Genomic DNA, 55,565 nt, shown 5'->3' with positions numbered 1-55,565 from the left:
GCGCCGCCAATCAGCGCAGCATCGCGCACCGGCCCCTTGTCGATGGCATCGATCACTTCCTTGCCTTCTTCCACCAGACCCTCCATGGCAGCGCACTTGATGCGCTTCAGGCGGATGCCCAGCACGTCCACCACCTGATCGATGCGCTCGATCTGGCCCTGGGTTTCCTCCAGATGCGTTTCGAAAGCCGCGGCCAGGTCGGGGTTGTCGGCCGCGCGGGCCAAGCGGGGCAGTGCCTTGGTCAGCTGCTTCTCGGCGCTGTAGATATCAGAGAGTTCGTGGATGAACAGGTCTTCTGCGGTCTTGATCGCCATCGTTGCGCTCCAGCGTTGAAGGAGTGGCCAGCCTAGAAGGGCGGCAGACAAACCAGTTCAAAGACAGGGTGAAGGTCCCATTCCGGCCACGCCGCTTCGTCATCGCATGGCGTTAGCAAATGCAGCGGATCGTCTCACGCCGACTCCCCGTGCGTGCGCGCCTGAACGTCTGTACTGCGTCTACTGATCCTGCCTCAGCCACGCCACCAGCGCTGCAAATGCAGGCGAGGGCTGCCGACGGTTGGGGTAGTAGAGGTGGTAACCGGGGAAAGGCACGCACCACTTGTCCAGCACCGCCACCAGCCTTCCCTGCGCGATGTGCTCGGCCACCATCGGCTCTGGTGCGTACGCCAGGCCCAGCCCGTCCAGTGCGGCATTGATGACGTGGATCATGCTATTGAAGACCAAGGGTCCGTCGCCGCGCACGGTGAACTCTTTGCCCTTTTCCTCGAACTCCCACGCATAGATGGCACCGTTGGGCCGATGCCGGATGTGCACACAGCGGTGCCGGGTGATGTCGGCAGGTTTGCGGGGCTTGGGGTGTTTGCTGAAGTAGTCGGGCGAGCCGACCACCACCAGGCGCCAGTCCGGCCCAACCCTGACCGCGATCATGTCCTTGCTCAGCGCCTCACCCAGCCGGATGCCGGCATCGAAGCGCTGCTCCACCACATTGGTGAAGCCGTAATCGACGTAGAACTCAAGCGTGATGTCCGGGTACTCGCCGAGGAACCCGGCAAGCCGCGGGCGGATGACGGTCTCCATGGAATCATCCGTACAGGAGATCCGCAGCGTTCCGGCCGGGCGGTCGCGCAGATCGCCCAGGGCTTCCACGCTTGCACCGATGGCCTCGAAGTGCGGCGCAATGGAGCGCATCAGGCGCTCGCCGGCTTCGGTGGGGGACACGTTGCGCGTAGTCCGGGCCAGCAGGCGGATGCCCAGGCGCTCTTCCAGCAGCCGCATGGAATGGCTCAGCGCCGAGGGCGTGACTCCAAGGCGAACAGCCGCCTTGGTGAAACTCTGCTCCTGCGCCACGACCAGGAACGCCTGCAGATCGTTGGTCTTCACGGTGCTCATGGCCCAATTGTGAGCTCAACTCAGCAATGCATCAACTTTCAGCCGGCTTATCGGCGTACCGGGCGCGGCCTATCGTGGCGACCTGAGATTCCGACCGAGGCCATACGCCCATGAAACGCACGACGCTGCTGCTGGCGCTGCTCGCCAGCCTCTCCCTTCCGGCTTCGACCATGGCCGCTGATGCACCCACGGCATCCCGTCCGCAAGGGGCCAATAACTTCTACCGCAGCCCCACGGTCAAGGGGGAGCGGGTCACCTTCCAGAACCAATACCAGATGGAAGTGGTTGGAACGCTGTACCGGCCGCAGGGCCTGCCGGAAGGCAGCCGCGCCCCCGCCGTGGTGGTGGGCCACCCGATGGGCGCGGTGAAAGAACAGAGCTCGCAGCTCTACGCGCAGAAGCTGGCCGAGCAGGGCTTCGTGACGCTGGCGATCGATCTTTCCTTCTGGGGTGAAAGTGCCGGCACGCCGCGGCACTTGGTGGCGCCGGAAATCTACTCGGACGACATCAGCGCGGCCGTGGATTTCCTGAGCACACAGACCTTCGTCGACCCGGATCGGATCGGCGGGCTGGGCATCTGCGGAAGCGGCAGTTTCGTGATCAGTGCCGCCAAGATCGACCCTCGCATCAAGGCCATTGCCACGGTCAGCATGTACGACATGGGGGCCGCCGCGCGGCAGGGGCTGAACAACGGGCACTCGCTGGAACAGCGCAAGGCAGTCATCCAGTCCGCAACCGACCAGCGCTTGGTTGAATTCAAGGGCGGGGCCGCAGTGTACGTGCCGGGCACGGTGAACAAACTCGATGCTGACACGCCTGCCATCCAGCGCGAGTTCTTCGACTTCTACCGCACCCCGCGCGGCGCCTACACACCGAAGGGCGACACGGCGGAGCTGACCACCCAGCCGCTTTTCAGCAGTCTGGTCAAATTCATGAACTTCTATCCGTTCAACGACATCGAGACCATCTCGCCCCGGCCGATGCTGTTCATCTCGGGCGACACCGCGCATTCCCGTGAATTCAGCGAGGATGCGTACCGCAAGGCCGGTCAGCCGAAGGAGCTGTACTGGGTGAAGGGGGGCGGTCACGTGGACCTATACGACCGGACGAACCTGATTCCCTTCGAGAAACTGACGACGTTCTTCCAGCGCGGTCTTGCCACGCAATGAGCCACGCCGACACCACGGCAGCTGGCGCCCACTGGGGCGGGGTGTTCGCGATGACGCTGTGCGTCTTCGCGTTGATCGCCTCTGAATTCATGCCGGTGAGCCTGCTTACCCCGTTGGCGGCAGACCTGGGTGTGAGCGAGGGCCTTGCCGGCTACGGGATTGCCATCTCGGGCGCATTTGCAGTGCTCACCAGCCTGTCGATTTCCCGATTGGCGGGCACCATCAACCGGCGAACGCTGCTGCTGTTCCTCACCGCATTGATGGCGGTGTCGGGTGTGGTGGTAGCGTTGGCCCCGAACTACCCGGTCTACATGATCGGCCGTGCGCTGATTGGCGTGGTGATCGGCGGTTTCTGGTCCTTGTCTGCCGCAACGGCCATGCGCTTGGTGCCCGCGGCAAAGGTTCCGCGCGCTCTGGCGATATTCAACAGCGGAAATGCGCTTGCAACCGTGGTTGCAGCGCCACTGGGCAGTTATCTGGGTGGTGTGATCGGGTGGCGCGGTGCATTCCTGTGCCTGGTGCCGGTCGCTGCCGTGGCCTTTGCGTGGCAGTGGGCAGGCTTGCCGTCCATGGCCGCAGAACGGCGGCATGCACAGGGCGGGGTATTTGCACTGCTGCGCAGGCGCGTGGTGGCCCTTGGCATGATGGCCTGCGGTGCCTTCTTCATGGGGCAGTTTGCCTTGTTTACCTACGTGCGGCCGTTCCTGGAACGCGTAACACATGCAGCAGGCAGCGCTGTTCCGCTGGTGCTGCTGGCCATCGGTGTAAGTGGCTTGCTGGGCACGTTTGCCATCGGGGCATTCCTCAAGCGCGGCCTGTACCGCACGCTGGTGAGCATTCCGGCCGTGATGGCGCTGATTGCGTTGGCGTTGGTCCTGCTGGGGCCGCGGCTTTGGCCGACGGCTGCGCTGCTCTCGGCATGGGGGCTGCTGGCCACGGCCGCGCCGGTGGGCTGGTGGAGCTGGCTGGCCCGCACCTTCACCGACAACGCGGAGGCCGGCGGCGGCCTGATGGTCGCGGTCGTGCAGTGTTCCATCGCGCTGGGTGCCACCCTGGGTGGATTGCTGTTCGATGGCTTCGGCTTTGCCAGCACGTTCGCGGCCAGTGCAGGCCTGTTGTTGTTCGCCGCGCTGTTGGCCTATGTCACCGCCTGCAGTGCCACATCCATGGCCGAACCGGCTGTCGCCATGGAGGCGCAGGGGTCATGAGGCGATCTACAACGACTACTTCGGAGCTTCGTCCCATGAAGGTCAAAGTAATCATCAACGACCAGGTGCTGGCGGCAACCCTGGAAGACAGCATCCCCGCACGCGAGTTCATCGCCCAGCTTCCGCTGACGCTGCAGCTTGAGGACTACGCGGCGATCGAAAAGATTGCACAGCTTCCGCGCCGTCTCAGCGTGAGCGGCGAGCCGGAGGGCATCACGCCAGTGGCAGGCGATATCGCCTTCTATGCGCCATGGGGAAACCTGGCGATCTTTCACAAGCCCTTCGGCTATTCAAAGGGCCTTATACGGCTGGGCCACATCGAAGGCGGGTTGCAGATCCTTCGTGCTGCGGGGCCGGTGAAAGCCCTCATTGAGGCTTGCTAGCAGTTGGCTGCACTCCTATCCACCGCAGCGAGGTGAGTCTCATGGATATCAAACACGCGGGCACCCACGCATCCGTCAAAGGGCTGGAACCGGCTCACACCGTAGGAGGGAGCTGAGATGCTGTTGCAGACATCAGTGCGAGGCATCCTGGTCCTCTCAATGTGGGCCTTGCTCGGCCTTCCATACGCGGCCGGAGCCGCAGCGCCCGCACAGCAGATCACGGCGGCCGGGGATCAGCCATCTGCGCAGGGCCCGTCGGAATACTTCACCGGCAACGTTCGCATCGACCCGGTCTGGCCTGCCGACGCCGGCATCACCGCCTCCGGCGGACTGGTTACGTTCGAGCCGGGTGCTCGCTCGGCGTGGCACATCCATCCCGCCGGCCAGCGCCTGCTGATCACCTCGGGCGTTGGGCGCGTGCAGGAGTGGGGCAAGCCCGTCCAGATCGTTCGTCCCGGCGATGTGGTGTGGTGCCCGCCGGGAGTGAAGCACTGGCATGGCGCCGCCCCCGGTAACGCCATGACCCACCTTGCCGTGACCGGCGTGCGCGATGGCCAGAACGTAACCTGGATGGAGAAGGTGACCGATGCCCAGTAGGAAGCCAAGTGACCGCACATCGCGGGTCCGCCATCTCGCCACTCTGCTGGGGGCGGCGATGCTTGCTGCCGCCCCCGGCCAGATGGCGTTCGCACACGAAGGAGCAGCCATGAACAGCAACGCAAACCACGCTTCCACCACTGAACTGGACGCGCGCCAGCAAGCCATCATCCCAATCAGCGCCTTTGCGGCGGCGGGCAACATGGACGGCCTTCGGCAGGCGTTGAACCAAGGCTTGGATGCGGGCCTCAGCGTGGCTGAAACGCGCGAGATCCTGCTGCAGGTCTACGCGTATGCCGGGTTTCCGCGCAGCTTGAACGCGCTGGGCGAACTGATGAAGGTGGCCGATGCCCGTAAGCAGCAGGGCATCCAGGATGACCCCGGCCGCGAGCCGCGCAAGCCCATTCCCACGGGCGACGCCTTGCTCGCTGCAGGCACGGCAAACCAGACCACGCTGGCCGGTGGACCGGTCTCGGGGCCGCTGTTCGACTTTGCGCCCCAGGCAAATGAGTACCTGCGTACCCACCTGTTCGGCGACATCTTCGAGCGCGACAGTCTGGACTGGCAGAGCCGCGAGCTGGCTACCGTCAGCATGCTGGCCGCCATGTCCGGGGTCGAGCCCCAATTGAAGTCCCACATCGGCATCAGCATGAACATTGGCCTGCGGCGTGAGCAGCTGTCCAAGCTGGCCGACGTCCTTGAAGGCCGCGTCAGCCGGGAGGCGGCCGAACGCGTTCGCGCCGCCGCCAATCCGTAGAGTCGAGCTTGCTCGACTGCACGACCTACCGAAGCGCACCCTCAAACAGCCCCCGAGCCTGCCGAATCGCCGTCTGATGCGTTTCCGCCTTATCGGCCTCCACTTCACACAGCGCCCCTACCAACTTACGCCCCAGCTCCGTGCACTCCGCCAGGAAGTCGTAGTGCCCCACCAAGGGCAGTACCTGTACTCGCGCGTTGCCGTTCGCCTCGGCAATCATCGTGCTGTTGGTAGCCGCCGAGGCAATCGCATCAGTCTCACCCACCACCACCGATATCGGCGCCTGCAGCCTCCCAAGCTCCCCCGGCTCGAACGCCTGCACGATCGCCGGCGCCATCAGGAACACCGCGCGAACGTTGGGAATGCGGCGGTCCTCTGCCGACTTGCCCACCCAAGGCGCCAACTCCGGCGTAGCGGCCGCCGCCATCCGCCGCTCAAAGGTCAACCCAGGGTTCTCCGCCTGTGGCAGGCAGACCCCATCCTTCGGCGATGCCTTGCAGAACGCGGCCAGCTTGGACATGTCTGGCCGTGCGCCGGCCGCCACCAGCGCGGTGAACCCGCCGGCCGAATAGCCCACCAGACCCAGCCGCCCGGCATCCAGATGCGGCGCAAGCGCGGGGTCGGCCTGCACCGCCGCCCACGCCGCGGCAAGGTCATCGGCCCGGTTCCACATCAGGATGCTGCCGGCCTCGGTCATCGCGTCCACGCCGTTGTTACCGGGGTGGTCAACCGCAACCACCACGTACCCCGAGCGCGCCAAGGCCGTGCCGAACCAGCCCATCATGCGGGCGCTGCCGCCGTTGCCGTGCGACAGCAGCAGCACCGGCCAGCGGCCCGGCGCAGCGGGGGCATCGACCGCAGAAGCGCCTGCCACGAACAGAGGCTCGCCCGGCGGCCCGATCGCCAGCGGCTGCTCTTCCACACCGGGCTGCGCCGGATACCACACCGTATACCGCACGGCGTCGCTGTGCCTGGCATCGCGCACCGCGGCGCTGGGGGTGTGCGCCACGCCATGGGTTTCGCCCACCGCGGGTGAGGGCGTCGCCGCCCAGGCCAGCGGGGCAAACAGGCAGGACAGCAGAATGCAGGCGTAGGGCAGGGCGCGCACGGAAAAAGCTCCTTGGTTCATGTCGGGTCGGACAGCGGCAGCCAGATTTCCACGCCGCCGTTGCCGGTGCGGTCGTCGAAGCGGGCGTCGTAGCGTTCGAAGTCGGGGGCGTCGGCCAGGTTCAGGCCGGATCGGGGCAGGTAGTCGTTCAACAGCCAGTACCAGGTAGAGCGGATGGTCGAGATGTGGCCCGCATGCCACGCCACCAGGTAGTCCCGGGCCGGAATGGAAACGGCCTGCCACGCCGCAGGCACGGCGGCGGTCGCGCCGATCTCCATGCCGGCGATGTAATCGAAGGCACCCTCGCCATCACGATTGCAGCAGACCCCGAAGGCGATGTCCTTGCCCAGTTCGCGGGTGAGCGCCAACTGCTGCCATTGCGAGGGAATGGACGCCACGGTCGCGGCGGTATGGCGGGCACAGATGCCAGCCACCCGCAACGGGCCCTGCCGGCGGCGTACCGGCTCCACCGCGCAGGGCAGGGGTGGGGCGTCGAGCTTGAGCGCATCCACCAGCGCCAGACCGTTCAGGCCCTTGCGGCGCACCTGTTCCGGCGGCAGCTTGAACTGCTCGGTGAAGGCGTTGGTAAAGGCGGCATGCGAGGCATAGCCAGCGGCCAGGGCGACATCAAGGATAGGCTCACTTCCTGCAGCCAGTGTACGTGCCGCTTCGGTCAGCCGGCGCGCGCGCAGATAGCGCGCCATCGAGGTGCCGGTGCTGACCTGGAACAGTCGGGACAGGTGGAACGGCGAAAGCTCGACCGCTTCGGCAATCTGAGCCAGCGAGGGGTTCTCGGCGAAGTGGCTTTCGATGTACCACAAGGCCTTGCGTGCCGCTCCCATGGCGCCTGTTCCGTGTCGGTGACTGGGTGGAAGCCTAGCGCAGGGCGGGGCAGGGCGTTTGCGGAATCTTGCTATGGGTGCGGATGCTCACGCCAACCGCTTGCTCATGAATACGCGCTCGTGCCCCAAATGCCGCTTTCGCGCAACAGTAGAGTCGAGCTTGCTCGACTGGGCCCCCGACACCCCATCCGACGCACCCAGATAGTTTGCTTTGGTCAAGGTGCATCCGCGTAGCCGTCCAAAGAAGCGCGCGAAGGCGCGGCAGGAGGCTGTCCCGCCGCGCCGCGCCGCGCAAACGGTTTACTTCGGCATCAGCACGGTATCCACCACGTGCACTACGCCGTTGGACTGCTTTACGTCTGCCGTAGTTACCGATGCCTTGCCGCCCTTGGCATCGATAACCCACACCTTGCCGTCCTGCAGCTTCACGGTCAGCGGCTCACCCTGTACTGTCTTCAGCGTGCTGCTGCCACCGTTACCGCGCGCGGCTGCGGTCAGCTGCGCGGCCGTATAGGTGCCCGACACCACGTGGTAGGTCAGCAGCTTGGTCAGCTTGGCCTTGTTTTCAGGCTTCAGCAGCGTATCGACCGTGCCGGCAGGAAGCTTTTCAAACGCTTGGTTGGTGGGCGCAAATACGGTGAACGGCCCCTTGCCGCTGAGGGTTTCCACCAGGCCGGCGGCCTTCACCGCAGCTACCAGCGTGCTGAGGTCTTTGGCGGTGGACGCATTTTCCACGATCGTCTTGTTCGCATACATCGGCACGCCTCCCACCATCGGGTTATCGGCGGCAAACGCAGTGGGTACCGCACAGGCAACTGCAATGCCGGCGGCAATGGCAAGACGCTGAATCTGGGTACGCATGTGTGTGTCCTCACTTGCAGAGGCCATCAGGCCCCTGGGATGGGTGCAGGCAATCCTGCGGATCACGCGCCCGTGCAAGCAGCTCTGGCGCGCTGTCCACATACCTACGTGCCAGCAGCCGAGGTTGGATGCGCCCAATCACAGCGATCTTCTGAATGGTTCAACCACATTGGGATGGTGTGACGAATGAGCGCCAGCCACTCCACGTAGAGTCGAGCTTGCTCGACTGTCGTACGCAGCACCGCTATCGAATCCCGGTCTGCTCTGCATACTCTCGGGAGATCACGTCCAGTCCCCCAATAGCAAACTGGTAGAGATGCTCTGCCGTCGCGTCAGGCGACATCTTGAAGACCTCCTGCAGCGGCCCCGGGAAACTGCGCCCGCCCACCACAAGCATCAGGCAGGGCGCGATCACGCTCAGCAGGCATCGGGTCAGCGCGGGGTCGCGCCTGAGCCTGGCCAGCGACCTGGTACGCAATTACATCGAATTACGCACCACGTAACGCCAGGTCCGCCTGATGCGCGAGGATATCGCCGCACTGCAGGACCACGCCGCCCTGCTGCAGGCGCGCGTTGAAGGCGGGGTACTGGACTATACCGACCTGCAGCGGCAACGCGCCGAGTTGGCTGCGTTGCGCGCGCAGTTGCCACCGCTGCTGGCGCAGGAAACGGCCAGCGCCAAACAGATTGCCCTGCTGACGGGTGAGCGTCCCGGCGCGCTGCAGGCCGAACTTGCGCCGCGCGATACCGATGCCGCCGTGGCGCTGCCTGATCTTGCGTTGGGGCTTCCCTCGGAGGTTGCCCAGCGCCGGCCCGACATCCGCGCCGCCGAAGCCCGACTGCGCAGCGCCAGCGCCAGCATCGGCATCGCCAAGGCCGACCTTTACCCCAGCATCCGGCTGGGCGCGAAGTTTGGCTACGAGTCCTACCTGAGCGGTGAATTCTCCGATTGGGGTAGCCGTGCCTGGTCCATCGGCCCCAGCCTGAACCTGCCGATCTTCGACCACGGCCGGCGCAAGGCCACCGTGCAGCTGCGCGAACTGCAGCAGCAGGAGGCAGCCATCAACTACCAGCAGGCCGTGCTGAGGGCCTGGCAGGAAATCGACGATGCGCTGTCCAGCTACGGCGCCGAGCAGCGGCAGGCAAACGAGCTGCAGACCCGCAGCGATGCCGCGGCCGATGCCTACCAGCTCGCAAAGGCACGCTATGACGGCGGCATCACCGATTTCACCTTGGTCCTGGATGCGCAGCGCAGCTACCTGCAGGCGCGCCGCGATCTGACCGCCAGCCAAGGCCGCTTGGGCACCCGGTACGTCGCCATAAACAAAGCGATCGGCAACGCCCCCGTAGAGTCGAGCTTGCTCGACTGAATCCGTCAGCCCCCCCATCACCAGAACCGATCCTGCTCTCCGCCTTATCTCACCTGACAACGCTGCTTGCGAACCCGCTCACGGAACGCTTATACGGCATACTTTCATTGGCAGCTACTGGTAGTGGGGGAAAGTTCCTTGAGCAACCGAAGCACTGCAATCGTTGGATTTGTTGGCAACCTGGCGCCCCTTTTTTGGGGCGAACGCCATGGTGAGTTCTGGTGCGCACGCAGCCTGCACGATGGCACGCTCATCTTGCCATTCAGTGCGGATGAGGATGCGGAAGACGAGGGTTGGGTTCGTGTCTTGTGGCAGGGTGATCCAAGTCGACAGACAGAGATTCTGGGGGCAAGCATCGCTACGCTTGCATTGGAACGCTACGTGCGACTGCATGGCGTGGGTGCTGACGAGGAGAGCATTGCGGCTGAACTGTACTTCATGGCCGAGCACTTCACTTACAAGACCGGCTGCCATGCCTATCTCCCGCAGCTGCGGATGCCTGCTCACCCTGCGATTCGTGCGGCCAAGCGCATGGGCGAGGGCGTGCTGGTCAGCCTCTTGAGCAAGGTGGCGGGTGTTTGATCCGATGGCACCACGCTTCTTTCCAGGCGCGCTCCAAACGAGCGCAGAGGGCGCGAAATGTCCAGTCAAGTGAGGGATAGAGTTGTTTCGTCATTGATTTGCTTCGCGCTATCTGCACTCGTGAATTTTGCGGGGTGGATATGGATATCCGCTTTCATGAAGATAGCGGCGATGCGAATTCCATACGTGTTACTTCTTTCCGTGCTTCTTTCGGTCGCATTCCATGCACTCTCTCGACGCGAAAGTATGCGTGGCATGTTGCGCAGCATGGTGGCGGGTGTGATTGCTGGGCTCGCATTCGGCACTGTGGCGGTCACGCTTTCCAATCTGGCAGTTGCTGGCGGGCACCGCTTGCTTCTGCAGAGCTTCCAGAGGTTCGGAGCAACTGCATTGGTTGCGGACCTTTGGCCTTCGGTAATACTTGGAAGTTGGGTTGTGGGAGCAATCGCATTCTGCGGTGCATCAGGCTACTTGAGGCGAACACCTCCTGAGCGAGTGGTGTCGCGCGGAGACTGATCGTCAAACCGTAGAGTCGAGCTTGCTCGACTGCCCCCCCCCCCTGCCTATTCATCAGCCAAAACAACGATCCAGTCCCTGCATTGAGGTCACGCCTGAAACATGAAGACGATGATGTCCATTTCGGTCTATGGTGATCCGGGAAACAATGCGACCGTGCGTTTTCCTGGGCGCAGGAATCCAGCAGTTGCGGTGCAGTCAGACACCTTGCAGATCCTGCTAACCGATCTCACGCGTGCAAGGCAGTCGTTGGCCAGCGGCGATACTGCCGAGGCCATGGATGAGTTGGATGGTGTACTCGAACGATTGAGTGCGATACACACAGGCATGATCAATGACGTGCGCCGGGAAGGTGACCCTGACGGAACCGATTGGCCTGCAGCGCAGGGGTAACACGCAACTGCCAGGGCCGCCCGGCATGGAATGATCCAACATGCAAAAGAAGACATCTAGTTTCCGGGTAGAGATATTTGTCAGCGTCAGCCGTGCACTGATCGGTGAAGTTTTTCCTTCACTGGTAGCGGTCTGTGCCCTCGTGACGGGGCCGGACAATTTCACTCTGCACTTTTTCCTGGATCGGGACGTTGACGATCATCTTGAAGATGCTATCTCCTGCATTGAAACGGAGGTGATTGCAGCCTTCGCTCGGCAAGTCAACATAGAGGTCGAGATCCGAACCGCACAGCGTCCGCAGCTGCCTGAGAAAGACGCATTCTGGATCTTCCACAGAAAGCTGGAATGATTCGTCGCGCCATGAGTAGAGTCGAGCTTGCTCGACTAATCCCCTCAGCGCCCCATCACCAGAACCGATTCCGCTCCACCAACGCTCACAACACCGAGCGCACGGCCCGATACCAACCAATCAGCCGGCCTCCAGATGGCGCCGAACACCGCTCATCCTTCGGAACCGCAGGCCCAGCCCTCCACCACGGCCGGGCCCGCCCATCGGGAATGCTGACACCCTCAATCTGGTTGAACGCCAGCAACTGCTGCAGATCCAGATACAGCGCCTCAGATTCCGGCGCACGCTGTAGAGCGTCTGCCGGCAGACGCAGCGCGACCGTCGGCTTTGTGCGCTCCACCCTCAGCACGGGAAAGCCTTTGCAGCGCACCTGGAAAGAGGGCGCAACGGCATCCGCCGGGTAGATCGTGAAGCCCGTTGCTCGGCGCGTGGAAACAAATTCGTGCGCACTGCCATAGAGCTTCTCGAATTCCGCGAATCCTACCTTCGGATAGACCCACGTCTCTTCGGCTGCACTCTGCGGCCATGGCAGGCAGGCAATAGCGGCCAGCGCGGCGATGACCATCAGGCCAGACGAGACGAACTGCCTCACTTACGCCCCTACGCCGAGCGGCCGCACGCGTTCCTGGATGAAGACGTTGAGCGCGAGGCAGGCCATCGCCAGGCCTTCCATCACGCGGTCGCCCACGTCCTGGTCGGGTTCTCCGTTCTGGCGCGCGCGCTCGGCGGCCAGCAGTAGTTCCTGCACCACACGCTGGCCAGCCAGGGCGCAATCGGCGTCGGCCAGTGCTATCTGGCGACTACGCAGCGGGTGGCGTTCGGGCCAGGGTTGGCCGTCGGCGGCTGCGCCAGCACCGATGCTGCGCAGCAACTGGGTGAGGGTGCTGGGGTCTGGCGCGGGATCGGCTGCCGGCGGTTCCTGGATGGAATGCGGGGCAGGGGAGTAGGGCGTGGTCATGGCGGGCTCCGTGCGTGCAGGCAGAAGCCGCCACCGATAAAGGTGGCGGACGATGCGTGGCTCGAAATCCGGTTTATGCTGGGACCGGTGGGCACGAAGCCCCCACGCACCGCCCGCCATAGTCGGCAGACGGATTGCCAGCCGACACCACGCGCTGGTGGTGCCGACTGGCAAGCGTAAACATCAGCATAAAACCGGGATTTCGAGCCCCGACCACCGGTGCTTGGTGGCCCGGCAAGGAATACGCCGGGTTGCGCTCAATGCCAAGGCAGTAGGGGCGAAGCCGTCACTGTTTTCAATATTTTCAGAATCGTTTCAAATTGCGAGTCGTGGCAGATGCCTTGGCACACAAGGCTTCCGACGGCATTGGCGGTTCAGGCGAGTGCGTTGTCGCGAACCGACTTCAGCCACCGAGGGCAGGGCAGATGCGACATGCCGATGCCCTCTGCCAGCAACCGTTAGCGGCCCTTCATCGCCATTTTGGTCCGCTCAAGCCACGGCGCATTGTGGCTGCGCGCGTGGCGCGACCAGTGCTTGGCGTCGTCCAGGATGCTGTCGAAAAAGCTGCGGGCCTGATCCCGATCGGCCGGCTGCGGCTGTGCCATCAGCCATTCGGCATACAGGCAACGTGCGGCCGCATCGTTACCGTAGTCCACCGCGCGCTCGAACGCCGCGCGGGCGTCGGGCGATTTGGCTTCGGCCAGTGCCTGCGCATAGAGCAGGGTCTGTTCCGGCTTGCGGCGGGTGTCCGGGTGGCGGGCGAACAGACCGTCCAGCGTCTCGACCGCCAGCGCGGCTTGCCCAGAATCCATGCGAGCGCGGGCCAGGCCGGTCAGGATGTAAGGATCGTCGCCCAGCGGCGAGCTGGCGGCGTGCTCCAGCAGTTCTCGGGCTTCCTCGGCCTGACCGGCATCGAGCAGCGTCATGCCCAGGCGAACCCGGTTCTGCACGGTGGGCGTGCGCGCCAGCTCGGCCCGCGCGTTGCGCAGATCCTGGCCGGGGTTCACGAGTTGCTTGGCAGAACGGAGAAGATGGCGGTCAGTACGTGGAGTCCGATTCCGATATAGGGCATGTGGGTGCCTGGTCCTTGTGGGGGCTGGCACTGTAGTGGGAGTGGGGTGGGGCGCCAATGGGGTGCTGGTTGGGCGTGATGCGTCACGTAAATAAGGCTGGATCCCGTCGCATAACTCAGTGGCTTCGTGCGGGGGCAGGAAAATAGCGCCTGCCCAGCCGCAGGGCTACATGCACCAATAGAATCAGCACCGGCACTTCCACCAGCGGGCCGATAACCGCGGCGAAGGCGACTGGCGAGGCCAGGCCAAACGCGGCGATGGCAACGGCAATGGCCAGCTCGAAGTTGTTGCCTGCCGCAGTGAAGGCGATTGCGGTCGTGCGCGGGTAGTCCTTGGCAATGAACCTGCCCATGAAGAAGCTCAGCACGAACTGGATAATGAAATAGAGCGTGAGCGGGATCGCGATGCGCACTGCATCCATCGGGATGCGCAGCACGTCGCCGCCCTTCAGGCTGAACATGGCAACGATCGTGAACAGCAGCGCCGCCAGCGTGATGGGACTGATCGCCGGCAGGAACGTCTCTTCATACCATCGCACGCCCTTGCGCGCCTTTAGCCAGCGGCGGGTAACGAACCCCGCCAGGAAGGGGATGCCCAGATAGATCAGCACCGCCTCGGCAATGGTCCAGAAACTGACGTCGATCACGCTGCCCTGCAGCCCGAACACCGGCGGCAGCCACGAGAGGAAGAACCACGCGTAGACGCTGAACAGCGCGATCTGGAAGATCGAATTGAATGCCACCAGGCCCGCCACGTACTGCCCATCGCCGCGGGCGAGCTGGTTCCAGACCAGCACCATGGCAATGCAGCGTGCCAGCCCAATCAGAATCAGGCCGGTCATGTATTCGGGGTAGTCGCGCAGGAACAGCACCGCCAGGCCGAACATCAGGAACGGGCCGATGATCCAGTTCTGCACCAGCGACAGCACAAGTACGCGCTTGTCGGCGAACACCTTGGGCAGCTCTTCGTACTTCACCTTGGCCAGCGGCGGATACATCATCAGGATCAGGCCGATGGCGATCGGGATGTTCGTCGATCCAATCGACAGGCTGTGGAGCGCGCTAGGCACGCCTTCGAACATCGCGCCCACGCCGACGCCCAAGGCCATGGCCAGAAAAATCCAGAGCGTAAGGTGCCGGTCGAGGAAGGACAGGCGGGGCGTATCAGTCGTCATGGCAGGTCTCGCAGGGAGCGGTTGGTCGATCTGTGCGATCTCGAAGAGGCGAGACGTCAGCAACCCGCAGGGCGGTCGCAGGCCTGATCGCCCGCGCAGCAGTTTTCGGTCAGGTAGGCCACCAGCGCGCTCATCGCCTGGAACTCGGCCCGGTAGCAGATGGTGCGGCCGCGCTGCTCGGCGGTGACCAGGCCAGCGGCCAGCAGCTCCTTCAGATGGAAGGAGAGGGTGGCGCCAGGAAGGGAAAGCGACTGTGCGATGTCACCGGCCAGCTTGCCGCCCCTTCCGGCCTCGACCAGGAGGCGAAAGATGGAAAGGCGGGTGGCGTGCCCCAGGGCCGCCAAGGCATGGGTTGCAGTCTTATGTTCCATGTTTCTAGAATAGTCGAATCGAATCGGCAGGACAACCCGCATGCAGCAGCTTCCCAATGTCGTCCCAGGCGCCTTGAGCCCTCCGGTTGCCGAAAGGCTGAGCGCGCCGAATGCCTCGCCACACCGGCCCCGCATCCTGATCCTGTACGGCTCCCTGCGCCCGCAGTCCTTCAGCCGCAAGCTGGCGCTGGAGGCGCAGCGGTTACTGGAGCACTTGGGTGCAGAGACCCGGCTGTTCGATCCGCACGACCTGCCGATGCTCGACTCGGTGCCCGCCTCGCACCCCAAGGTGCAGGAGCTGCGCCAGGCCTCGTTGTGGTCTGAAGGACACGTGTGGGTCAGCCCGGAACGCCACGGCACCCTGACGGCCGTGTTCAAGAACCAGATCGACTGGCTGCCGCTGGAGGAGGGGAGCGTACGCCCCACCCAAGGTCGCACACTGGCCGTGATGCAGGTTTGCGGAGGCTCCCAGTCCTTCAACGTGGTCAACGCGCTACGCGTTCTTGGCCGCTGGATGCGGATGGTCACGATTCCAAATCAGTCCTCGGTAGCCAAGGCTTGGCAGGAGTTCGATGACGAGGGGCGCATGAAGCCGTCGGCCTACTACGATCGCGTCGTGGATGTGATGGAAGAGCTGGTCAAGTTCACCCTGCTGGTGCGTGGTCGCAGTGACTACCTGGTTGACCGCTACAGCGAGCGGAAGGGCGCAGTCGAAGCGGCCGCGCTTGCCGCCGCGGCCGGCGTGCTCGAGGCCGCAGTGGATGAAAAGGAGAACGCATGAACGCTGTGATCTACCACAACCCCAAGTGCGGCACCTCGCGAAACACCTTGGCGCTGATCCGTCACGCCGGCATTGAGCCTGAAGTAATCGAGTATCTGGCCAATCCGCCCAGCCGAGCGCAGCTGGTCGCACTGATTGCTGCCGCCGGATTGGATGTTCGCGGCGCGATTCGCCAGAAGGGTACGCCGTATCTGGACCTGGGGCTGGACGATCCCGCGTTGAGCGACAGCGCACTGCTGGATGCCATGCTGGCCAATCCTGTTCTCATCAATCGGCCCTTCGTGCAGACGGACATGGGCACGCGCCTGTGCCGACCGTCCGAGGTGGTTCTGGATATCCTGCCAGCGGTGCGGGAGCCCTTTGCTAAGGAAGATGGCGAAGTGGTGATTGACAAGGATGGCAAGCGCGTTCGTTGAAAGGCTAAAAAGCCACGGGGCAGCTACCCCTGAAAGCAAGCATGCGATGAAGCGAAGCTTTGCGAAGGTAGCCGTTACTTCGGTTGCGGCGCTCGCTGGCACTTCGACGCTCCGCCACGGTGCTTCCAGGGATCGACCGACCCGTAGCAGCCGCTGGTGCAGCAGCGCAACCGGCCGCTCGGTCCGCTTGCATGCTGGGTTGTTAGCCAGACCCAGCCACCCTATGATCGAGCTGTATCAGGACAAAGCCTCACCATGCAGTACTTTGTGGATAGGTCGCATACCCGGATCTACGAGCCTGTCTACTAGGTAGTTAGACCGCTAAGGATTGCTCAGTGAACTCTCTGGTCTTTGCTTTTCAGATTGAGTTTTTCGTGGCAGCGCTATGTGCAGTTGTAATTTTTTACATGCAGGTTCGTGGCTATCGCAAGCACGGGAAGCAGTTCTTTCTTACTTTGGCAACCTCAACTGTATTTGCGGTAGCCGCCACTTTTATGAGAGCGCTCCCATACTTTCTTCAGATACCTGAAAGCCAATCGATCAAGCTGTACTGGCTGTCTATCCCGCTCGCTATTCTTGCCACTGCACTTGCCACATGGGGCAGCGTCCAGTTCTTTCAGGCATTCGATGATAAATAGTACGCAGGCATCGCGGCCTAGCGGATTGTTCAAGCCGACGCCGCTTCGCGGCCCGGCCGCCAGATAGCGGCGCACACCGCTCATTCTTGGGCACCACAGGCCCAGCCCTCCACCGATGCCTTGGCGCGCAAGGCTTCTGCCGGTATTGGCGACTCATGCACGTGTGTTGTCGCGAACCGTCTGTAGTCGCCGCAGGCAGGGCGAATGCGGCATGCCGATGCCGGTGCATAGAGCACGGCTTGTTCCGGCTTGTTTTCATGCTTTATGCGACGTTGTTTGCTGGCTGGCTTGAGAAAAAGGTGACCGATACTACGCCTGGATTCAACCCGGGCGAAAATGCGCAGTGGTGCTGTCTGTAGATGAGGTCAGTCAGCTGGAGATGGCGCGAGTATCTGCGGCGTCAATGCATCTTTATCGGGGGAGGGGGCGGATGTCCGGTCTTGGTTGCGGCGCCTCATGCTCCGTCACCTTGTCGCGCGGATCATCTGGCCGTGGCTGCGGTTTCAGGTATGCCATGGCACCGAATTGCAAGGTGCGGTAGCATCGACTTCGCGCCCTGCCCATCACAGTAAGCGCTCCATCAGCGCCAGCAGTGGTGCTTGGAGAGGAAATCAATCCGTTGAAGTTTGAATCCAGGACTGGATGCCGACCGCGATGATACAGACCCCCACAGGCTTCACGAAAAACCAGCATTACGTTCCGCAGTTCTATCTCAAGTATTTCTATACGCCGAATGAGAAGTGTCTTTTCGCGACCGACACTAGGAGCCTGCCAAGCGGGCCGCTTGCCAAGCCAGAACAAAGAAGCGCAAGAAGAATTGCTGCAGTCAGCTACTTGTACACAGCACTGAATGAGGAGGGCGAAGCCAGCAACGACTTGGAGACGGCATTTTCGAAACTCGAGGACTACTGCTCGAAGATCCTCGTGAAGTTCAAGCGCCCACACTTCGAGCCTGATGAAAATGACAGGCTTGGCCTATGCGTGTTTGTCGGTTCGCTCCTGCCTCGCCACCCAAGGCATGTATTCGGTGATCGCAGCTCGGATATTCCCTCGGAATTATCAAGGGCTGACATAGACCAGAAGAACGATTTTCGAGAGGCCGCCTGGCCCACCGCCGCCATTGCATCAAGAATTCTATGCGGCATGGCGATGAAAGTGCATTACTTTGAAGATGACATTCTGATAACGTCCGACGCGCCTACTCTCATAATTTCGATCCGGACCAACAAAGTAACCCACCTGAGTGATAGCAGCGCCTGCGTCTACTTCCCGGTTAATCCCCGCTGCCTGATTGTGTTTGGCGGAAGCTCTGTTGCCTTTGACGCTCCAAGTGGCGAGAAGGTCTTCACGGATCCATCGGTAGGAAAAGCAATCCGACAACTGATTATTGACTGCAGTTGGCGGCAGGTCTTCTCGCCGCACCCGTTGAACGAATGTGACGTTCTACCCGCCGACGTGCATGCGTGATTCTGCTGCAGATCGCGCGTGCGCAATCAATCGGGCGGGGCGGTAGTACAGGACACTTCGCATGGCCCGGGGATTGCTGCGGTTGTGTAGGCTTCCCCTGCAGGCGAGCTTCGAGCGGACTTCGCCATGGGGTAGTTGGCAGAGATCTGAGCAAATTGCTAATCAGTGGTGGTCCGTCTAGCAGAGTGCGGCTCTCCACGTCGGCCTACCACGAGAGGCGCTGGGATTGATCTTATTTCAGTGGTGGGAGCACGTCGTGCGACGCGCACGGTGGCGACGGAGAACGCAGAAAGTCGTAGCGGCGTGGATAGCCGTGGCGCAGCCCTAGGCGCACCGCCTTCCCTCTCCCAGCAAGCCGATAAGAGTTCGGGCGACCGGTGGCAGGAGGGCGGCTTCACGGTACCAGCCCGAGTTCCACTCAGGCGTTGGTCTCTGACCTAGGGCCCATATAGATCGTCCGGATCGATGCCGGCGCCCCAAAGCAGGCGGTCGCGCCGGACCTGCTCAGCCCATTTTTCACGTAGTTCGGGGACCTGGACGTCTGCTGCGGCACCACAGTCTGGACAAGTCAGTACGATCATGTCGGGAGCTTGGCTTAGCCCCTGTGCTTTCGACAGGCGGGCGACGTAGTCACAGGCCGAGCACTTGCAGAAGATTGCTTCGATTTCATCGAAGCTTCCATTCAGACGCAATGTCGAACGGATCCTGAGGATCTGGAAGGGGCTTTGGGGGGACATGTGTCTAGCCAAGTAGGGGCTGGACACGGGTACGAAGGATTTCGTGCCGGAGAAGAGCCAAGAGCGGGCAGTCTCTCACACGAGCGTGAACGCTTCATAAAAAGTGAATCCGCCACCTGGCGACTATGAGCTTCCCCATCTACAGCGGAGAGATCGAGATGAGTTTCCAGCATCCCTCGGCAATCTCTTCTGCTCCAGGGTCGCCTCGAAGGCTGGGCCGACGTTCCAAGCGCTCCCTAAGGTCCAGTAGCCAAGCCAGGCGGGTGCCGTGTGGGTTCCTGATATAGATGTCGCAGGCTAGCCGGACAATCGGTGCGACCTCATGGCGGAAATTTACCGCAGGGAGCGTTCCGGCATTGAAGGCCAGTTCCCAGTGGCCTAGCTCTCTGCTGACGTCGACGTAGTCTTTGTCTCTAGGGCTTTCCATGGCAGTTCTCCTATAAGAGCTTGGACTCTACTCGCTCGGTTGCTGGCCTGTTTGCGCCGTCGTTCATAAACGGGCTGCTGCTACACGCTGCCCCAACAGGCTAAAGAGGAATGTGGTTGTGCAGCACTGGGCTGTAATGGAGTAACAAATGAACAACGTCAACCAAAGTCACGGCACTCGCTCCACCGAAGGTAGCGACGCAGAGCGCACCGCTCAGAAGGGACAGGGCCAAGAAAACGGCGAAAAGCTCGGCGGGGGGGCAGATGGAAAGGATGAGAAGGATCCCCAGAAGCAGAAGCAGCAGAGCGGCCAAGAGGGCGGTCGGCAGGGCGGTGGCAAGGATGAACAGGGCGAGCAGCGGAATGCTCCCCGCTAAGCCATGACGAGAAGCCGCGCGCCGCGCGGCTTTCTTTTGACCACGCGGACGCAGAAATTATGGCCTTGCACGAGGAAACGGTGAGCCTGATGGCCAAGATCATGTACCAGTCCAGGCCGTCAAGAACGACGACGATGGGGGCGTGCCGAACTTGTCGTTGCCCCAGTCCAGGCGGAATGGAGTGCGCGCGTTGTCTCACTGATGAGCTAGGGAGAGTTATTGAGAATCATGGGGCCGCAATTCGTTGGCTTGATTCCTTCCTGAAAGTGCAGCAGGACGAGGCCCAGGTACTCCTGTGCGCCTCTCGCGCCATGCGCAGGACATCTGGCTGAGCAATTGAGATGGGTTAGGTACTCACATGCCTTTTTTTATCAGCATCTACGATAGAAATGGAACCGGTCTTCGACTTCCCGCGGGTTGGTGGATTGACTTGTCGGGCTCTCCCCCGGCGTTGGTCCGGCGATCGACCCGGATCGATTTGCCGATGACGTTCGTAGATGAGCATCCGCGGCTCGAGCCGGTTGTTCTGGAGGACCTCTGTCGCCGCATCGAGGGTGCACAATGGCTGATATAGAGAGGTACGACCCAAGGATCGTGCGTTGGCTTAGTTTTCGCTTGAAGAACGGTCAGTCCATAGGTCCAGAAAAACTTAAAGCGATCTGGTCAGACGCGTCTGAGACCAACAATTGCATTGTGCGCAGGGAGCATGACCCGGACGGTCACGTGGTCTATGCGCTTTACGGGTCGCGTGGGCTTCAGCTGCCACGGCGCGCCGAAATTAGGCTGCGGAGAATGCTGGAAGATGCAGGCTACACGTTTACCATGGGACCGATAGCCGTCCGACATCCAGTTGAAGGCTAGTCCTGCCTTCGACCCTAAGTCGACGTGAGATTAGGGTGCGTTATCAAGGGTAGGGCGACGGTCCGCTTCTGGCCGGAAGCGGACATGGGAAGTTCGTTCCCCAGAGTGGTGAATCCATCCGATGCCACTCCGTGAAGTCCTAGGTGCCCAGAGGGCAATCGAGGATCAGCTACACCAGGAGCTGCATGCAGCCCAATCTGCAGCCATCTCGGCCGGTCAAGCTACCGATGTTCTCCGGGGCAGGTGTGAGGGACTTGAGAAGCAACTCAGCAGTCTGCGAGAGCTTCCGGCGCAACTGGAGGCAACCTTCAAGCGGAACACACCGAAGCAAGCGACGCCAAGGTTGCGCCCACGACGCCAGAGCCCGAAGTCGACATGAGCGTAACCGCCGATTTCCGACGCATGCTGGCTGCATCGATTGTCGCCCGCACGCGCGCCACCACCTGATCGTGATGAATCGCCGGTCGCGCATCGGCAATGGCGCGCTCAATTTTTGCCCGGAGCCACTGGTTGTAGCTCTCGGCCACAGCTGACTCAGATTCGGAACTGCTGAAATTGAACCTGCCCATGGAGGAACCGTACGCCAACTGTCTTACGAACAGGGTCGAAGGCAGCTACAGCCGACACTTCCTTATTTAGGATGGTGTCCCTGAATGCCTCAAAATTCCCAATGAAATCAAGAAGGGGCACGCTCCTAAGCAAAAGGACAAGAATCAAGAAAACTGACATCTAGCTGGAATTGGGGAGGTCCAGCCGCTGGTCAGAAGCCACGCGCCATTTCGCAATCTTGGTACTTGTTTGTACTGTTGCGCCCCGGAAATGGCTGTTTCAGCGAGCAAAATGCACGAATCCAGAGCATTTAAGTGTTTCGCCGACGTCGAGGGCCAAGTGTTGCGGCTGATGCTTGAGCAAGGCGCAACGGAACTTCATGATCACGCAACGGGCAGGCACCTGCCGTTGCGCGACCCCGGGGCACGTGATGGCCCTCCAGACTGTGGCGCAGTCAGGAGTATGCGCTTTCTTCAGCTCGCGAGATTCAAGCGGCTGTGCTCGAAAAGCACGCAGGACGTAGGGTTGCCGGCGTCCGACTTCCGGCGGCTCTTCGGCGCGGGTACCAAGAGGTGAACCCGGACCTAAATCAGATCCAGATCGTCCGGCGTCAGCCCTGCCAGCGCCAGCACCCTGTCTTGCCTCATCTGTTCCCCCCAGAGACTCCATGCCCGGTCAGTGGACAAGATCCCCGTCACCCTGCAGGCTGGGCAAGTCAGTTCGACGCCACCATCTACATCGACAAGTCCGCATCCCCGAAACATGCGTGACTCGTCCCCACATGCGCCGCACTTGGCCTGAAGCGTCTCGACGCGCTCGATCGTTCCGTTGAGGCGCAGCAAAGGACGGATCCTCAGGATCCGAAAAGCAGCTGGATAGGTCATGTGTCGTGCCGGTCAGGGGCTAGACACGGAGGCGAAGGATTCGCGCCCAAGAGGAGCCAAGTGCGGCCAGCGTACAGGATGAATTGTTAAGAATCCTCAAATTGACTTCACCCGTTGGCGCCGGTGCGAATGTCCTGGCGGAGACTCGACTCAGCAAGGGTTACCGCAATGGTTTGGCCGACAGCTGAACTCCATTCGGCCCCGGGCGGCAGGGAGAGTAAGCTCACCTTCAACCATTTGACCCGGGGCTCTTATGGATCTCATCAGACTGCTGCGATCGCTTGAGGAGTTCCTCTATGAACTCGTAGGGTGGCTGGTGTTCTACCCGCGAACCCTGTGGAGGGTGCTGGTGCAGCCGGGCGAGGTAGCGCACTACACGCGCCGAGAGTTCTCCAAAGATCCGGAACAACGATTCGCCGATGCCATCAGCCCTGTGCTGATGTTGATTCTGTCAGTGGTGCTGGCGCACGCATTGGAAATGTCTACGCGCACCGCCCCCCTCGCGGTATCAGGACCCGTAGGCAAGCTGCTGTTTGGGAGTGAGCAGGGGCTGCTGCTCACCCGTTCAGCTGCCTTCTGCATCTTCGCCCTGGGGGCGGCGCTAAGCACGCTGTGGCGACAGCGCCTGCCCGTCAACCGCGACACGCTGCGGGAGCCTTTTTCGATACAGGCGTTCATTGCGTGCCCATTTGTGATTCTGCTTGCAGTTTCGCAGGCAGTGGGCTCTGCTGGTGGAGACATTGCGCATGGCTGGGGTGTGGGGATCGGAGCGCTGGCAGTTGCATGGTACTTGTGGGCGCGCACGCGCACCTTCGTGGCACTGAACGGCACAGGGTACCTCCAGGCATTTGGCTTTGTACTCGGCTCCTTCCTGGTGACGCTGGCCCTGGTCGTCGCACTGACGCTCGCGTTGGTTCTCTAGATCAAGAGACCGGTTAGCAGCCGAGCCTGAAAACGAAATCCGATCAAATGACTAACAATCGGCTAACAACGGCCTAATTCTGCCTTAATCGGTGCGCTTCAGGATGCTGTCCCATGGACATGATCCCAGCGCCGATTCCCATGGCCCCGCATCCGGGCAGATTCGCCGAAGCAACCCTCATCGGGCCTGATCATCCGCTGCGTGGTCAGGTGCAGTCCTTCATCGCCGAGACCTATCGTCAGCGCTTCGGCGCGGAGATCCGCGAGTTCATGCCACAGCTGCTGGCCTACCGCGATTCGCAGGGCGCACTGGTGGCGGCAGTCGGGCTTCGACACGCAGACAGTGGCCCGCTGTTTGTGGAGCACTATCTGGATGCGCCCGTCGAGGCCGTGCTGGCGCAGCATCTTTCCAGTGCACCTCAACGAGCACAGATCGCCGAGGTGGGCCACTTTGCGGCCACGACGGCGGGCATCGCACGCGAGTTGATCGTGCAGCTGGCCTGGGTCCTGCGCGCCGCCGATGTGGATTGGGTGATGTTCGTGGCGACGCAACAGCTGCGCAACGCGTTCGTCCGTCTGCATCTGGCACCGCTCGAACTGGTGCCCGCGCGTGCCGAGCGCATGGGCGACAGCGCGGGCGACTGGGGCCGCTACTATGAATCGCAACCGCGCGTGATGTGCGGCGATATCCGCGAAGGCATCGCCTTTCTTAGCGGAAAGGCCTGCTCGATAGACCCAATGGATACGGTCAGTTCCGTGGGGGTGGCCGGATGAGTGTTGATGCACAGCACGTCCTGCGCCTGCTGCAGCAGCATAGCCAGCCAGTACTGACCGCTCAGGGGACGATGAGTGCGTCCGAGCTGCGGTCTCGCGTACTGGAACTGACACAGTGGCTGCAGCGGACAGGTATCACCTGCGTTGCCAGTCGCCTGGACAACGGCCCCGACTGGGTGGTGCTCGACCTGGCCCTTCGCATTGCCGAAGTGGTGCACGTACCGTTGCCCACCTTCTTCTCGGATGAACAAGTGCAGCACGCACTGCAGACCAGCGGTGCCCAGCTGCTGGTGCTGGCGGAGGGCGCGCCGCCGCCGTGCGGGATCACGGCCGCACCAATGGCGTTGCCGACACTGAGTGCGCACGGCTTAGGCCTGGACGCTCCTGCTGGCAGTACCCTGCCGCTTGGCACGGCCTGCGTGACCTACACCTCGGGCAGCACAGGGCGCCCGCGCGGCGTATGCCTTTCTGCCGGAACGTTGATGGCCACCGCCGCGTCATTGGCAGACGCCGCAGGTGACATCGCACCACGCCGGCATCTGTGCCTGATGCCGCTGTCGACGCTCCTAGAGAACGTCGCAGGATTGTATGCGGCGTTGTTGTCGGGCGCCGAGATCGCGCTGCCGTCCCTGCAGGAGATCGGTTACACCGGCGCAGCAGGGCTGGATATCCCCATGCTGCTGAGCTGCCTCAATCGTTACCGCCCCGAGAGCATCATCCTCGTGCCGCAGCTGCTTCTGGCCCTGGTCATGGCGGCAGAGCAGGGCACTGAACTGCCAGCATCACTGCGATACCTGGCCGTTGGGGGAGGCCGGGTTTCTCCCGGTCTTCTGTCGCGGGCACGGCACCTGGGGTTGCCGGTGTTCGAAGGCTACGGCCTGACCGAGTGTGGGTCGGTGGTGTGCCTGAATCGTCCTGGTGCCCAGCGCGATGGCACGGTGGGGCGGCCCCTTCCACACGTGAGGGTCCAGATCGTGGACGGAGAAATCGTGGTGTCCGGTGCGCGTGCACTGGGTTATCTGGGCGATGAGTCGCTGCCGGAGGGGCCGATCCACACCGGTGATCTGGGACACATCGATGCCGACGGCTTCGTGCATGTGACTGGGCGGCGCAAGAACGTCTTCATCACGGCGTTTGGCCGCAACGTGTCGCCCGAATGGGTGGAGAGCGAACTGCTTTCGCACCCGGCCATCGCGCAGGCCCTGGTCTGGGGGGAAGGGCAGGCCGACAACCTGGCATTGCTGGTTCCGCGCATCGCGCAGCAGGGATCCGGCGCGCTCGACGCGGCGCTGTCCACCATCAACGCCGGCCTGCCCGACTACGCGCGCATCGCGCGCTACGTCACCGTCGCGCCATTCAGTGCGAACGCCGGCCTGTTGACCGCCAATGGTCGCATTCGTCGCGAGGCCATCCTCGCCCGTTACCAGGCAGAGATCGGCGCCGCCTACCGGCGCTCTGTGTTCAGCACCACCGGAGACCCTGCATGAGCTTCCACGATCACCTTCTTGCCCAGACCACCAGCGAACGCCAGTTATTGCTGCAGATTCCCATTATCGGCGATGCACTGGCGGGCCGCATCGACCGCGGCGACTACGTGGCGTTCCTGCAGCAGGCGTACCACCACGTGCGCCACACGGTGCCGCTGCTGATGGCGTGCGGCTCGCGCCTGCCTGCGCGCTTGGAATGGCTGCGGACTGCGATCAGTGAGTACATCGAAGAAGAGATGGGCCACCAGGAATGGGTACTGGACGATATTGCTGGTGCGGGTGGTGATCCGTCCGTGGCTGCGGCATCCGAACCCGCATTGGCCACCGAGCTCATGGTCAGCTACGCCTACGACACCATCCAGCGCGGCAACCCGGTGGGCTTCTTCGGCATGGTACTGGTGCTGGAGGGCACCAGTGTGGCGCTGGCGACGCAGGCTGCAAACACCTTGCAGGCGTCGCTGGATCTTCCGCGCAACGCCTTCACCTATCTGCTCTCGCATGGTGATCTGGACATCGAGCATGTCGGCTTCTTCAAATCGCTGATGGACAGGCTGGACGACCCCGGCGATCAACAGGCTGTGATCTACGCAGCACGCCGCTTCTACGTGCTGTACGGCGATATCTTCCGCACCCTGCGCAGTGGCGGTGCGCGTATGGCGGAGGCGGCGTGATGGACCTGCGTGGACGTACGGTCATTCTGACCGGGGCCAGCGGTGGCATCGGCCGTCTGCTCTGCGGCGGCCTGGTGGGCGAGGGCGCACAGGTCGTAGCGGTGGGTCGGAACCACTCCCGGTTGAAGGCGCTGACCGACATGTTGCCGGAGGGGGCTGTCATACCGGCGGTCGCCGATGTCGGGACGGCGGCGGGACGCGGCAGGTTGCTGGCAAAAGTGGATGCGCTACCCAGGCCACCTTCGGTGCTGGTCGTAGGCCATGCCAGCGCTGCCTTCGGACTGTTCGGTACGCAGACCGAACAGGCATTGGAACAGCTGATGCAGACCAACCTTGTCGGTTCCATGCTGCTGATCCGCGTCTTGCTGCCCCTGTTGGAGCGGCAGCCGCAAGCCAGCGTGGCCGTTCTTGGCTCGACGTTCGGCAGCCTGGCTTTCCCGGGTTTTGCCGCATACAGCGCCAGCAAGTTCGGATTGCGCGGTCTGGTCGAAGGACTGGGCCGCGAGTATGCCGGCAGCACTGTCAAGTTCCAGTATCTGTCACCACGCGCCACCCGCACGGATTTCAACAGCGCCGCCGTGGATGCCATGAACGCCGAACTGGGCGTGTCCCACGACTCGGCCGAGAAGGTCGCGTCAGCGTTGTTGCAGGCCTTGCGCACAGGCAATCCGCGCCTGCAGCTTGGCTGGCCAGAGCGGCTGTTCGCTCGGTTGAACGGCCTGCTGCCAGAACTGGTGGACCGTAGCCTCCGCAAGCAATTGCCCGTCGTCAGGCGCCATGCAGGCAGTGCCGCGGCGGCGAATTCTTCCGCATTCCATCCCAACAAGGACTCCTCCCATGAAGCGCACGCAGGGTAAGACCATGCTCTATCTCATCCTTATTGCCGCCGCTGTCCTGGTCGGGGTCGCCGTGGCCGCCGAACCATCCGTGCCAGTGACGCAGATCCGTGACCGCTGGGCGCAGATCAACTACCAGACGCCGAAGCCGCAGCGCGAGGCGGCGTTCATGGCCCTGTCCAAGCAGGCCGCACAAGCCCGGCAGGCGGCCCCGAGGGATGCCGGCGCGCTGATCTGGGAGGGCATCGTGCTGTCCAGCCTTGCTGGCGAGAAAGGTGGCATGGGCGCACTCAGCCTGGTCAAGCAGGCCCGCGCCGATTTCGAGGCAGCGCTGAAACTGGATCCCCAGGCCCTGGATGGCGCGGCGTATACCAGCCTGGGCGCGCTCTACTACCAGGTTCCAGGCTGGCCGCTGGGCTTCGGCGATGACGAGCAGGCGCGCCAGCTGTTGAAGAAAGGGCTGGATATCGACCCCAATGGCATCGACGCCAACTATTTCTACGGCGATTTCCTGCGCGACCAGAAGGAGTGGGGCCCGGCGCAGGCGGCGCTGCAGAGGGCACTGGCAGCACCGGCGAGGCCAGGGCGTGACGTGGCCGATGCCGGCCGCCGCCATGAGATCGAGGCCAAGCTGCACGATGTGATGGGCCATATTGCAAAGTGAAGCCCGCGACGGGACACTGCCTTCATGCGCATCCTCCTCGTCGAAGACGATCGCTCCCTGGGTGAAGGCATCCGGACCGCACTTCGCCGGGGCGCGTTCGCCGTGGACTGGGTGGAAGACGGCACGGCCGCCCTCTTGGCCGCCCAAGATGGTGATTTTGATCTGGTGGTGCTGGATCTGGGGCTGCCACGGGTAGACGGGATCGAGGTAATCCGCCGCCTTCGCGTGGCGGCGAACCCGGTGCCGATCCTGGTGCTCAGTGCCCGTGAACGCCCGGCCGATCGTACGCTCGGGCTGGACGTTGGGGCAGATGACTACCTCGGGAAGCCCTTTGATACCGCCGAGCTGCTGGCACGCGTACGCGCACTCGTCAGACGCAGCAGTGGGCGTTCGCATCCCACGCTGGACTCCGGCGACCTCCATCTTGATCCGGCCACGTTGGAGGCGCGATGGAGAGGACGGACGCTGGATCTGACCCGCCGCGAGTTCTCGCTGCTGAGATTGTTGATGGAACAGAACGGGCGACCGATGGCGCGGGAAACGATCCAGAAGCACCTCTACGGCTGGGATGAAGACGTCGCCAGCAATGCGGTGGATGTTCATGTGCATCAACTGCGGCGCAAGGTCGACCCTGCGATCGTGCGTACTGTGCGGGGCATCGGGTATGCGCTGGGGCAGTCGTCGGAGACGGATGCATGAGGTCCATGAGACGCAGCCTGCTATGGACCCTGCTGGGTACCTTGGCGGTTCTGATGGCCGTGGCCGGATTCTTCAGCTATCGCGCCGGCTTGCAGGAAGCAGGAGAGATGTTCGACGCCCGGCTGGTGCAGTCCACGCGGGTACTGATGGGGTTGGTGGATGAGCCATTGAGTGATCTAACCGCATTTCCGGGCGATCCCATCGTGCTGCGTGGCTGGCACGGGCACGCTGAAGGCGTCGGCGAGGCGTTGGCATTCAGCGATGGACATGCCTATGAGAGCAAGCTTGCTTTCCAGGTGTGGGACACGAAGCAGCGATTGCTGCTCCGCTCAGACAGCGCTCCAGCCCGGCCACTGGCTCCATTGGTGGCCGGCTACGACAGTCCTGTGATCGACGGCGAACAATGGCGCACCTTCACATTGCGGACTCGCGAGGGCCGTTGGTTCCAGTCTGGCGAGCGGTCGGACATCCGCGAAGAGTTGGCAGAAGATATTGCGGGAGGCACCATGCTGCCACTGCTGCTGGCGCTGCCCTTGATGGCGCTGGTGATCTGGTGGAGCGTCAATTACGTGACCCGCTCGCTGCAGAGGGTCTCGGACCAGATCGGAAGGCGCGACCCCGAGCGCATGTCGCCATTGGAAGCTGCTGACGTTCCTCGCGAGGCGCAGGGGCTGGTGTGGGCTGTGAACGGCCTGCTTGCGCGACTGAATGAGGCGCTTGCGCGTGAGCGTCGATTTGTTGCCGACGCCGCGCACGAGTTGCGCACACCGATCAGCGCACTGAAAGTGCATGCTGAGAATGCCCGCATGGCGCAGGATGAAGAAGGAAGGGCGAGCGCCCAGGACATGGTGGCCGACTCAGTAGCGCGACTGGAGCGCCTGGCGTCGCAGCTGCTCACACTCAACCGCGCAGAGGCCGTATCCCGGTTGACTTCGGTGCGCCTGAGGCTCGACGCCCTGGTTGGGCTGGAAGTGGATGCGCTGCGTCCCATCCTGTCGCTGAATCGCCAATGGCTACAGCTGAAGCTGGACAGCGCGGAGATCAAGGGTGACGAGCCCGCGTTGACGGCGTTGGTTCGCAACCTGCTGGAAAACGCGGTTCGCTACACCCCTGTCGGCGGTCGCCTGAATGTCTGCGTGAAGCAGGCGGAGGGTAGGGTGTTGCTCGTCATCGCCGACAGCGGCCCCGGCATCGCGGAGGAAGAGCGCGATCGCGTGTTCGACCGCTTCTATCGAACGCTGGGCAGCCGGGTACAGGGAAGCGGGCTGGGGCTGTCCATTGTCCGGGAGGTGGCTGACGCCCACGGCGCGAGCGTCACGCTGAGCTGCTCGCAGGAGCTGGGCGGTCTTGAGGTGACGGTGAATTGGGCAGCAGATTCGGCGTATCGTGCCGCCATCTCCAGCTGAAAGCCGGACGCCCGGAGAAGACCCGAGAAACGTGGCTTGAGGCTCATGGCTGTCCCCTTTCTGCAGCGCGACGATGAATGAGGCCATGCATGAGTACACCGGCGACCATGGCCGCAGCGAAGATGATGGCGAAGGGCTGGCCGGTTCCCAGCAACGCGATGGCCGGGCCGGGGCACACTCCGGCCAGCCCCCAACCCAGGCCGAATAGCGCCGCACCGATGACCAGGCGCCGATCGATGATGTGATGGGTGGGAATGTGCAGCGATACGGCAAGCACCGGCGTTCTGCGAGCCCGTATCAACAGGTAGGCTGCGCTGGAAGGGATCAGTGCGCCCAGCATGACCAGCGCCAAGGAGGGATCCCAGGCATCGCTCACATCAAGGAAAGCAAGCACGCGAGTTGGGTTGGCCATATCGGATACGACCAGTCCCAGTCCGAAGAGTGCGCCGCACAGGAACGCGGTGAGACGTTTCATGCCGTACCTCCAGCCAGAATCCGCACAAGGGTCGCTGCGCCCATGCCCGTGAGCATGAACACGCAGGTGGCCACCACCGACCGTGGCGATGCCCGGCCCAGGCCGCAGACACCGTGCCCACTGGTACAGCCAGCGCCAAGACGAGTTCCGTAACCTACCAGCAATCCGGCAATCACCAATACCACTGCTCCCGTTGCGGAAGGCGACGGCAGTGCTATGGGTCTGGCCGCCAATGCCAAGCCAGAGGCCAGGGCAAGTCCTGCCAGAAACAGGACAGCACTGCCGCGCCCCCCGTCACCCGGCATGCCAAGTGTCTTGGCAAGCAGGCCAGAAACGCCGGCAACGCGACCGAGAAGGACTAGATATGCACCGGCTGCTGCACCGATCATGGCACCGCCAATAAGCGGCCAATACCACGCAAGATGAGAGAGCGTCATAGCAGGTCCACCGGCAGCTTGAGGTAGCGCACGCCGTTTTCCTCGGGTTCGGGCAGATGGCCGGCGCACATGTTGACCTGCACGGAAGGCAGGAGCAGTCGCGGCATCGGGAGCGTCGCATCGCGGGCTTCGCGCATTTCCACGAACATGGCTTCGGTCACGCCCTCGTGGACATGCAGGTTGGCTGTCTTTTCTGCACCGATGGTCGTTTCCCATGCGAAATGGTCCCGTCCGGTGGCTTTGTAGTCATGGCACAGGAAGACGCGGGTAGCGTCGGGCAGGGACAGCAGACGCTGGATCGAGCGATACAACTGGCGAGCCGAGCCGCCTGGAAAGTCGCATCGGGCGGTGCCGTAGTCCGGCATGAACAGCGTGTCTCCAGGAAATACAGCATCCCCGATCACGTATGCCAGACAAGCGGGGGTATGGCCCGGCACATGCAGCGACATCGCCTGGAGGTTGCCGATGCGGAAGGACGCGCCATCGGAAAACAGGCGATTGAACTGGCTTCCATCCCGTTTGAATGCAGTACCGGCATTGAAGACCTTGCCAAAGGTTTCCTGGACCGTGGTGATGCGTTCGCCAATGGCCAGCGCGCCTCCCACCTGATGCTGCAGCCAGGGCGCTGCGGACAGGTGGTCTGCATGGGCGTGAGTTTCCAGCAACCATTGAACCTGCAGGCGCTCGGCACGCACGTAGTCCACCAACGCCGATGCGGAGGCTGTGGAAGTGCGGCCTGCGCCCATGTCGAAGTCCAGGACGCTGTCGATGATGGCGCACGCTGAAGAAGATGGATCGCGTACAACGTGGCTGGCAGTGAACGTGGCAGGATCGAAGAAGGTCTTCACGCAAGGCGAGGGAAGCAGGCCGGCGCGCGCATCGTTGACCACGCGCGCAGCCTGCTCTAGAGGGGTGTCTACCGCAACGGACAGGTTCACGACCGGATCCTGGAGGGATGATGACTGCATAGTTACATACATTCATAAACTCTACAACTATAGGGGCGTGGTAGATTTCGCAGCCTGCCGCTTCAATTTGCCATCACATCATCCGCCCGAGTTGCCAGTGCCCGTGACCAGCCCCCCATTCAGCCCGTCAGACCTAGCCACGATGAAGGAGCGCGTGCCTGAAGTGGCCGAGTTGCTGCGCTTTATGGCGACTCCTTCGCGCCTGTTGCTGCTATGCCAGCTCGCGCAAGGTGAAATGACGGTGGGCGGACTCGAAGAAGCCACCGGCATTCGACAGCCGGCACTTTCCCAGCAACTAGCCGAACTCCGTCAACGAAAGCTGGTAGCGACCCGACGGGAATCGCGGTCGATCATTTACCGCATGACAGACTCGCGAGTCGCAGCACTGCTGGGCGCAATGCATGGAATTTTCTGTGTGGACAATGCGTCGCCTTGAGGCGGCGTGAGGCATCCGAACAGGAGTGGGCTGGTCGCGTCGCCAAGGAGGAGCTTTGGCCGCTGGCGGACGGGCAACTCCTCAAGGAGCTGCCAAGCGCGTTCCAAACGGACAACTAGTGCTCAAGAATCCTCCCGCGACCACCGCCGGCACTGCTCGTATACATCCCCATCCCACCAGGCATGAAATTCCATCGGCCGCGTAATGCGGTCCATCAGGGCGCGCGTCTTGGCCTTGTCACCGGCCTGGCAAGCAAAGTAGGCGAAGTTCTGCAGGTTCCAATCAGACGGATACCGAGCCAGCACATCGTCAATTCCCTGGCTCATCAACGGCCAGTCCACCTGTTTCTCAGCAAACGGGCTGCTGTAATAGCTGCCCGCGGTGGACCAGTAGATGCGCGCATAGAGGGCAGGGCGGTCGCGCTCCGGCACCGTCTCGAGCGCGCGCCGCGCCATCGATTCCACGGCATACGGGGTGCCGCCCCATTTGGGTGAGAAGTACTGGGCCGCGACGAACGGAATCGTCAGGTTGCCAGGGTGCTTGGCCATGCCTTCATCCACCAGCGCCATCAGGTCGGTCGCTTCCCAGTTCAGCCGCACGGCAGCGGACGATGCCAGCTCGTACCAGCCTGCGTCGCTCGCGCACTGCTTCTTGTGTTCGGCCAGGTACTTGCTGGCCGCTTCGGTGTAGGCATGAAAGTAGGCGGAATCCTGCGCGCTGATCGAGTTGGAATAGCCATAGCCGCGGTACGCCATGCCGCGCCCGAGCATTGTGGCGGCCATGGCCAGGTGGGACGTTGCAGAACGCGGGTATTTCTTCACCCAGCGCGTGATCCGGTCGCGCATCGGGTCGTCCTGACCCAGCGGAATCTGGTCGGCCTCGTACAGCGCCGACAGCGCTTCGTAGAAATGGGTCAACTTGAGCGTGCCGCTGGTGGTGGTTTCACCGGTACGGCGGTACTTGTTGGCCAAGGCTTCCAGACCTGCGAAATCCTCTTTGCCCAGCAAGGCCTCAACCTGCAGTTGGATGCCGTTGCGTTCGGCATACTCAGGCGAGTCTATGGATGGCCCGGCCTGTGCGGTACCGACGGCGCAAGGCAGCGTGACCAGTGCGATGGAGAGGCAGAGAAAGAGTGATGTGGGTGAGCGCATGGCGACAATCCTGGTCTGAGAGCCGCTTTCAGTCCTGGGTGGCGGCTGGAACCCGAGGCGAGTCTAGCTGGAATTGGGGAGGTCCAGCGGCTGGTCAGAAGCCACATGACAGTTCGCATAATGTATATTATGTTCCGCAAAGGTAGTGCCCAGGCAGCCTAGCCCTACAACCGCTCAATCCGCTCCACATAGATCACATCCTCCGAACAGCCGAACCCTTCGATCTTCCGGTCCTTGATCTCCCACCAGATCACTTCGTCCATCCGTGGCCGGAACTGCATGGATCCCGCAATCACCACGCGCTTCCCAAGCCAGCGCAGGCTGTCCTTCAACACGTGCTTGGGAAGTGCCAGATCAAAGCATCTGCCGTCATCTACGCGGATCTCACCAAGGCCGTGACCGCCTGGGTGAACCTCCAGCGTGCCGGTAACCTCGATCATGGCGTCGGCCACGGCCGGTTCTGGTTCTGGTTCTGCTGCTGAAACGGATCCCACGGCCCACGCTGTGGTTACCAGCCCCAGGACCACGGCCAGGCCGCAGATCAATCGCTTGGAGGGTCGCACGGTCCAGCTCCTGGGTTGCACATGGCCGGGCCAGACTCTACGCCGGCATCACTGCGCTTGGAACTGAAATGGGGTCGGAGCCCTTCGCGTTGCGAAAGGATCCGACCCCGGCCACCCGGGCAGGGGTTCCCTCCCAGGCCCGCCCTGCCCCTTTGCTCAGTAGTCGTAGCTCACACTGACCCGCAGCGATCGCGGCGCCTGCCGCACAGTGGCCGCGCCATACAGCGGGTCCGGCTGCCCGGGATCCAGCTCCGAATAGGGCGATTTCCACAGCGCCGTCTGGCTGTTGAATACGTTGAAAACATCCAGATTGAAGCCCAACCGTCCGTCTGCAGCCGCCGGACGGTAGCAAACGCCCAGATCCAGCTGCTTCAGCCACGGCAGGCGGCCCTGGCTGCCGGGAGGTGCCGGCTGTCCGTTGTAGAAGTGCTAGGCAATGCCGTAGCCGGACGGATCTTCGAAGTTCGGCCCTTAGGATCCCAGCGCACTGAACGGTGTGCCGGAAAGCGCTTTGATGTTCGCCGACACCAGCCATTTCGGCACGGGCGTACCAACGGCCATCAAACGGGTGCTCCAGCGACAGGTTCACCGCGTAGTAGTTGCGCTTGAAGCGCGGGAAGCCCATTTCCGCATTGCTGAGCGGAACGGACACGTAATTGCCGCTGGTATCGACCAGGTTGAAGGTGTTCGCCCGACCCGGGTTGATCAGCCAGCAGCTGACCGGGTTGCTGTCCTTGGTCACGTTGTAGCCCAGGCTGCTGGCCTTGCCCAGCACGGCGTCGATATCGCAGTAATCATCCACGCCACTGCGCAGCACGCGATACGTGGCCTTGGCGCCATACACCCAGTTCTGGCCCAGTGCCTTGCTGAAGCCCAGGAAGAACTCGTCCTGGTAGGACGGCTCGATGCCCGAGGTGGCCACCGTCTTCGCATCCGGCAGCAGGCCGTAGTTGTTGTTGGATGAAACCGCGCCAGAGAACGCGGTCAGATCGGTCGGATAGCCGTTGCTGTCGATGCCACCGTACGTGTAATAGGTGCACGTTGCCAGGGTGGCGCCGGCGGCATTGAAGGCCGGGTTCAGCGGCAGCGCCAGGTAGTAGCGGCCCACGTTTCGTCCTTGTCTGATCGCGCCGAGGCCGGCTCCCACGTCACCTGGCCGCCGAAGCGCCAGTCACTGGTGCCGCGCTTGCCAACGGCGTTGATCACCCCGCCATCGGAGCGACCGTACTTGGCGCTGTAGCCGCCGGTGTAGATTTCCTGCTGGTCGATGCTGCCGTACGGCAGGGTCAGGCCGCCCAGGCCACGCAAGGGATCGGTCGTGTTGAAGCCGTTGATGTAGTACGCGTTTTCTGCGGCCGACGAACCGCCGAAGCTGACCAGCTGCGCGCCGGTCGGGCCGGCATAGCTGCCGTTGCCGCTGTTGCCGATCACCCCCGGCGCAAGTTGGGCAATGGCCTCGGCCGAGCGCCCCAGCGGCAGCCGCTGCAGCTGCTCGGCGGTGATGACGGTGCGCGAGTCCACGCTGCTGACATCGATTGCCGCGGCGGCACGATCCGCGCTGACCTGCACACCATCCAGCCGGGTAATGCCGGCAAAGGACACTTCCGTGCTGGCACCCACGGTCAGCGCCACATCCTGGCGGGATTCCAGCACCCTGCCCTCGGCATCGCGCGCTTCCACCGCATAGCGGCCCAGTGGCAGCTGGCTGACACTGAAGCGCCCGCGTGCGTCGACCGCCACCTCGCGGCTGAGGCCGGTGTCACTGCGAACGAAGATGCGCTGCGTGGAAGGCGGCGCCTGGCCGGCGATGGCACCGGTGGTGGACTGCGCATGCAGCGCGGGACACGCGGTGGCAAGCGCCACCGCCAACGCCAGCAGACGCGGGCGCAGTGAACGAGCTGTCGTCATCGTGTATCGGTACGGGTAGTGGGGGAAGCGCTGCCCACGCGCCGCAACCGACGCGCCAGACATTGCACATTCATTAACCCCGCTCGCGCCCCAATGCAGAAATGCCCAGTGGTAATCTGCTGTTGGCCGATGGCGATAGGCAGGTCGATGCCCTACCCTCACATGCGCCCCTCGCGCCACCGTGACGCGTCACGTTAATGCCGCAAGACGCGGGGCGCCTTCATGGTCGAACCCCCAACGCAACGTGTGCGTCTTCGTAGCGCTCAGGTTAGAAACGTCGCGCTCCAGCAACACGTGCAGGCGCGCCACCTGAAATAGGAATAATCGTAAAACTCGAACGATTTCGAGGATTGCCCGGCGTGCGGCGCCAAAATGGGCGCCACGTCCCAATGCCGCCGATCATCCCCGCGCATGAATGGATACTCCGTACCGCGCCGCCTGCGTGTTGCATTGCTTGACGACCACGACGTCGTCCGTCGCGGTACCGCGCTCCACCTGGGTAGCGATTTCCGTTTCCAGATCGTGGCCAGCCACGCCGGTAGCGCGCGCTTTGCGCAGACGCTGCAGCAGGAGCGCGTCGACGTGGGCATCATCGACCTCAGCCTGGCGCCTGGCGACCTGAGCGGTTCGGTGCTGGTGGAGTACCTGCGCGGACACGCACCCCGCACCCCGCTACTCGCATTCGCTGGCCAGGTCTCTGCGGCGGCGATCAGTCACCTGCTTGCGGCCGGCATCAATGGCTATGTTGGCAAAGCCGAGCCGCTGAACGAGTTGGCCGAAGCCGTGGTGCGCGTGTCGCAGGGCTTTTACCGGATACCACCGGCCTGCAGGAAGCTGCCTGGCCAGGAAGAATTGAGCCGCAATGAGCGCGAGGTTCTGCGCTTGGTGCTGGCCGGCTTCACGGTATCGCAGATTGCGCAGTTCCGGCACCGCAGCGTAAAGACCATCAGCACCCAGAAGGTGTCGGCACTGCGCAAACTCGGCCTGCGCAACGACGCGGAAATCTTCGCAATGCGCCGCGAACTGGAGGCCATATGAGCAGCACGCGCGCCCACTGGCACAGCGCTCTTGTGGCCGCACTCTGCCTGCTGCCGGTGGCGTCGGCCGGCGACACGCAACGCTGGCAATGGAACGATGGCCGCCAAGTGCGCGTGGCCACCTATCCCACGCTGCGGCCATTTCCGGACGCACCGGGCAGTAGCCCGGCGCTGCCCACCATCGCCCATGGCTATGCGGAACTGGTGGCGCGCCACTCAGGGCTGACCTTCATCGACACCCCCTACGACAGCCTGGGCAAGGCATTGATGGCGCTATGCACCCACGAAGCCGACCTGATACTGGTACAGGGCAGCGCGGTCGATCACAAGGCTTCCTGCGACCTGCAGACGGGCCGGCGCGGCTTTCCTGGCGCAGTAACGGCGTTGGCAGGGCGCAATGGAACGCGCCTGCCGCGCGATGCCGACGGACTGGATGCCGTGGTGCTTGCTGCCGTACAGGGCGGCGCTTACCCTGCCTGGCTGGCGCAACAGGCCAACGGCATCAACGTACTGCCGATGCCGAACTTCTATGCCGCGCTGGCCGCGGTGGAAGCTGGCGCCGCGGACGCGGCCATCGGCATGGAGACCTCGCTGCGGCCGGTCGTGCGGCGACACTTCAGTGCCGGCCTGAAACTGCAGACGATCCGCTCTGGGTTTCCGGATCAGCTGCACCTACTGGCCCGCGCCGACGACCGGATGCTGCTGGATCGGGTGGAACAAGGCTTGGACAGGATCAGCCTTGAAGAACATGCCATCCTGGGGCATCGCTGGGCAACGCGGACGCTGCCTGCTTCCATCGCCGACGTATCTGCGCAGACAGCCATGCGCACTTCTTCGTTCATTCTCCCGCTGGCCATGCTGACCTTGCTGGCCTTGGGCGGTCTGTGGCTGCGCCGTCGCTTCGGCGCTCGCCAACGGCAACGCTCGCTGTCGCAGGCGAGCGCTGTGGGCATGCTCAGTCACGAGGTGCGCAATTCGGCGCACTTGGTGATATCCGCACTGGATCTGCTGCGGCAGCAACAGCTTCCCGCCAGTGCCCGTGATCTGGTCAATGCCGCCAATCGGGCGACGCTGGAGCTTCGCGGGCGGCTGAATCGCGCACTGGATTTTTCGCGTTTGGCAGCCGGTACGTTCCAGCCCAAGCCCTGCCCCTGCGACGCGGCCGATATCGCCAGCCAGGCGCTGGACGCCGTTTCGCCCGAAGCCCAGCGCAAGGGGTTGACCCTGCACCTGGACGTGTCGCCCCAACCGCTGCCGGGGCTGGAACTGGACCCGGACTGCCTGCGGCAGTTGCTGGACAACCTGCTGGGCAATGCCATCAAGTTCACCGATGCTGGCGGCATCGAGCTGCGCGTGCAGATGCTGGCCGACGCAGACGCGGCGCATTTGCTCGTGGATGTGATCGACAGCGGCATCGGCATCGCGCCGGCGCAGATGGCGGTGCTGTTCCAGCCATTCCAGCCGGGCGACGAGGTTCAGGCCCGGGGCGGCAGTGGCCTGGGGCTCTCGATCTGCCGGGAATTGGCAAGATCAATGGGCGGCGCGCTGGACGTGCACAGCGTGCAGGGGCGCGGCAGTCGCTTCAGTCTGCGCCTGCCAGCAACGGTCATTCCGTTGCCGGACGCCCAGGTTGCGAGTGCCGCACCCCCCATCGTCGCGCCCCTGCTGGCAGGCGTGGATGTATTGCTGGTGGAAGACCACGCGTTGTCCCGTCGCGTACTGGCCGCGCAGCTTCGCAAACAGGGCGCGACCGTGCATGAAGTGTCCAGTGCAGGCGCGGCCCTGCTGTGCCAGGCCACCGCGCAGCATGCGGTGATCCTGCTGGATATCGAACTGGGGCAAAGCACGGGCTATGCGTTGGCGCCGCAGCTGCGCAAGGCCAGCATGGACAAAGGCCAGACAACGCAGATCCTGGCGCTGTCGGCCCACACGGGGGCCGCGCATCAGCAGTGCTGCCTGCAGGCCGGCTTCGATGGCGTACTAAGCAAGCCCCTGCAGCTGGACGCGCTGCTGCAGGCCCTGGGGCGCGGCGATGCGGGCGCCACACCTGACGTACACGACAGGGACACCCTTGCGCCAGAGATGGCCGAGGATCTTCGGCGCGAACACGCGGCAACCGAACGTGCGGCGCGTGCTCGCGACAGCGTGGCGCTGGCGCACCACGCGCACCGGTTGCACGGTGCATTGCAGATGCAGGGGCTGCACGAACTGGCGGCGATGGCCGCTACGCTGGCCCAGCTCGGGCGCGAACGCACGCCCGATTGGGGCGCTGCGTTGCACCTGGTCGATCAACTGCGTGACGTGAACGGCCCCGGCACTACCGGGGCCGTGCAGCTGCCTTGAATCAGCCAGCGCTACGTGCGATCTGGCGACGGGTCAGGTCGTTGAAGCGGCCCAGCGACATCAGGTGCTGGTGGATCAGTGCCAGCCAGCCGCTGCGGTGCCATTCGACCACGGTGGCGTCGGGCAGCGCGATGAACTTCTCGACGTCGACCACGAAGAAGCCGTTGAGGTTGAACTCGCGGCCATCGGGCAGGCGCACGTTGGCATTGCGCTCCACCAGCAGATTGTTGTCCACCAGCGCCTTGGAGAAAGCCTGGGTCTGCTCGTGCTCGCGGGTGAACTGACCGCAGAATTCCAGTGCCTGCTGCACCAGCTCGGTGGCCTTGCCATCAGCGAACAGCGGCTGACCTTCCTCGCCACCGCGGGCGATGCGGGCGCTGTCTTCGTCAATGCCCAGCAGGAAGTCGTTGCCTTCGCCGGTGTCGATGAAGATGAAGGGATGACGGCGCAGGTAGGCCGGGATGTAGGTCTCGTCGGCCCACAAGCCATCGGTGATGAACAGGTTGTCGGTGGTGATGCCCACCGCCGCCATCGGCACCGCGCTGGGGCCGGCGAACAGGATCGGGAAGTGATGCAGCGCCAGCGAGAATTCGCCCAGCACCAGCGGGATGGAGTTGCTGCTGGCAGCAAATTCGAGCTTGCCCGGCAGGATCCGCACGTCGGCATGCTTGTCGGCCTGCAGCGGCACCGGACGGGTGTAGAACAGGGGTGCGCTGCTCGGTGCAGCTTCGGTGGTGGTGTCGCTGGTAGTGGTCATCGTAAAACCATGTCGATCATGCGCGCCTGCCATCCCGGGCGCGCCAGCGGGAACAACCTGAACCCCGCATTATCAACAAGCTGGGTGGCCACGGCCACCCCGCCCACGAATTATTTCAGCTGAAGAGGGTAGCGCTGCCACAGAACGTGGACCAGGAAGCCGGCCAGTTCGGTGTCGCGGGCGCTGACGGCGGCGCGGATCTTGTCCAGCAGCACCATGTCGCTGCACGAGCGCACATCGGCATGGTTGGCCTGCCCTGCCCTGCGTGCGCGGTAGCGCGCCGCCCGCTGTGCATCGCTCATGGCATACCCGAACTTGGGCGGCCGACCGCGTTTGCGCGGCAGGGTCAACTCCAGGGTTCCGGGGTCATTGTCATCACGCATGGCGGGTGCGATCGGCGGTAATTCAACAGGGGGTGCGCAATTTATCGTGAGGCATCACTTTAATCCAGCTTTTTCTGCGCTTTTGTTGCATTGCGGCGGATATGACCCCGCATCCACGCATGGCGTGGATCTACCGCCGCGCGCAACGCACCGATGACGAGACGTGGCGACCATCCATGCAACGCCCCGATGACGTGACGTGCCGACCATCCGTGCAACGCGCCGATGGGCGCAGTAGATCCACGCCATGCGTGGATGGCACGCCCATCACCCCATCCGCCACAACAAAAAGGGGAGCCCGCGAACGGACTCCCCTGCCTTCCCTGCTATGCGGCGCGCACGGGCTCATACCCGTGCAGGTGCGCTTCGCTGCTGGCCCGCCCCTGGCTGAGCGAGCGCAGCGCGGTGGTGTACCCCACCAGGTTGGCCAACGGCGCAAAGCCACTCACCTCGGCGCGACCGTCCTGGTCGTCGATGCGGGCGATGCGGCCGTGGCGGCGATTCAGATCACCCACCACGTCACCCACCGATGCCGACGGCGAATGCACCGTCACTTCCATCACCGGCTCCAGCACTTGGGTGCCGCTGCCAGCCAGCGCCGCCCGCACCGCTTCCAGCCCGGCGCGATGGAAGGCCAGTTCCGAGGAGTCCTTGGCATGGGTTTCGCCATCCACCAGGGTCACCTCGATACCCACCACGGGGTAACCCTGCGGGCCATCGGACAGCGCCGCACGTACACCCTTTTCCACCGCGGCGATGAAGCCACGCGGCACAACGCCACCGACGATGCGGTCGTTGAAGACCACCTCGCCATCTTCGCGCGGCGCGACATCCAGCACCACGTGGGCAAATTGACCCTGCCCGCCGTTCTGCTTGGACACCCGGCCCACCACACCGGAAACGGCCTTGATGGGCGTTTCATGGTAGGCCACGCGCGGCGATCCCACGCCTACGTCCACCTTCCATTCGCTGCGCAGGCGCTCGACCATCACCTCCAGGTGCAGCTCGCCCATGCCCCAGACCAGGGTTTCACCACTGTCGCGATCCGTTTCCACACGGAACGACGGGTCTTCCTGGGCCAGGCTGGCCAGGCCCTGCGCGATGCGGATCAGGTCCGCCGCCCGCGCCGGGCTCAACCGCCATGCCAGTACCGGTGCCTGCGCCTGGATGTTTTCCAGCTGCAGCGGGCGCGCCCGGCTGCTCAGCGTTTCACCGCTGACCGCATCCTTCCAGCCCAGCACCGCCACGATGTCGCCGGCCACGGCCTGTTCGATGTCGTGGGTCTGGTCGGCCTGCACCCGCACCAGGCGGCTGACGCGCCGCCCCTGCGGGTGCTGCGAACTGGCCACGGCATCGCCCACCTTCAAGGTGCCCGAGTACAGCCGCACGAAGCTGAGTGCACCGTGCTGCTGGTGGGTGATCTTGAACAGCAGGCCCGCCAGCGGACCGTCCGGGTCCGGCGGCAGCGCGACGTCGCCCTGCTCGCTTGCGGCCGTAACCGCGGGGCGATCCAGTGGCGAAGGCAGGTAGTCGACCACTGCGTCCAGCAGCGTCTCGATGCCTTTGTCCTTGAACGCCGCACCGGCCAGCACCGGCACACCTGCACCGACCAGGGTGGCCCGGCGCAGCGCAGCGCGCAGCAGCTGCGCATCGATGGCGCGGCCTTCCAGCCAGGCATCGGCCAGCGCGTCGTCGTGGTCGGCCACCGCCTCGATCAAGGTCTGGCGATGTGCCTGCCACTGCGTGCGCGCGGCATCGTCCCACGCCGAAACGGTAGTGGTGCCATCGTCGTGCCACTGCAGCACGCGCTCATCGACCAGGTCCACCCAGCCATTGAACGCGCTTTCGCTGCCCAGTGGCACGCCCAGTGCCCACGGCCGCGCCTGCAGCTTGTCCTGCATCTGCTCCAGCACACGCCCGAAGTCGGCACCCACGCGGTCCATCTTGTTGACGAAGGCAATGGACGGCACACCATGCCGGCGCGCCTGGCGCCACACGGTTTCCGACTGCGGCTGTACGCCATCCACAGCCGAGAACACGGCCACGGCACCGTCGAGCACGCGCAGCGACCGCTCCACTTCAATGGCGAAGTCAATGTGGCCAGGAGTGTCGATCAGCGTAAGCCGGTGCGGCGGCAGATCGCGCGGCGCCCACTGCGCCTGCACGGCGGCGGCGCCGATGGTGATGCCGCGCTCGCGCTCGATAGCCGAAAAGTCGGTGGTCGCATTGCCGTCGTGCACTTCGCCGACGCGATGGATTTCGCCGCTTTTCCACAGCAGGCGTTCGGTCAGCGTGGTCTTGCCAGCGTCGATGTGGGCAATGATGCCCAGGTTGCGGCGACGGGAAAGGGTCTGGGTGTTCATGAGATAAGTTCCTGCAAAGCCAACTTCAGGGGCCGCACCCCCCGGTTGGCGACAGGGCGTGCGGCTAGCGTTCGGTCTCGGCGGTCTGGTGCATGGCACGTTCTCCTTGGGTGCTGAAAGGTAAAGTCGACCGTTGGTCGACTGCTGGAACAATCAGTCGACCAACGGTCGACTCTACAAAAGCGGAAACGAAAAGAGCGCCCCGAAGGGCGCTCTGTGGATGGTCCAACGATGGCCGTATCAACGGCTTCGTGGCACTCCAGGCAGACACGCCCGTTCCGCGCTTGCGCGGGTCAGGGTGAAAAACTTCAGGAGCGGCATCCGGTTCATGGTGCGCATTCTAGACCTGCCAATCTGGCGCGCAAGAGGCCATTGCACGCATCAGTGGAACAATGAGGTGTGGTGGGGCCAGAGCATTTCGCTGCGCGAATGGATCCGACCCCGGGCAGGGGCGCGGGGTCGGATCCCTTGGCCACGCCAAGGGCTCTGACCCCTGCAACGGCGGATCACTCGCAGCCGTTGACCCGCCGCGCGTCAGCAACCGTTGCCGCGTTGTCACCGGTCACCGACACCCAGCCCTTCAGCGAGTACGCCGGATCGACCTCGCCACGGCGCGGGGTGGTATGGAAGGTGACTTCGGTCCAGCTACCCACGGCGCCCAGCTCGCTCAGACGTGCGTCCTGGTCTTCGTCCGTACTGAAGGTATCACCCGGCTTGGAGCGCTTGGCCGTATTCACCGTGGCGGTCTTCACCGCGCGCACCCGCAATGCGCCATTGGGCATGCGCTGGCTGGTCACATCGTAGCGCTCGGTACCGTAGGCCCACGGGCGCTCGGCCTGGCGGCGCACTTCGCTGCCATCGTCGGCTACGGCAATCGAGCCGTCCACCATCTCGGCAATGGCCGCATAGCTGGTGTAGCCGGCCATCATGGCCTGAGCGCCGATCATCTGCCGCTTCTCCAGCGGCAGTTCGCTGGCAGCAGGCATCATGCCTGGCAGCTTCAGATACGCAGACTTCCTGCACAGCACCAGCACCTGCTGGTCGGCCCACGCCATCATCATCTCACCGCCCGCGTAGTAGTGCGTGGTGAACAGATCAGGCGTGGCACCCTTGCCCTTGGCGCTGCGCGTTTCGATCGAGGTGGCCTGGTCGGCCGCCTTGCTCAACGACACCGAGGTCGTGGCTGCATTGGCCGCACACGCCGAAGCAAACAGCGAAGCGACAAGTGCGGTACGTGCGAAGGGAGCTTTCATGGGGGTCATTCCGTTGAAGAAAAACGAACCGCCAAGGATACGTCGCGGCGCGAACGGAAGCTTTGCTGCTTGGGGTCAGAGCCTTTCGCTGGGCGAAAGGATCTGACCCTGGGCATTCCGTCCTCGCGCCGGCAGATCGACATCGCTGGGCTGGACAACTTCCTCTGATCGAAGATCGCACCGGGAGAGGGGTTCCTCGCGCGCCTGCACGATCTGCTTCAACGATGCCACGGCCTTCTCCACACAGGCGTCTGCGTGCAGCGCAAGACGACTTCGGCAGACCGTGTCAGCCGCGCGCTCAGGGGCGGAGTGCTGCACGCACCCTGCGGATGCCAGCATGCAGACCGAAATGGCGGTCACACGAAGTAGCTTCATGGTGGCAGGCCGGTGGGAAGCGGGCTGCACAGGATTCCATCGGCCTGCCGTGCCGGTCCATGCAACTTTTCCGAAATTCTCGCCTGGCGCCGACCCTGGGGTCAGAGCCTTTCGCTGGGCGAAAGGATCTGACCCCGGCGACTCAGGTCACTACTACCAGCGGCACGCCGCGCTTGGGGTGCTGCAGCACCACGACGTCCTGCTGGTACACGCGCTGCAGGTTGGCTTCGGTCAGCACCTGTGAGGGCGTGCCGTCGGCGGCCACCCTGCCCTGTTCCAGCAACACGATGCGGTCGGCGTAACCGGCGGCAAGATTCAAATCGTGCAGCACCACGATCACGCACGCACCGGCTTCGGCACAGGCGCGCACGCTGCGCAGGGTACGTTCCTGGTGGCGCAGGTCCAGCGCTGCGGTGGGCTCGTCCAACAACAGCAGCGGCGTGTCCTGTGCCAGCACGCGAGCAAACGTGGTGCGCGCCGACTCGCCGCCGGACAACTGCTGCACTTCGCGCAGGCGCAGCGCCTGCAGCTCGGCCGCATAGATGGAGGCTTCCACGCGCGCATCGTCCACGGCCGGATCCGGCGGATGCGGCAGGCGCCCCATCGCCACCACTTCTTCCACGCTGAAGGCGAAGCGCACGCCGTGTTCCTGCGGCATCACCGCGCGCTCGCGCGCCAGCGGCCCAGCCTTGTATGCATGCAGCGCCCGCCCGTTCAACGCCACGTCGCCGACGTCTGCGCGCAGGTCGCCCGCAGCCACCGCCAGCAAGGTGGATTTGCCGGCACCGTTGGGCCCCACCAGGGCAGTGACCGTGCCCGGCGCGAAATCCAGGGTGATGCCATGCAGGATCTCGCGCTGCTGGCGGCGCACCACCACATCGCGCAGGCTCAGCAAGGCGCTCATGCAGCCACCTTGCGGCGCTGCTGCAGCACCAGCCACAGGAAGAACGGCGCGCCGAGCGCGGCCGAGAACAGCCCCAGCGGAATTTCCGCCGGCGGGTCCAGCGTACGCGCGGCGGTATCGGCCACCACGATCAGCAGCGCGCCCAGCACGCCCGATACCGGCAGCAGCCAACGATGCCCCGGGCCCACCAGCAGGCGCGCCACGTGCGGCACCACCAGGCCGACAAAGCTGATCGAGCCGGCAAATGCCACCGCCGCGCCCACCAGCAATGCACTGAACGCCACCAGACGGCGGCGGGTGCGCGCCACGTCCAGGCCCAGGTGCTGCGCCTGGCGCTCACCAAGTGCCAGCATGTCCAGCGGCGTGGCCAGCCGCAGCAGCGCGAACACGCCGATGGCAATCAGCGGCAGCACCGCTGCCACGTCCGACCAGTTGGCGCGTGCCAGCGAACCCATCTGCCAGAACACCAGCGACTGCAGTTCGCTTTCGCTGGCGATGTAGGTCAGGAAACCGATCAACGCCGAACAGAACGCGGCCATGGCAATGCCCACCAGCAGCAGCGTGGCATTGCCCGTGCCCTTACCCGGGCGTGCCAGCGCATAGGTGAGGCCGATGGCCGCAGCGCCACCCCCAAAGGCCGCCACCGGCACCAGCCAACCCGCAGCACCGGCCGCGCCCAGCACGATGGCTGCCACTGCGCCCAGTGCCGCACCCTGGCTGACACCGACGATGCCAGGATCTGCCAGCGGGTTACCGAACAGGCCCTGCAGACTGGCACCGGCCATGGCCAGCGCTGCGCCCACCATCGCCCCCAACAGGGCGCGCGGAATACGCAGCTGCCAGACCACCGCCAGGTCGCGGCTGCTGACCGCCTGCGGATCGACCAGCCCCAGCTTCACCCCCAGCGCCTGCAGCACCTCCAGCGGCGGCAGCCGCAGCGGGCCCACGGCGAACGACGCCAGCACTGCCCCCAGCAGTGCCAGCAACGCGACCAGCAACATCACCCGCCCGCGACGGCGGCGTCGATCCGCAGGGCTCATGCCGGCGGCAGCGCCGCAAAGGCCTTGGCCAGCGCCAGCGCACCCGCACCCGAGCCCACGCTGGTGTACTTCAGCTGCACATCCGGCAGCACCCAGACCCGGTTGGCGGCGCCAGCCGGGGTCTGCTTCAGGGTCGGGTAGGCCTTCCACAGGCCATCAGCACCGCCGAACTGCTGCAGGTCGTGCTCGGTCACCAGAATCACCTCCGGCGCCGCGGCAACCACACCCTCGTTGCTCAACTGCGAATAGTTCTTCACCCCGGCCTCGGTGCCGATGTTCACGCCGCCGGCCAGCGCGATCAGCTGTGCCGAGGCGCTGTCGGCACCGGCCACTGTGGGCAGGCCGCCCGCGCCGGTGGCCGACACGTGGATCACGCGCGGCGCATGGGTCAGGCCCTTACCGATCCCGGCCGCCTCATCCAGCTGGCGCTGCACCTGGGTGGCCAGGGTCTGACCGGCATCGGCAAGACCAATCGCCGCCGCGATCTTGCGCACCTTGTCCGGCGCCGGCTGAAGATCGTCCACCACCACGGCCGGCTCGCCCACCTCGCGCAGCTTCTTCGACAGTTCGGTGTGGCGGCGCAGGCTGTTGCCCAGGAACAGCGAGCCCTGCAGGCCCAGCACGCCTTCCACGCCGGTGGTGCGGTTGAACAGGAACTGATGCGGCGCCGCCAGACCGGCCTGGGTGGTGGTGTTGGTGGGTGCGGCAAACACCTGCTTGCCGGCACCCAGCGCTTCCAGCACCGCAATCACGTCATCGCCACCGGCAATGATCCGGCTGGCATCCTTCACTTCCACCTGCGCCCCATCATCACTGGCCACCGTGGTCGGCAGTGCGGCCTTCTGGTCCCGCAGGGCCGGCACATCCGCGCCTGCCACGTGCTGCCAGCCGGCCGGCAGTTCCTGTGCAGCGCCTGCCGAAGCAGTGGAAGAACCAGCTGCCGGTGCAGCGGCATCGGTCGCGGCCGGCGGCGCACTGCCCCCGCAGGCGGCTAACGCCAGCGAAACGGCCAACGGGAGCGCACACAGGCGCAGATGGGAAGCGAAGTTCATGCAGATTCTCCTTGCTTGCCGGGCGAAGGCACTGCCCCCGCCCGGCACGGGGGTTACGGCTGGCGCAGGCTGATGCGGGTGATGCGGTCACCCTTGGGGTCTTCGGCGCCACGCGACTTGTTCACGGCAAACACATTGCCCTTGCCGTCGGCGCGCACGTGGTTGGGCAGCGTGCCGCCATCCAGGTTGCCGACGATCTTGCCATCGCGGTTCACTGCGGTAACCGTACCGGCACCGCGGTTGGTGACATAGGCCAGGCCACTCTTGTCATCGAACGCCACGTTCAGTGCACCGGCGCCGACCGGCACATCGTGCACGACCTTGCCGCTGGCCACATCGACGATCAGCAGGTTGTCGGTGCCCTGCGAGGCAACGTACAGACGGTTCTGCTGCGCATCGAAGGCCACGCCCGAAGCGCTGATGGAATTGCCCAGGTCGATCACCTTGTCCACCTTGCCACTGGCCACGTCGATCACCGCCGCTTCCGGGGTGCCGATGCTGACGGTGAACAGCTTGCCGGCCTTTTCATCCAGCACCAGGCTCATCGGGGTGAACTTGCCTTCATCCACGCCCGATTCCAGAGTGATCGATTCCAGCGGCTTCAGCGTCTTGGCATCGAACACCGACAGGTGGTCTTCGCCCGTTGCCGAAGCGAACACCTTGCCGTGGGTGCCGTCGACCACGACGTCGCGCGCATGCGGCACGGCATCGATCGGGAACTGGTGGACCAGCGACAGATCCTTCTGGCGGTAGACGGCCACGGTGTTCTGGCGGGTGTTGGTGACCCACACGTTGCCGTTGGTGTCATCCACGCCCACGCCGTACACCGCGTAGACCGCGCCGTTGGTGCTGCCCGGCACCTGCGCCGGGGTGATCGCCTTGCTCACCTTCAGGCTCTTGGGGTCCAGCTTCAGCAGCTGCGACTGGGTAACCGGCGGGCGGCCCACAGCCGAGGTAACGAACACCGCGTTGCTGGCGGCGCTGTAGGCCGACTGGTACAGGCCCGGCACCAGCTTGTTGGACTGGGTGGCGAACTGCTGCTGGCCCGACAGCGGCAGCTGCGGCGAGATGCGCAGCTTCAGCACGGTGGCGGCCGCCGGCTGGCTGGCGCGCACCACCACCGGGTGGGTACCCGGCACCGCATCGGCCGGGATGGCCAGCTGGGTCTTGAAGTTGCCATCGGCATCAACCACCACCGGCTGGCTGTTCAGCACGGTATCGCCGCGCACCAGGCTGATCTGCTGGCCGGGCACGAAGCCGCGGCCGGTGACATCTGCGGTGCTGCCCGGCACCACGTTTTCGCCGCGCGAGACCACCTGGCCCTTGAAGGTCGCGTTGGCCGGCTGGTCGAACACCGGCTGCGCCGATGCGGTAACGGCCAGCAACAGGCCGGCGGCCAGGGAAGTAAGACGGAAGGAAGAACGGGACGACATGGAAGGCTCCTTGCACACGTAGGCCGCGCCGCGTGGCGCGGGATTCATCGGTTGCCTGGGCCGCTGCACATCGACAGCCAAGCCTGGGTAGTGGGGGGCGCACGGGTTGGCCGTGCGCAGTTGTCATTCGTTGGCGTTCGCCGCGGCCGGCGCCTTGCCATCCGCTTCGCTGCGATCGGCCACGCCGTAGAGTTCATGCAGAGCGGCATGGAACGAGGCCGGCAGCATCGGGCCATGGCCCAGCCCCGGGAATTCGCGGTACTGCACCTGCAGCGCCGGCACCTTGGCCAGGCGCGTGGACAGCTGCAGGGCCGCATCCGGGGTGGCACCGCCAATGCGGCGCAGGTGCGCGACCACGCGCGGGTTGTTCATATCGCGCTTGCCGCGGTCACCCACGCGCTCGGCACCGCCCAGCATCAACCAGACCTTGGCCGGCTGGCCGTGCACGTTCTGCACGAACTGCTGTTCCGGGTCGCCCAGCGCAGCGCCCTGCGCCCACCACAGCGACGGGCTGGCGGCCAGAAAGTACTGGAAGGCCGCCGGGCGGGTATACAGCGTGTTGAGCACGAACAGCCCGCCCAGCGAGTGGCCCCACAGCGCCTGTTGCTGCAGGTCGATCTTCGCGCGACGCTCGACTTCGGGCTTGATGCGGCGTTCGATCACATCCAGGAACGCGGCGGCGCCGCCACCGGTGGCCTGCGTGGTGCCGGCCTCGTCGTCGGCCCGATCGATCCAGGCGGTGTAATCGCGGGTGCGCGACGGCGAATCGATGCGGAGCTCGTTGTCATAACCGATCAGCACCAGCACCGGCGGTGCCTTGCGCGCGGCCAGCTCGGCCAGCAGCGGCTGGTCCAGCACCATCGCCACGGCGTTGCCGTCCAGGGCGTACAGCACCGGCGCAGGGGTCTTGCCCGCCTTGGCCGGGATCGCCACGTTCACCCGCCAGCGGCGCTGCTGGTCCGGGCTGTCGATCACGAAACGTTCGAAGCGGTAGCTGGACGCAGGTTCGTCCAGCACGGTGCGGCCCATCAGCTGCTGCGGGTTGCGCTGCTGTGCATGGGCGTAGGGAGCGGCCATCAGGACCCCCATCATCAGGGCGGCCAGACAGCCGACGGAGCGTGCGGAAAACATCATGGGTGACGGACGCGGCGGGCCGGGCCGCCTCTTCATCAAGGGACCGCAGTCTATCCTAGATGCGAATGCTTATCACCTAGATCAAACGTCACGCTCTGTATCACGCGCGCGTGTGCACACCCGGTGTGCATACTGCCGGCATGCGCGATACCTCATCCACGTTGCTGCCTGTTCTGCGCAGGCTCGCCCCTGCCCTCGCCTGCGCCGTTGCATTGGGCACGGTCGGCTGCTCCCCCGGCCAGCGCGCTGGCGTGGATTTCAGCGATGTCGACATCACCCCCTGCCCCGACCAGGCTGCCCTGGAACGGGAGCTGGCCGGCGTTACCGCGCGGCTGCGCGTGGCGCTGCCCGGACGCTATGCCGGGCGCCGCATTTCCTGTAACCCACTAAAGGTGGTGGTGCTGCTGAAGGGCGACACCCGGTACCAGACGCGCACCATGCAATGGCCGCGCGGCGAGGTGACGGTCGAGTTTGTTTCAGGCAGTCGTTACGCGACTGAAGACCTGAACGCCGCTGTTGCCAGCGGCTTGCTGGCCGCGCGGTTCCCCGGCGCGCACGGCATCGGTACCGATGCGGTGAACGGGCGCATTCTGGTGGACGCGGCGGATGACGCGGCGTATGCGCGCTACCAGGCCGCGGCGGCTGAACTGGAGAAGGAGCTGGGCGTGCCGATCGCCATCAAGCGCGGCAAGGGCGATTGGCGTTTGTAGCGTCGAGCTTGCTCGACTGAGGCCCGGCTTTTGTAGAGTCGAGCTTGCTCGACTGCTTTCAATCCGGCAGTCGAGCAAGCTCGACTCTACGAAGAGCGAGAAGCAGTCGAGCAAGCTCGACTCTACGAAGAGCGAGAAGCAGTCGAGCAAGCTCGACTCTACAGACGCTTTGCGGCCCTGGCTGCTTCGCGCTCGGCGCGCAACCGGTCCAGCTTTTCTTTCAGCTTGATTTCCAGCCCGCGCGGCACCGGGTTGTAGTACACCCGTTCGCCCATCGCATCGGGGAAACCGGTCTGGTCCAGGGCGATGCCGCCCTCGGCATCGTGGTCGTACTGGTACTCGGCGCCGTAACCCAGCTCCTTCATCAGCTTGGTCGGTGCATTGCGCAGGTGCAGCGGCACTTCTTCGGTGCCGCTCTCGCGCACATCGGCCTTGGCCTGGTTGAAGGCCGCATAACCGGCGTTTGATTTGGCGGTGCTGGCCAGGTACAGCACCAGCTGCGCGAAGGCGAGCTCACCTTCCGGGCTGCCCAGCCGCTCGTAGATGTCCCAAGCTTCCAACGCCATGCTCTGCGCACGCGGGTCGGCCAGGCCGATATCTTCGATGGCCATGCGGGTCAGGCGGCGCGCCAGGTAGGACGGATCGCAGCCGCCATCCAGCATGCGGGTCAACCAGTACAGCGCGGCATCGGGGTTGGAGCTGCGTACCGACTTGTGCAGCGCCGAGATCTGGTCGTAGAACTGCTCGCCGCCCTTGTCGAAGCGGCGGGTGCGGTCGGCCAGCACTTGGGTCAGGGTCTGTGGGGTGATACGACCACCCTCCCCGCCCGCCAGCTCGGCGGCGATTTCCAGCAGGGTCAGCGCACGGCGCACGTCACCGTCGGCGGCGGTAGCGATTTCCAGCAGCAGCTCGGGGGCGACCTCGATGCGCTCCTCGCCCAGGCCGCGCTCGCGGTCCCCGAGTGCTCGTTCCAGCGCCTCGACAATATCCGTGGGCGACACTGCCTCCAGCACGTGCACGCGGCAGCGCGACAGCAGCGCGGAGTTCAGTTCGAACGAGGGATTTTCGGTGGTGGCGCCGACGAACAGGATGGTGCCGCGCTCGATGTGCGGCAGGAACGCATCCTGCTGCGCCTTGTTGAAGCGGTGCACTTCGTCCACGAACAGCACGGTGCGGCGGCCTTCGGCAAAACGCTGCGCGGCCTCGGCCAGCACCTGGCGCACTTCGGGCAAGCCAGAGAGCACGGCAGAGATGGCGCGGAATTCGGCGTCGGAGTATTCCGCCAGCAGTAGCGACAGCGTGGTCTTGCCGCAACCGGGCGGGCCCCACAGGATCATTGAATGCACGCGACCGGATTCGACCGCGCGGCGCAGCGCGCTTTCCGGCGCCAGCAGTCGCTTCTGCCCGACCATTTCGTCGAGGGTGCGCGGGCGCATGCGCTCGGCCAGCGGGCGCAGATGATCCCGATCAACGCTCAGCAGATCGGGGCCGGGGAAGGAAGTGGAACGATGTCTTGGCACCGGGCCATTGTACCGCGAGAGCGTGCCAACCAAGGTTGGCACCTACCAGGGCCAGGTAGCGCCGGGCAATGCCCGGCGTCACACCTCAATTGCCGATGACGTCGGTGCCCTTCGGCGGGGTGAAGCTGAAGGTGCCGGCGGCGAAGCCGGGGTTGCGCTTCCAGCCGCTGAAGGTGATTACGGTGCGCTGGCCGACGGCATCGGTGATTTCCATCTTGGCCAGGCCCTGGGCGTTGAAGCCCAATGCGGCGTACTGGAAGCTGGCTTCGGTGTCGCGCTTGGGCGACAGCGACAGCCACTGCAGGCCGTCACGCTTGGCCGCTTCTTCGCTCAGGTCGTACTGCTGTTCCAGCAGCGCCGGGTTGATCAGTGCAGTCAGCGGGCTGTTCTGCTCTTCCTTGCCCTGCTCGCGCACGGTGGCCTGTTCCAGATCCGGCTCGTACATCCAGACCTTCTTGCCGTCGGCCACGATCAGCTGTTCGTGCGGGCGCACGTATTCCCAGCGGAACAAGCGCGGTGCCGACAGCGCAACGCGGCCGCCGGTCGATTCCTTCACCTTGCCGCGGCTGTCGAACACCTGCTGGCTGAACTGCCCGTCCAGGCCCTTCAGGCCGCTGGTGAAGGTTTTCAGGTCATCGCGGGCGCCGGCCCAGGCGCTGCCGGCGGCGGCGCAGGCCACGGCCAGGGTGGTGGTGGCAAGGAAACGACGGAAGCGGATGTTCATACGGGAATCCTGTGGGCGCGTGCGCCAGGAAAGTTGGGTGCCAGTGTGCCCGGGCAAAGATGAATGGGCGATCAGGGCGACATTATGCCGCCCCGCGCGTGCATCGGCGATTCAGTTGCCGCCGGCCGGCAATCTGCCGTACAGCACTTGGCCACGGAAGCCGCGGCGCACTTCCCGGTACAGCGCCCGGAAGGCGGCGTAGTCCTGCGGCTGGCACAGCGCCTGCGGGCCACGCACCGCGTTCTGCTGCAGGCGGTGGTGCACGGTCACTTCCTGGCCGTTGCGGCTCCAGTCCACCCGGTAGTCCCCGGCCGCGTTGGTGAAGCGCTGGCTGGCCGGAATGGCGATGATCGGCGCGTTGTCCGGGAACTGCAGGCGATAGGTTTCCTCGCGCAGGCTGGCATTGCAGTAGAACGGGGTCTGGTTGTCCGGCGCTGAAGCGCTTGCGTACAGGCCGCGCACCGATTCACCACCGGGCGGATCGGGCACGGCCATGCCGCCGGCCACGGCGAAGTCGACGTAGTCCTCGGCCTGGAACGCCATGCGGTAGCCGAACGGCCGGGTCAGGTCGACCGGTACGCCCAGCAGCTGCAGCTGCCCGCGGCCATCGAAACCGGACGCGGCCATGATCGACTCTTCCGCCCGTGCGCGGTTCTGCGCATTGAGCTGGGCGAACTGCGCGCGCATGCCGATCTCGGCGTTGTCGCCCAGCTGCGGCACGGTTTCGCCACGCAGGTTGCCCTGCGCATCGAAGGTGAAGCGCACGTCCATCACCGTGGCATTGCGCTGCGGGTCGTTGGCCGGGGTGCGCGCCACGCTGGCAGTGCGCGTGTGCAGTACCGGCGCGCCCAGATCACCATCGGGCAACTGGCCAAAACGCGCCCAGGCGCTGGTCGAATCCAGGTACAGATCGAATTCGGGCACGTAGGTGATGGCGTGGTTGAAGCGGCCCAGCACCGGAATCTTCGGCAGGGTCGGCCCGCCCCCGGCGCCGATCAGCACCGGCGAGCTGGCAATGCCCTTGGCTGCCAGCAACGCTTCCAGAATCGCCACATGGTCTTTGCAGTCGCCATAGTGGTTGTCCAGGATGCTCTGCGCGCTGTTCGGCTCCAGCCCGCCATTGCCCAGGTAGACCGCCACGTAGCGGATGTTCTGCGCCACCCAGCGGTACAGCGCATCGGCCTGCGCCTTGCGGTCGCTGATGCCGGCGGTCACTTCATCAGCCAGGGCCTGGATCTGCGGGGTCACCTGTGCCGCCTCCCCCGCCTTCAGCTGGTAGGCGCGCCCCATCTGCGCCCAGTCCTTGTAGGTGCTGGCCATGATGTTAGGGCCGAACTCCCACACCGCCGCCGACCAGTTCTGCGCCTGCATCGGTTCGCGCCGCTGGTAGCGCCAGCGCCACTGCGCCTGGCCGTTCTTCACCTGCGGGCGGTCGCTGCCCTGCACGCCGCGGCTGTCCACGTACATGGGCAGGTTGGCCGGCGCGCTCAGGGTCACTTCGGCATCGTCGTACTGGGTGAACACATTGAAGGTTTCCCACAGCCCGAAGTAGCCCGGGAAATACGGCGTCAGCTGGGTGCGCCGCACCTGGTAGAACAACCGCGTGCCCGGAGCCAGGTTGGGGAACACGATCACCCGCACCTTGCGGTCGGCGTACATGGCGGCCGCAGCGCTGGAATAGCTTTCCTGGGTATAGATGCGGTCGGCCGGCACGTCGCGGCGCTGGCCGTCGGCGGTGAGCGTGTAGGCGCTCACCACCTCCAGCGTTTCCATCTTCTCGCTGTAGCTCAGCCGCACCTGGCTGAACTGCTCCACCGCCGCCTTGGTCTTGAGCAGGATTTCGTAGGTTTCGGTCTGTATGTTGCCGGCGTCGGCACGCACCTGGTAGTCGGCGCGATAGCGCACGAAGCTGAAATTGTTGCTGGCCTCGGCATCGCTGCTGGTGGACGGCGGCGCCGGCTGCGGCACGCCGGCGTCAGCCAGCGCGGGGCCGACCGCCAGCGCGCAGGCCAGCGCCAGCACGCGGGGAAGAAGTCGATGCATGCGTCGGTTCCTTGGACGTGGTGGCGGTGGCGGGCTTACTTCGGCGGCGGCGGTGCCAGCACCGTGCGGTCGCCGTTGTGTTCGGGCGCGCTGACCACACCGGCCGCTTCCATGGCCTCGATCAGGCGTGCCGCGCGGTTGTAGCCGATCTTCAGGCGCCGTTGCACACCGGAAATGGAGGCGCGGCGGGTTTCAGTCACCACGCGCAGGGCCTCATCGTACAGCGGGTCGGATTCGTCGCCGGCCGCGCTGGTTTCCGGCAGGCCGGTGGCCCCCACCACCACGCCATCGCCCAGGGCCTGAACTTCATCCAGCACGCCGTCGATGTAATCGGCCGGGCCCATCGCCTTCAGGTGTTCGACCACGCGGTGCACTTCATCGTCGGACACGAACGCGCCGTGCACACGCTCGGGCATGGCCGTGCCCGGCGGCAGGTACAGCATGTCGCCGTGGCCCAGCAGGGTTTCCGCACCGGACTGGTCCAGGATGGTGCGCGAATCGATCTTCGAGCTGACCTGGAAGGCAATGCGGGTGGGAATGTTGGCCTTGATCAGGCCGGTGATCACGTCCACCGACGGGCGCTGGGTCGCCAGGATCAGGTGGATGCCGGCCGCACGTGCCTTCTGTGCCAGACGGGCGATCAGCTCTTCCACCTTCTTGCCGACGATCATCATCATGTCGGCGAATTCGTCGATGAAGATGACGATGAACGGCAGGGTTTCCAGCGGACGCGGCGCCTCGCCCAGTTCCGGGTTGGGCTTGAACAGCGGGTCCATCAGCGGCTGGCCGGCGTCCTCGGCGTCCTTCACCTTCTTGTTGAAGCCAGCCAGATTGCGCACGCCCACCGCACTCATCAGCTTGTA

At 64.3% G+C, this 55,565-nt stretch carries 56 protein-coding genes and 1 pseudogene (2 of these 57 cut by a window edge); 26 read left to right on the top strand and 31 right to left on the bottom strand.

Going from position 1 to position 55,565, the window contains the following annotated elements; translation table 11 throughout:
* Nucleotides 1-314: the 5' portion of a DUF892 family protein gene (locus tag C1932_RS10035; protein ID WP_108762026.1), read on the bottom strand. Its footprint begins 184 nt before the window's first position; the window shows 314 of its 498 coding nt (coding positions 1-314); the start codon lies at nucleotides 312-314; its stop codon lies beyond the left edge, outside the window.
* Nucleotides 315-494: 180 nt separating this feature from the next.
* A complete protein-coding gene (locus C1932_RS10030; protein WP_108762025.1) occupies nucleotides 495-1,388 on the bottom strand; it encodes a LysR family transcriptional regulator in 894 nt (297 codons plus the stop codon).
* A 110-nt stretch (nucleotides 1,389-1,498) separates the two neighbouring features.
* On the opposite strand from C1932_RS10030, the gene C1932_RS10025 reads away from it, so the two are divergent.
* The 5 genes from C1932_RS10025 (at nucleotide 1,499) to C1932_RS10005 (ending at nucleotide 5,502) form a co-directional block, all read left to right on the top strand.
* Nucleotides 1,499-2,557 (top strand): alpha/beta hydrolase, encoded by a 1,059-nt coding sequence (locus C1932_RS10025; RefSeq protein ID WP_108762024.1) that lies wholly within the window; start codon nucleotides 1,499-1,501, stop codon nucleotides 2,555-2,557.
* The gene (locus C1932_RS10020; protein WP_108762023.1) at nucleotides 2,554-3,765 is read left to right on the top strand and encodes an MFS transporter; all 1,212 of its coding nucleotides are present in this window, start codon (nucleotides 2,554-2,556) and stop codon (nucleotides 3,763-3,765) included. The genes C1932_RS10025 and C1932_RS10020 overlap by 4 nt, the downstream gene beginning before the upstream one ends.
* Nucleotides 3,766-3,800: 35 nt before the next feature.
* The gene (locus C1932_RS10015; protein WP_108762022.1) at nucleotides 3,801-4,148 is read left to right on the top strand and encodes a cyclophilin-like fold protein; all 348 of its coding nucleotides are present in this window, start codon (nucleotides 3,801-3,803) and stop codon (nucleotides 4,146-4,148) included.
* A gap of 117 nt (nucleotides 4,149-4,265) precedes the next feature.
* The gene (locus tag C1932_RS10010; RefSeq protein WP_234412352.1) at nucleotides 4,266-4,745 is read left to right on the top strand and encodes a cupin domain-containing protein; all 480 of its coding nucleotides are present in this window, start codon (nucleotides 4,266-4,268) and stop codon (nucleotides 4,743-4,745) included.
* Between the two features lie 109 nt (nucleotides 4,746-4,854).
* Nucleotides 4,855-5,502, top strand: coding sequence for a carboxymuconolactone decarboxylase family protein (locus C1932_RS10005; RefSeq protein ID WP_108762020.1), 648 nt, complete (start codon nucleotides 4,855-4,857; stop codon nucleotides 5,500-5,502).
* Between the two features lie 25 nt (nucleotides 5,503-5,527).
* Here the strand turns inward: C1932_RS10005 and C1932_RS10000 are convergent, their stop codons facing one another.
* The 3 genes from C1932_RS10000 to C1932_RS09990 form a co-directional block, all read right to left on the bottom strand.
* Complete coding sequence (locus C1932_RS10000) at nucleotides 5,528-6,610, bottom strand: alpha/beta fold hydrolase (RefSeq protein WP_234412350.1); 1,083 nt, start codon at nucleotides 6,608-6,610, stop codon at nucleotides 5,528-5,530.
* Between the two features lie 17 nt (nucleotides 6,611-6,627).
* Nucleotides 6,628-7,452, bottom strand: a complete 825-nt coding sequence (locus C1932_RS09995; RefSeq protein WP_108762018.1) for an AraC family transcriptional regulator — start codon at nucleotides 7,450-7,452, stop codon at nucleotides 6,628-6,630.
* A gap of 300 nt (nucleotides 7,453-7,752) precedes the next feature.
* Nucleotides 7,753-8,313, bottom strand: coding sequence for a fasciclin domain-containing protein (locus tag C1932_RS09990; protein WP_108762017.1), 561 nt, complete (start codon nucleotides 8,311-8,313; stop codon nucleotides 7,753-7,755).
* Between the two features lie 518 nt (nucleotides 8,314-8,831).
* On the opposite strand from C1932_RS09990, the gene C1932_RS09980 reads away from it, so the two are divergent.
* The 4 genes from C1932_RS09980 to C1932_RS09965 all read left to right on the top strand — a co-directional run bounded on the left by C1932_RS09980 (nucleotide 8,832) and on the right by C1932_RS09965 (nucleotide 11,523).
* Nucleotides 8,832-9,683 (top strand): efflux transporter outer membrane subunit, encoded by an 852-nt coding sequence (locus C1932_RS09980; protein ID WP_199912019.1) that lies wholly within the window; start codon nucleotides 8,832-8,834, stop codon nucleotides 9,681-9,683.
* 138 nt (nucleotides 9,684-9,821) lie between these two features.
* Entirely contained in the window at nucleotides 9,822-10,265 is a 444-nt protein-coding gene (locus C1932_RS19815; RefSeq protein ID WP_159094526.1) for a hypothetical protein, read from the top strand.
* Between the two features lie 630 nt (nucleotides 10,266-10,895).
* Complete coding sequence (locus C1932_RS09970) at nucleotides 10,896-11,174, top strand: hypothetical protein (protein WP_159094525.1); 279 nt, start codon at nucleotides 10,896-10,898, stop codon at nucleotides 11,172-11,174.
* A 40-nt stretch (nucleotides 11,175-11,214) separates the two neighbouring features.
* Nucleotides 11,215-11,523: a hypothetical protein gene (locus C1932_RS09965; RefSeq protein ID WP_108762014.1), complete on the top strand. Its 309-nt coding sequence runs from the start codon at nucleotides 11,215-11,217 to the stop codon at nucleotides 11,521-11,523.
* An 85-nt stretch (nucleotides 11,524-11,608) separates the two neighbouring features.
* Here C1932_RS09965 and C1932_RS09960 read toward each other — a convergent pair whose 3' ends face one another.
* The 5 genes from C1932_RS09960 to C1932_RS09940 form a co-directional block, all read right to left on the bottom strand.
* Entirely contained in the window at nucleotides 11,609-12,088 is a 480-nt protein-coding gene (locus C1932_RS09960) for a hypothetical protein (protein ID WP_159094524.1), read from the bottom strand.
* 27 nt (nucleotides 12,089-12,115) lie between these two features.
* Nucleotides 12,116-12,481, bottom strand: coding sequence for a hypothetical protein (locus C1932_RS09955; RefSeq protein WP_108762012.1), 366 nt, complete (start codon nucleotides 12,479-12,481; stop codon nucleotides 12,116-12,118).
* A gap of 458 nt (nucleotides 12,482-12,939) precedes the next feature.
* Nucleotides 12,940-13,407 carry a tetratricopeptide repeat protein gene (locus C1932_RS09950; RefSeq protein ID WP_234412348.1) on the bottom strand — a complete coding sequence of 156 codons (468 nt, stop codon included), beginning with the start codon at nucleotides 13,405-13,407 and terminating at the stop codon, nucleotides 12,940-12,942.
* A gap of 262 nt (nucleotides 13,408-13,669) precedes the next feature.
* Entirely contained in the window at nucleotides 13,670-14,728 is a 1,059-nt protein-coding gene (arsB, locus tag C1932_RS09945) for an ACR3 family arsenite efflux transporter (protein WP_108762010.1), read from the bottom strand.
* 56 nt (nucleotides 14,729-14,784) lie between these two features.
* Nucleotides 14,785-15,099, bottom strand: coding sequence for a metalloregulator ArsR/SmtB family transcription factor (locus C1932_RS09940; RefSeq protein ID WP_108763413.1), 315 nt, complete (start codon nucleotides 15,097-15,099; stop codon nucleotides 14,785-14,787).
* A gap of 40 nt (nucleotides 15,100-15,139) precedes the next feature.
* On the opposite strand from C1932_RS09940, the gene arsH reads away from it, so the two are divergent.
* The 4 genes from arsH (at nucleotide 15,140) to C1932_RS09920 (ending at nucleotide 18,401) form a co-directional block, all read left to right on the top strand.
* Nucleotides 15,140-15,880 (top strand): arsenical resistance protein ArsH, encoded by a 741-nt coding sequence (gene arsH, locus C1932_RS09935; RefSeq protein ID WP_108762009.1) that lies wholly within the window; start codon nucleotides 15,140-15,142, stop codon nucleotides 15,878-15,880.
* Entirely contained in the window at nucleotides 15,877-16,296 is a 420-nt protein-coding gene (gene arsC / locus C1932_RS09930) for an arsenate reductase (glutaredoxin) (RefSeq protein ID WP_108762008.1), read from the top strand. Before arsH ends, arsC begins: the two co-directional genes overlap by 4 nt.
* Before the next feature lie 335 nt (nucleotides 16,297-16,631).
* Nucleotides 16,632-16,934, top strand: coding sequence for a hypothetical protein (locus C1932_RS09925; protein ID WP_108762007.1), 303 nt, complete (start codon nucleotides 16,632-16,634; stop codon nucleotides 16,932-16,934).
* 654 nt (nucleotides 16,935-17,588) lie between these two features.
* The gene (locus tag C1932_RS09920; protein ID WP_159094523.1) at nucleotides 17,589-18,401 is read left to right on the top strand and encodes a DUF4238 domain-containing protein; all 813 of its coding nucleotides are present in this window, start codon (nucleotides 17,589-17,591) and stop codon (nucleotides 18,399-18,401) included.
* Between the two features lie 437 nt (nucleotides 18,402-18,838).
* On the opposite strand, the gene C1932_RS19920 is transcribed toward C1932_RS09920, so the two are convergent.
* Nucleotides 18,839-19,138: a hypothetical protein gene (locus C1932_RS19920; protein ID WP_199912018.1), complete on the bottom strand. Its 300-nt coding sequence runs from the start codon at nucleotides 19,136-19,138 to the stop codon at nucleotides 18,839-18,841.
* Nucleotides 19,139-19,713: 575 nt separating this feature from the next.
* Between C1932_RS19920 and C1932_RS19810 the strand changes: the two genes are divergently transcribed.
* Complete coding sequence (locus tag C1932_RS19810) at nucleotides 19,714-19,941, top strand: hypothetical protein (RefSeq protein ID WP_159094522.1); 228 nt, start codon at nucleotides 19,714-19,716, stop codon at nucleotides 19,939-19,941.
* A gap of 1,169 nt (nucleotides 19,942-21,110) precedes the next feature.
* Here the strand turns inward: C1932_RS19810 and C1932_RS20015 are convergent.
* Nucleotides 21,111-21,371, bottom strand: a complete 261-nt coding sequence (locus C1932_RS20015; RefSeq protein ID WP_234412346.1) for a hypothetical protein — start codon at nucleotides 21,369-21,371, stop codon at nucleotides 21,111-21,113.
* A 1,117-nt stretch (nucleotides 21,372-22,488) separates the two neighbouring features.
* On the opposite strand from C1932_RS20015, the gene C1932_RS09880 reads away from it, so the two are divergent.
* The 8 genes from C1932_RS09880 (at nucleotide 22,489) to C1932_RS09845 (ending at nucleotide 29,693) form a co-directional block, all read left to right on the top strand.
* Nucleotides 22,489-23,157 carry a hypothetical protein gene (locus C1932_RS09880; protein ID WP_108762001.1) on the top strand — a complete coding sequence of 223 codons (669 nt, stop codon included), beginning with the start codon at nucleotides 22,489-22,491 and terminating at the stop codon, nucleotides 23,155-23,157.
* A gap of 113 nt (nucleotides 23,158-23,270) precedes the next feature.
* Nucleotides 23,271-23,930: a thermostable hemolysin gene (locus tag C1932_RS09875; RefSeq protein WP_108762000.1), complete on the top strand. Its 660-nt coding sequence runs from the start codon at nucleotides 23,271-23,273 to the stop codon at nucleotides 23,928-23,930.
* Nucleotides 23,927-25,417 (top strand): AMP-binding protein, encoded by a 1,491-nt coding sequence (locus tag C1932_RS09870; protein WP_108761999.1) that lies wholly within the window; start codon nucleotides 23,927-23,929, stop codon nucleotides 25,415-25,417. Before C1932_RS09875 ends, C1932_RS09870 begins: the two co-directional genes overlap by 4 nt.
* Complete coding sequence (locus C1932_RS09865; protein WP_108761998.1) at nucleotides 25,414-26,088, top strand: iron-containing redox enzyme family protein; 675 nt, start codon at nucleotides 25,414-25,416, stop codon at nucleotides 26,086-26,088. The genes C1932_RS09870 and C1932_RS09865 overlap by 4 nt, the downstream gene beginning before the upstream one ends.
* The gene (locus C1932_RS09860) at nucleotides 26,088-26,945 is read left to right on the top strand and encodes an SDR family oxidoreductase (RefSeq protein WP_108761997.1); all 858 of its coding nucleotides are present in this window, start codon (nucleotides 26,088-26,090) and stop codon (nucleotides 26,943-26,945) included. The genes C1932_RS09865 and C1932_RS09860 overlap by 1 nt, the downstream gene beginning before the upstream one ends.
* A complete protein-coding gene (locus C1932_RS09855) occupies nucleotides 26,926-27,588 on the top strand; it encodes a hypothetical protein (protein WP_325051531.1) in 663 nt (220 codons plus the stop codon). The genes C1932_RS09860 and C1932_RS09855 overlap by 20 nt, the downstream gene beginning before the upstream one ends.
* Before the next feature lie 24 nt (nucleotides 27,589-27,612).
* Nucleotides 27,613-28,287, top strand: coding sequence for a response regulator transcription factor (locus C1932_RS09850; RefSeq protein WP_108761996.1), 675 nt, complete (start codon nucleotides 27,613-27,615; stop codon nucleotides 28,285-28,287).
* A 17-nt stretch (nucleotides 28,288-28,304) separates the two neighbouring features.
* The gene (locus C1932_RS09845; protein ID WP_108763411.1) at nucleotides 28,305-29,693 is read left to right on the top strand and encodes a sensor histidine kinase; all 1,389 of its coding nucleotides are present in this window, start codon (nucleotides 28,305-28,307) and stop codon (nucleotides 29,691-29,693) included.
* Between the two features lie 43 nt (nucleotides 29,694-29,736).
* On the opposite strand, the gene C1932_RS09840 is transcribed toward C1932_RS09845, so the two are convergent.
* From C1932_RS09840 to C1932_RS09830, 3 genes are read right to left on the bottom strand one after another with little or no spacing between them, the layout of a single operon-like run.
* Nucleotides 29,737-30,168 (bottom strand): YeeE/YedE family protein, encoded by a 432-nt coding sequence (locus C1932_RS09840; RefSeq protein WP_108761995.1) that lies wholly within the window; start codon nucleotides 30,166-30,168, stop codon nucleotides 29,737-29,739.
* Nucleotides 30,165-30,605: a hypothetical protein gene (locus C1932_RS09835; RefSeq protein ID WP_108761994.1), complete on the bottom strand. Its 441-nt coding sequence runs from the start codon at nucleotides 30,603-30,605 to the stop codon at nucleotides 30,165-30,167. Before C1932_RS09835 ends, C1932_RS09840 begins: the two co-directional genes overlap by 4 nt.
* Nucleotides 30,602-31,543 (bottom strand): MBL fold metallo-hydrolase, encoded by a 942-nt coding sequence (locus C1932_RS09830; RefSeq protein WP_234412345.1) that lies wholly within the window; start codon nucleotides 31,541-31,543, stop codon nucleotides 30,602-30,604. Before C1932_RS09830 ends, C1932_RS09835 begins: the two co-directional genes overlap by 4 nt.
* A gap of 172 nt (nucleotides 31,544-31,715) precedes the next feature.
* On the opposite strand from C1932_RS09830, the gene C1932_RS09825 reads away from it, so the two are divergent.
* On the top strand, nucleotides 31,716-32,009 hold the full coding sequence (locus C1932_RS09825; protein WP_108761993.1) for a metalloregulator ArsR/SmtB family transcription factor: 294 nt from the start codon (nucleotides 31,716-31,718) through the stop codon (nucleotides 32,007-32,009).
* Between the two features lie 122 nt (nucleotides 32,010-32,131).
* Here C1932_RS09825 and C1932_RS09820 read toward each other — a convergent pair whose 3' ends face one another.
* The 3 genes and pseudogenes from C1932_RS09820 to C1932_RS09810 all read right to left on the bottom strand — a co-directional run bounded on the left by C1932_RS09820 (nucleotide 32,132) and on the right by C1932_RS09810 (nucleotide 35,631).
* Nucleotides 32,132-33,160: a DUF4034 domain-containing protein gene (locus C1932_RS09820; RefSeq protein WP_108761992.1), complete on the bottom strand. Its 1,029-nt coding sequence runs from the start codon at nucleotides 33,158-33,160 to the stop codon at nucleotides 32,132-32,134.
* A 164-nt stretch (nucleotides 33,161-33,324) separates the two neighbouring features.
* Nucleotides 33,325-33,723 (bottom strand): hypothetical protein, encoded by a 399-nt coding sequence (locus tag C1932_RS09815; protein ID WP_159094521.1) that lies wholly within the window; start codon nucleotides 33,721-33,723, stop codon nucleotides 33,325-33,327.
* 156 nt (nucleotides 33,724-33,879) lie between these two features.
* Nucleotides 33,880-35,631 (bottom strand): annotated as a pseudogene (locus C1932_RS09810) (TonB-dependent receptor plug domain-containing protein).
* Nucleotides 35,632-36,081: 450 nt separating this feature from the next.
* On the opposite strand from C1932_RS09810, the gene C1932_RS09805 reads away from it, so the two are divergent.
* A complete protein-coding gene (locus C1932_RS09805; protein WP_325051530.1) occupies nucleotides 36,082-36,669 on the top strand; it encodes a response regulator transcription factor in 588 nt (195 codons plus the stop codon).
* Nucleotides 36,666-39,011, top strand: coding sequence for an ATP-binding protein (locus C1932_RS09800; protein ID WP_108761989.1), 2,346 nt, complete (start codon nucleotides 36,666-36,668; stop codon nucleotides 39,009-39,011). Before C1932_RS09805 ends, C1932_RS09800 begins: the two co-directional genes overlap by 4 nt.
* Before the next feature lies 1 nt (nucleotide 39,012).
* Here the strand turns inward: C1932_RS09800 and C1932_RS09795 are convergent, their stop codons facing one another.
* The 9 genes from C1932_RS09795 to C1932_RS09750 all read right to left on the bottom strand — a co-directional run bounded on the left by C1932_RS09795 (nucleotide 39,013) and on the right by C1932_RS09750 (nucleotide 49,705).
* Nucleotides 39,013-39,768, bottom strand: coding sequence for a SapC family protein (locus C1932_RS09795; RefSeq protein WP_108761988.1), 756 nt, complete (start codon nucleotides 39,766-39,768; stop codon nucleotides 39,013-39,015).
* Between the two features lie 110 nt (nucleotides 39,769-39,878).
* Nucleotides 39,879-40,151 (bottom strand): hypothetical protein, encoded by a 273-nt coding sequence (locus C1932_RS09790; RefSeq protein WP_079221882.1) that lies wholly within the window; start codon nucleotides 40,149-40,151, stop codon nucleotides 39,879-39,881.
* Between the two features lie 326 nt (nucleotides 40,152-40,477).
* The gene (gene fusA, locus C1932_RS09785) at nucleotides 40,478-42,514 is read right to left on the bottom strand and encodes an elongation factor G (protein WP_108761987.1); all 2,037 of its coding nucleotides are present in this window, start codon (nucleotides 42,512-42,514) and stop codon (nucleotides 40,478-40,480) included.
* Between the two features lie 506 nt (nucleotides 42,515-43,020).
* A complete protein-coding gene (locus C1932_RS09780; protein ID WP_108761986.1) occupies nucleotides 43,021-43,767 on the bottom strand; it encodes a hypothetical protein in 747 nt (248 codons plus the stop codon).
* Between the two features lie 517 nt (nucleotides 43,768-44,284).
* Complete coding sequence (locus C1932_RS09770) at nucleotides 44,285-45,046, bottom strand: heme ABC transporter ATP-binding protein (RefSeq protein ID WP_108761984.1); 762 nt, start codon at nucleotides 45,044-45,046, stop codon at nucleotides 44,285-44,287.
* Nucleotides 45,043-46,086: an iron ABC transporter permease gene (locus tag C1932_RS09765; RefSeq protein WP_108761983.1), complete on the bottom strand. Its 1,044-nt coding sequence runs from the start codon at nucleotides 46,084-46,086 to the stop codon at nucleotides 45,043-45,045. Before C1932_RS09765 ends, C1932_RS09770 begins: the two co-directional genes overlap by 4 nt.
* Nucleotides 46,083-47,138: an ABC transporter substrate-binding protein gene (locus tag C1932_RS09760; RefSeq protein WP_108761982.1), complete on the bottom strand. Its 1,056-nt coding sequence runs from the start codon at nucleotides 47,136-47,138 to the stop codon at nucleotides 46,083-46,085. The genes C1932_RS09765 and C1932_RS09760 overlap by 4 nt, the downstream gene beginning before the upstream one ends.
* 53 nt (nucleotides 47,139-47,191) lie before the next feature.
* Nucleotides 47,192-48,571: a YncE family protein gene (locus C1932_RS09755; protein WP_108761981.1), complete on the bottom strand. Its 1,380-nt coding sequence runs from the start codon at nucleotides 48,569-48,571 to the stop codon at nucleotides 47,192-47,194.
* A gap of 123 nt (nucleotides 48,572-48,694) precedes the next feature.
* Complete coding sequence (locus C1932_RS09750) at nucleotides 48,695-49,705, bottom strand: alpha/beta hydrolase-fold protein (protein ID WP_108761980.1); 1,011 nt, start codon at nucleotides 49,703-49,705, stop codon at nucleotides 48,695-48,697.
* A gap of 140 nt (nucleotides 49,706-49,845) precedes the next feature.
* Between C1932_RS09750 and C1932_RS09745 the strand changes: the two genes are divergently transcribed.
* The gene (locus tag C1932_RS09745; protein WP_159094520.1) at nucleotides 49,846-50,415 is read left to right on the top strand and encodes a hypothetical protein; all 570 of its coding nucleotides are present in this window, start codon (nucleotides 49,846-49,848) and stop codon (nucleotides 50,413-50,415) included.
* 158 nt (nucleotides 50,416-50,573) lie between these two features.
* Here the strand turns inward: C1932_RS09745 and C1932_RS09740 are convergent, their stop codons facing one another.
* From C1932_RS09740 to C1932_RS09725, 4 genes are all read right to left on the bottom strand, one after another.
* Complete coding sequence (locus C1932_RS09740; RefSeq protein ID WP_233614756.1) at nucleotides 50,574-51,851, bottom strand: replication-associated recombination protein A; 1,278 nt, start codon at nucleotides 51,849-51,851, stop codon at nucleotides 50,574-50,576.
* Between the two features lie 169 nt (nucleotides 51,852-52,020).
* Nucleotides 52,021-52,659, bottom strand: coding sequence for an outer membrane lipoprotein chaperone LolA (lolA, locus tag C1932_RS09735; protein WP_108761978.1), 639 nt, complete (start codon nucleotides 52,657-52,659; stop codon nucleotides 52,021-52,023).
* A 111-nt stretch (nucleotides 52,660-52,770) separates the two neighbouring features.
* Nucleotides 52,771-54,702 carry a DUF3857 domain-containing protein gene (locus tag C1932_RS09730; protein ID WP_108761977.1) on the bottom strand — a complete coding sequence of 644 codons (1,932 nt, stop codon included), beginning with the start codon at nucleotides 54,700-54,702 and terminating at the stop codon, nucleotides 52,771-52,773.
* 35 nt (nucleotides 54,703-54,737) lie between these two features.
* A protein-coding gene (locus C1932_RS09725) for a DNA translocase FtsK (protein ID WP_108761976.1) crosses the window boundary here: on the bottom strand, nucleotides 54,738-55,565 show its 3' portion. 1,533 nt of this gene lie beyond the right edge of the window; the window shows 828 of its 2,361 coding nt (coding positions 1,534-2,361); its start codon lies off the right edge, out of view; its stop codon occupies nucleotides 54,738-54,740.

The organism is Stenotrophomonas sp. YAU14D1_LEIMI4_1 (assembly GCF_003086815.1).
GTDB lineage: Bacteria > Pseudomonadota > Gammaproteobacteria > Xanthomonadales > Xanthomonadaceae > Stenotrophomonas.
Note: the sequence above shows the minus strand (reverse complement) of the source record. Positions and strands in the feature narration are given on the sequence as shown.

Coding starts and splice junctions, on each gene's coding strand:
- C1932_RS09750 (WP_108761980.1), bottom strand. CDS start 49,705: ATGATGTTTTCCGCACGCTCCGTCGGCTGTCTGGCCGCCCTGATGATG.
- C1932_RS20015 (WP_234412346.1), bottom strand. CDS start 21,371: ATGGGCAGGTTCAATTTCAGCAGTTCCGAATCTGAGTCAGCTGTGGCC.
- C1932_RS09835 (WP_108761994.1), bottom strand. CDS start 30,605: ATGACGCTCTCTCATCTTGCGTGGTATTGGCCGCTTATTGGCGGTGCC.
- C1932_RS10005 (WP_108762020.1), top strand. CDS start 4,855: ATGAACAGCAACGCAAACCACGCTTCCACCACTGAACTGGACGCGCGC.
- C1932_RS10010 (WP_234412352.1), top strand. CDS start 4,266: ATGCTGTTGCAGACATCAGTGCGAGGCATCCTGGTCCTCTCAATGTGG.
- C1932_RS09740 (WP_233614756.1), bottom strand. CDS start 51,851: ATGCGCCCGCGCACCCTCGACGAAATGGTCGGGCAGAAGCGACTGCTG.
- C1932_RS09920 (WP_159094523.1), top strand. CDS start 17,589: ATGATACAGACCCCCACAGGCTTCACGAAAAACCAGCATTACGTTCCG.
- C1932_RS09855 (WP_325051531.1), top strand. CDS start 26,926: ATGAAGCGCACGCAGGGTAAGACCATGCTCTATCTCATCCTTATTGCC.
- C1932_RS09800 (WP_108761989.1), top strand. CDS start 36,666: ATGAGCAGCACGCGCGCCCACTGGCACAGCGCTCTTGTGGCCGCACTC.
- C1932_RS09865 (WP_108761998.1), top strand. CDS start 25,414: ATGAGCTTCCACGATCACCTTCTTGCCCAGACCACCAGCGAACGCCAG.
- C1932_RS09730 (WP_108761977.1), bottom strand. CDS start 54,702: ATGCATCGACTTCTTCCCCGCGTGCTGGCGCTGGCCTGCGCGCTGGCG.
- C1932_RS09790 (WP_079221882.1), bottom strand. CDS start 40,151: ATGCGTGATGACAATGACCCCGGAACCCTGGAGTTGACCCTGCCGCGC.
- arsH (WP_108762009.1), top strand. CDS start 15,140: ATGCAGCAGCTTCCCAATGTCGTCCCAGGCGCCTTGAGCCCTCCGGTT.
- C1932_RS09850 (WP_108761996.1), top strand. CDS start 27,613: ATGCGCATCCTCCTCGTCGAAGACGATCGCTCCCTGGGTGAAGGCATC.
- C1932_RS09780 (WP_108761986.1), bottom strand. CDS start 43,767: ATGAAAGCTCCCTTCGCACGTACCGCACTTGTCGCTTCGCTGTTTGCT.
- C1932_RS09765 (WP_108761983.1), bottom strand. CDS start 46,086: ATGAGCCCTGCGGATCGACGCCGCCGTCGCGGGCGGGTGATGTTGCTG.
- C1932_RS10020 (WP_108762023.1), top strand. CDS start 2,554: ATGAGCCACGCCGACACCACGGCAGCTGGCGCCCACTGGGGCGGGGTG.
- C1932_RS09840 (WP_108761995.1), bottom strand. CDS start 30,168: ATGAAACGTCTCACCGCGTTCCTGTGCGGCGCACTCTTCGGACTGGGA.
- C1932_RS19810 (WP_159094522.1), top strand. CDS start 19,714: ATGAACAACGTCAACCAAAGTCACGGCACTCGCTCCACCGAAGGTAGC.
- C1932_RS09940 (WP_108763413.1), bottom strand. CDS start 15,099: ATGGAACATAAGACTGCAACCCATGCCTTGGCGGCCCTGGGGCACGCC.
- C1932_RS09955 (WP_108762012.1), bottom strand. CDS start 12,481: ATGACCACGCCCTACTCCCCTGCCCCGCATTCCATCCAGGAACCGCCG.
- C1932_RS09960 (WP_159094524.1), bottom strand. CDS start 12,088: ATGGTCATCGCCGCGCTGGCCGCTATTGCCTGCCTGCCATGGCCGCAG.
- C1932_RS09860 (WP_108761997.1), top strand. CDS start 26,088: ATGGACCTGCGTGGACGTACGGTCATTCTGACCGGGGCCAGCGGTGGC.
- C1932_RS10015 (WP_108762022.1), top strand. CDS start 3,801: ATGAAGGTCAAAGTAATCATCAACGACCAGGTGCTGGCGGCAACCCTG.
- C1932_RS09970 (WP_159094525.1), top strand. CDS start 10,896: ATGTCCATTTCGGTCTATGGTGATCCGGGAAACAATGCGACCGTGCGT.
- C1932_RS09820 (WP_108761992.1), bottom strand. CDS start 33,160: ATGCGCTCACCCACATCACTCTTTCTCTGCCTCTCCATCGCACTGGTC.
- C1932_RS19920 (WP_199912018.1), bottom strand. CDS start 19,138: ATGTCCCCCCAAAGCCCCTTCCAGATCCTCAGGATCCGTTCGACATTG.
- C1932_RS09995 (WP_108762018.1), bottom strand. CDS start 7,452: ATGGGAGCGGCACGCAAGGCCTTGTGGTACATCGAAAGCCACTTCGCC.
- C1932_RS09745 (WP_159094520.1), top strand. CDS start 49,846: ATGCGCGATACCTCATCCACGTTGCTGCCTGTTCTGCGCAGGCTCGCC.
- lolA (WP_108761978.1), bottom strand. CDS start 52,659: ATGAACATCCGCTTCCGTCGTTTCCTTGCCACCACCACCCTGGCCGTG.
- C1932_RS09795 (WP_108761988.1), bottom strand. CDS start 39,768: ATGACCACTACCAGCGACACCACCACCGAAGCTGCACCGAGCAGCGCA.
- C1932_RS09875 (WP_108762000.1), top strand. CDS start 23,271: ATGGACATGATCCCAGCGCCGATTCCCATGGCCCCGCATCCGGGCAGA.
- fusA (WP_108761987.1), bottom strand. CDS start 42,514: ATGAACACCCAGACCCTTTCCCGTCGCCGCAACCTGGGCATCATTGCC.
- arsB (WP_108762010.1), bottom strand. CDS start 14,728: ATGACGACTGATACGCCCCGCCTGTCCTTCCTCGACCGGCACCTTACG.
- C1932_RS09755 (WP_108761981.1), bottom strand. CDS start 48,571: ATGTCGTCCCGTTCTTCCTTCCGTCTTACTTCCCTGGCCGCCGGCCTG.
- C1932_RS09965 (WP_108762014.1), top strand. CDS start 11,215: ATGCAAAAGAAGACATCTAGTTTCCGGGTAGAGATATTTGTCAGCGTC.
- C1932_RS09990 (WP_108762017.1), bottom strand. CDS start 8,313: ATGCGTACCCAGATTCAGCGTCTTGCCATTGCCGCCGGCATTGCAGTT.
- arsC (WP_108762008.1), top strand. CDS start 15,877: ATGAACGCTGTGATCTACCACAACCCCAAGTGCGGCACCTCGCGAAAC.
- C1932_RS10030 (WP_108762025.1), bottom strand. CDS start 1,388: ATGAGCACCGTGAAGACCAACGATCTGCAGGCGTTCCTGGTCGTGGCG.
- C1932_RS09825 (WP_108761993.1), top strand. CDS start 31,716: ATGAAGGAGCGCGTGCCTGAAGTGGCCGAGTTGCTGCGCTTTATGGCG.
- C1932_RS09870 (WP_108761999.1), top strand. CDS start 23,927: ATGAGTGTTGATGCACAGCACGTCCTGCGCCTGCTGCAGCAGCATAGC.
- C1932_RS09980 (WP_199912019.1), top strand. CDS start 8,832: ATGCGCGAGGATATCGCCGCACTGCAGGACCACGCCGCCCTGCTGCAG.
- C1932_RS09880 (WP_108762001.1), top strand. CDS start 22,489: ATGGATCTCATCAGACTGCTGCGATCGCTTGAGGAGTTCCTCTATGAA.
- C1932_RS09770 (WP_108761984.1), bottom strand. CDS start 45,046: ATGAGCGCCTTGCTGAGCCTGCGCGATGTGGTGGTGCGCCGCCAGCAG.
- C1932_RS09760 (WP_108761982.1), bottom strand. CDS start 47,138: ATGAACTTCGCTTCCCATCTGCGCCTGTGTGCGCTCCCGTTGGCCGTT.
- C1932_RS09950 (WP_234412348.1), bottom strand. CDS start 13,407: ATGACGCTGCTCGATGCCGGTCAGGCCGAGGAAGCCCGAGAACTGCTG.
- C1932_RS10025 (WP_108762024.1), top strand. CDS start 1,499: ATGAAACGCACGACGCTGCTGCTGGCGCTGCTCGCCAGCCTCTCCCTT.